Below are 55,174 nucleotides of genomic sequence, written 5' to 3' on the forward strand. Positions count from 1 at the left end.
TTACGAGGCGACGCTGCTGGCCGGCTTCTCGACGGCGGAGGCGACCGAATATTTCGGCCGGCCGCGCGGTTTTTCGGCCGACCGCTTCGACTTCACGCCAAAATCCGTGACCTGGGCACAAACGGCTTTTCTGAAGCGTTTCAAGGCGCTGGAAGCCAAGCGCCAATCCTCGCTTGTGGTAAATTCGGTTCCATAAGAACGCTAAATTAACCGGCGAGCAGGACAGTATCGCGTTCGGTCACGGTCCGAAGGCGTGCTCATGCCCGGCGTTCATGTCAAGACGGCTTCCACCGCCGGCAAGCGAAGAACGGCCGCTATTGGTCCGGCACGACGGATCGCGGAGGAACTACGGGCCCAGAACGAACGCTTCGCGGCGGCTGTCGAGAACATGTCGCATGGGCTGTGCATGTTCGATGCCGACGAGCGGATGATCATATGCAACCGCAACTACATCGACATCTTCCGCCTGGACGCCAAGGTGGTGAAGCCAGGCATTCGTTTCTTCGACATCCTGCAGCACAGCGTCGACATAGGCATCGCTGGGCAGAGCGCCGACGAGCTTTATGCCATCCGCAAGCCTTACATCGACCGCGCCAAGCCTTCGACCTATGAGGAAATTCTGTCGGACGGACGCATCATCGTCATTTCGCACCGGCCGATCGCGGTCGGCGGCTGGGTGTCGATCTACGAGGATGTGACGGAGCAGCGGCGCGCCGAAGCCGAGCTGAAAGAGCAATATCGCCGCTTCGACGCTGCTTTGGCCAACATGTCGCAAGGCCTGCTGATGTACAACGCCGAGGGCCACCTGATCGTTCGCAACCAGCGCTTCCTGGATCTGTGCAACGCGAAGGCCGCCGATTTCGCGCTCGGCATGACGCATGGTCAGATGCTGGCGAAACTCGTTGGTCTCGGCATATTCGTGCCTGTTGAAGTCGATATCGAGGTGGCAAAGACGAAGGCGGCCCTCGACGCGGGCCAGTCGCGGTCGAGCTATCGCGAACTCGTCGACGGCCGCACGCTGTTTGTCTCCCGCCGGCCGCTCGCCGGCGGCGGCTGGGTTGCGACCTTCGAGGACGTGACCGAACGGCGCCGTGTCGAAGCGCGCATGACGCATCTTGCGCATCACGACACGCTGACCAATCTGCCCAACCGCTCGATGTTTCGCGAAAAGCTGGATCAGGCGCTCGGCGAGGCCAAGGCCAAGCCGCTGGCGATCCTCTCGCTCGACCTCGACCGCTTCAAGGCCGTCAACGACACATTCGGCCACCCGGCCGGGGACTGGCTGCTGAAATGCGTGGCCAAGCGGCTGCAGCATGCGGTGCGCGGCAGCAAGGATGTGGTGGCACGCTTCGGCGGCGACGAGTTCGCCATCATCCAGTCGGGCATCAAGAGCGCCGCAGATGCCGAAAAGCTCGCAAAGCGCATCGTCGAGATCGTCGGCAAGCCCTACCGCGACAAGGGGCGTGAAATGCATGTGGGCGTAAGCCTCGGCATCGCGCTCTATCCCGGCGACGGACACGATGCCGATACGCTGCTGCCCAACGCCGACATGGCGCTCTACCGCGGCAAGAGCGAAGGCCGCAATGTCTATCGCTTCTTCGAGCCGGGCATGGATGCGCTGATGCGGGAGCGCCGGGCGCTCGAGGTCGATCTCGAGGCTGCACTCTCCAAGCGCGAATTCGAGCTGGATTTCCAGCCGATCCTCGACATCGGCTCCGGCAAAATCGTCGGCGCGGAAGCCCTGATGCGCTGGCGCTCGCCGTCGCGCGGCCTTGTATCGCCGGAAAACTTCATTCCCGCCGCCGAGGAGACGGGATTGATCGTGCAGCTCGGCGATTGGGCGCTGCGCAAGGCGTGCAACGTCGCCGCCAATTGGCCTCGTGACATGCGCATGGCCGTCAATGTCTCGGCCGCGCAGATCAAAAGCGGCGGCTTCGCCCGCAGTGTGATCGCCGCACTCGCCTTTTCCGGCCTGCCGGCCAACCGTCTGGAGTTAGAAATCACCGAAACGGTGATGATGGATGAAAGCGACGCGGTGCTGAGGACGCTGAGCCAATTGCGCGGCCTCGGCGTGCGCATCGCGCTCGACGATTTCGGCACCGGCTATTCCTCGCTCGGCTACCTCCGGCGCTTCCCCGTCGACAAGATCAAGATCGACCGTTCCTTCATCCGCGACCTCGACAGGCGCGACACGGCAGCGATCGTGCGCACGGTAATCGGGCTCGGAGCCGAGCTCGGCATCACCGTCACCGCCGAGGGCGTCGAGACCGAAGCGCAGCTCGACATGCTGCGCAAGGCCGGTTGCGGCGAGGCGCAAGGCTATCTGATCGGCTTGCCGGGCAAGCCGTCCGATATGAGCCGGCTGCTGCGTTCGCAGGCAYTGCAGCGCCAATCGGGCTGAGTGACGCCCTCAGTCAGCGTAGCGCACCGACATATTTCTCGTGGAAGCTCACATAACCGGGCTCGACCACTTTGAGATGCCGCTCGATCAGCCGATGGAATTCAGGCAGCTGGTGGAACGGCACGCCGGGATAGGCGTGGTGCTCGGCATGGTAGGGCATGTTCCAGGCGAGCTTGCGCACGAACCCGTTGGTCAGCGTCGTGCGGGTGTTTTCCAGCATGTTGGCGACGAACGGACAGCGGCCGTGCTCGGCCAGCAGATAAAGCCTCAGGAACGGCTGGCCGAGCAGCGCCGGCACGATCCAGACAGTGAGCACCACCCATGCCTTGAACCAGACGGCAAGCGCCAGCAGGACGACATAGAAGGCGATCATCGCCCGCGCCTCGGCCTTCACCTTCGGCAGACCTTTCGGCGGCACGTAGCTGTCGCGGCAGCGCCCCAGTGCATTGGTGTAGAGCGTCTTGAAATGCCCGCGCCACACCGGCAGGCCTGAGACATGGACGATGTATTGCCGCATCGTCTCGGGCTTCGGAAAAGCCAGCTCCGGATCGTTTTCGGGATCCTGGGTGAAGCGGTGATGGGCGAGGTGGAAGTAGCGGAACCAGTCGGCCGGCAGCGCGATCGCCAGGCTGCAGAACCGCGCGACCGTATCGTTCAGCCACTGCGTTTCGAACGCGGTCCTGTGCACGGTCTCGTGCAGCAACGTGAACAGGAACACGATCAGGATGCCCTGCGGCAGCATCAGGACCGGCCAGTACGGCACACGTGCCCCGATCAGCGCGCCAAGGACGACGATCGCGCCGAGATGGAGGGCGAACTGGAGAAGGCCCGGCCCATCGGACTTACCAGTCAGCCGGCTGCGCTGCTCATTGGTCAGCGAGGCTATGACCTGGCGATGGTCTACGGTTGCGTGATGGTCGACTGCGTTCATGCAGCCACGATACCCAGAAAGAAACCTTTCGAAAAACGAGGATTTCTGCAAAATAGATAAGGTCAACTTATCTTTTTAAATGATCATGGCCACCCTTCCCTCCCTACGCGGACTTCAGGCTTTCGAAGCGGCGGCACGCACAGGCAGCTTCGCCGCCGCGGCGGAGGAACTGTCGATTTCGGCCGCGGCCGTCAGCCAGCTTATCCGCACCGTCGAGGAGCAGATGGGGCGAAAATTGTTCCATCGGATCAACCGGCGGGCCGTGCTGACCGAGGCGGGAGTGGAGATGCTGCCGCGGCTCAGCATGGCCTTCCGCGAGATCAGCAGTGTCGCCCGCGACGTCGGCGGTGATGCCTTCCGCCCTAGGCTCGTCGTTTCGGTGCCGCCCTCCATGGCGATGGGCTGGCTTTCGGAGCGCATCGTCAGCTTTATTGCATCCCATGGAGCCGCCGACATATCGCTGAGAGGGGATGACGATCCGGTGCCGTTCGATCCTGAATTGATCGACATCCGCCTCTCCTACGGTCCGCACTACCGGGAACATCCGACCGAGGAGGTCGTCAGGGACGCCGTCTATCCCGTCTGCGCGCCGACGCTGGCCGGCGCGACCGGGTCCGAGAGCCTTGCCGGCCTGCCGCTAATCCACACCGATTGGGGACCGACCGGAGCGTCCTTTCCATCCTGGCGCAACTGGTTCGCGGCGGCGGGAAGCGAGCCGGGCCGCGCGGCGCAGCGCGGCCTTTCGGCCAACTCCTCGCGTGCAGCACTCGATCTCGCCATTTCAGGACTGGGCGTGGCGCTGGCGCAGGGCATCTATTGCGCCCGGGCGCTGGAGGATGGCAGACTGGTGCGGGCCGCCGCACAATCCTTGGAACTGCGCCAGCCCTATTGCCTGACGATCCCCGAACGCAGCGCAAGGCGCGATATCGTGGGTGCGTTCCGGCAATGGCTGGTCGGGGAATGCGTGCGCGCGGTCAAATCACCGGCGCTCGGCACCCAGCCATCCGAGAAACTCGTTTAGGGAACTACGGTGACGGGCACCAATCCTTCGTGCCCGCCTCGCTTTTCAGTCGAACGAAGTCGGAGATTTTTCAATGTCGCTCGAACTCATCAATCCGGCTGACCTGCCGGTTCCGGAGATGTACACGCAGGTCGTCGTCGCGACGGGATCCAAGCTGGTGTTCATCTCGGGTCAGCAGCCGGAAGACCTACACGGCAAGCTCGTCGGGCATGGTGATTTTGCGGCGCAAGCGCGCCTGTCATTCGCCAATCTCGGCCGAGCGCTCAAGGCGGCTGGCGCGCGGCCCGACCAGGTCTGCAAGATCACGATCTACATCGTCGACTACGACCGCGATGAACACGTTCCGATGATCGAAGCCGCGCAGATCTCGTTGTTTGGAGATCACAAGCCAGCGAATGTGATTGTCGGCGTGGCGATCATGTCTCCAGGCTACCTCATAGAGGTAGACGCGATAGCGGTCATTTGACGAGGAGACCGGAATCGACGCGCGCTGAGGGCTTTCAAAGATGCCCGGCCAGAGCCGCGACCATGTCCTTGCTCGTCGCCACCGGAATGATCTCGAACTCGACGAGGTCGTTCCACTCGATGGCCCAGCGCTGCAGGATCGTGACGTCGTCGGCCTCCACCAACAAGAAGCAGCGGCTCATGTCGGCCGCGATCCAGGAGTGGTGGACAACGAGCTCGTCGGGTTTCAGCCGGCCCTTATCGCGGAAGCGGCGATAGATTTCCTTGCGGTCCGCGCCGTGAAAGTCCTCGATCACCAGGAACAGCATTCTTTTCCCTCGGTTGAGTTATGGGGAACTGAAGAACTGAAGAACTGAGGAACTGAAGAACTGAAGAACTGAAGAACTGAAGAGATAGGAAAATGATTATTCGATAGTGCAAGGACGGATTTTCCGCGAGGCACCCCATTCTTCAATTCTTCAGTTCCTCAGTTCTTCAGTTCCTCATTTCCCCTTCCCACCCCGCTACTTCTCCGGCCGCTCCAGACGCTCCAGGAACCACTGTGTCAGCCGCACCCAGAGCTCGTCCTTCTCGCCGGAATCCTCCCAGCCATGGTCGAGATTGGGATTGTCGTTGACCTCGATGACGAAGACCCCATCCTTGGTCTCCTTGAGGTCGACGCCGTAGAGCCCGTCGCCGATGCATTTTGCGGCCTTGACCGCCGTCTCGACGACATGCGGCGGCGTCTGCTTCAGCGTGAAGGTCTTGATGCCGCCCTGGTCGGGCTTGCCGCTGGCCTTGTGGTTGACGATCTGCCAGTGCTTCTTCGCCATCAGGTAATGCACGGCAAACAGCGGCTGGCCGCCGAGCACGCCGACGCGCCAGTCATATTCGGTCGGGATGAATTTCTGCGCGATCAGGAGATCTGAATCTTCCAGCCACTCGGTCGCGAGCTTGGTCAGCTCCGCCATGTTCTCGCATTTCTTGACGCCGCGCGAGAAGGACGAATCCGGGATCTTCAGCACCAGTGGAAAACCCAGCGTCTGCGCCGCCACCTCGAAATCGGACGTGCCGGCGATCATCACCGTCGGCGGCACCGGCACCTTGTTGTAGGTCATCAGTTCGTTGAGATAGACCTTGTTGGTGCAGCGGATCATCGACAGCGGATCGTCGATCACCGGCATGCCTTCCTGCTGGGCGCGGCGCGCGAAGCGATAGGTATGGTTGGAGATCGAGGTGGTCTCGCGGATGAACAGTGCATCGTAATTGGCGAGCTTGGCGAGGTCCTTCTTGGTGATCGGCTCGACCTCGACACCCATCTTTTCGGCGATCCGCGCCCAATAGCGCAACGAGGAAATCTCGGACGGCGGCAGTTCCTCATGCGGATCGACCAGCGTCGCGAATGTGTAGCGCGCCGGCGTGCGGCCCTTGGTGTCGCGCCATTCGCGGTTGGTGTAGGTGTCCAGGCATTGCAGGAAGAGCTCTTCCTCGTCCTCGGTCATGCGGGCGAGCGGCAGAAAGCCGATCTTGCGGATCGAGGCCCATTCGGCGCTGTCCTTGATGTGGACCTCGAGCGCCGGCGCGCGGAACCAGTCGAACAACAGCTTGGCGAAACGGTCCCACACTTTCGACGGACCGATGCCGAAGAAGATCGCGACCTTGGCCGGGAACGCGCCGCCGAGGTCCTTGCGGCATTTGTTCAAGGCAAGCTCCAGCTCCGGCAGCGCGTGCTCGTAGAGCTTGCGCTCCGAAAGGTCGATCATGGTCTCGACCGTCGGGATGACCCTGTGGCCGCGCGATCCGGCGAGCAGCGAGGCGTAGTAGCCGCGGCTCTGGTAGCCGTAGTTGTTCGACAGGTTGATCACCTTTGGCCGCTGGCCGCGGAACAGCGCCGGATGGGCGAGATAGTCGCGATTGGTGATGATCTTGTGGGGTGTGGCCACCTGATCGATGTCGTTTTGCCTGCCTGTGAGGATAACCCAGGTCATTGTCTCAGCGTTTTCCCAGAGTGATGGCGGCGCGCAAACCGTCGCGACCGAACTGCGCCATGTTCATGAAAATGTCGTAGGGCACCGGAATGTTCGCGGCATCGAGGATCGTTTCCTGCCTCTCATCCTCGACCCAGGGGTCGTGGATCAGGATATGGTCGCCATCGTCGCCGATGGCCAGCACCCAATGCGGCACCTTCTTGCCGAACATCAGGAAGCCGCTGATCAGCACCACCACCAGCTTGCCCTCGGCAAGGGCGCCCCGGATGTCGCCGATGCCGAACGGACGGTAGTTGACAGGGATGCCGTAAAGCTCGGCGCGGCGGCGGAAATCGACTTGGGCGAGTTCCATCACCCGGCGCTTGTCCTCGCTCCTCACCGACTGCAGGAACAAGGCGCCGTAGAAGGAGACGAAAATCTCGGCGGCGAGCCCGCTCTCATAGCCGGCGACGGCCAGGCCGAAGGGCTCGCAGCCGCCGGGACCCGACATCATGAAGACCGTGGTCGCCTCGCGCCACAGGCGGATTTCCATGACCGGGTCGGGCACGAAGCCACGATCGAAATTGGCCATCGCCATCATCAGGCAGCACGGGCCGCAGGTGAATTCGCAGGTCTGCTGGTAGAACGGCACCTTGGTCGCGGTCGGCGTGTCGCCGCGCAGCGTCTTTTCATAGCGCAGCGCGGTCGCGCCATCCTCGTAATAGTCGGGCTCGCGGCCCAATTTCCGATAGCCGGCCTGTTCGTAGATGCGGATGGCGCGATGATTGTCCTCGCGTACTTCGAGGCGCAGCAGCAGCCGGTCGTGCTCGAAGGCGGCCTCCTCGGCAGCCGCCAGCAGAAGCCGGCCAATGCCGAGACGGCCGAAGAAAGGTCCGACGGCGATGGAATAAAGCCGCGCGACGCCGCTGCCCTTGCGAAACAGCACCACCGCATAGCCGGCGACGCGGCCCTCGTTCTCGGCCACCAGCATCTCGGCGGTCTCGCGTTCGATGAACTGGCGGAAAGAGCGGCGCGAGAGCCTGTCGCCCGGAAAAACARCCTTCTCGATGGCGGCGAGGTCATCGACGTCTGACGCGCGGGCCTTGCGGATCTCGGCAGGCATGCGGGCTAGGGAGAACCTCGATTGGGTTTAAGAAGCGGCCCCGGTGGATGCGTCGCGAATACTGGCCGAAGCGCCAGTATCCATCAAGCGCTATCGCTCCTTGATTAGGGCCGAATTGTGACAGTTTCCGCCACGGCAGGAAACGCCCAGGCGCTTGAACGGAATTGCCGTTCAAAGCACTGCCGGTCGCCGAAAAACGCAGCCGGTTCAGCTCGATATGCCGGCCACGAGCTGGCCGTAGGCGTTCTTTGCGACATCCGACAGGCGCTCCGGCGGCAACGAGCCGACGACCGCGCAGGCATAGCCCTTGTCCAGCCAGTAGACAGCCTCCGGCCCGCCGGTCTCGGCAGTATAGGTGCCCTTGGATGTCTCCGACGATTCGGCGGTGATGTAGAGCGAGACGCGCTCGCCTTTGGCGTCCTCATAAAGCAGCATCGCCGCCTTGCCCTGGTCTCCGGCAGGCAGCAACCGGCCACCGACGAGATCGAAGCCCTCGGCCGCAAGATCGGGCGCAACCAGCTTCAACCCGATACGGTTCGAGAGCCAGGTCTGGAGATGATCCTTGTCGCTTGCCGGAACCTCGACGGCGTGGCGCTTCTCGGCGGCGTAGATGACGTGGGCTGCGATCGCCTGCTCGGCGAGCTGGTCGTCGCCCTCGCCCCGGGCGATGCCGTCGATGCCCGCGACATAGCCGCCGAGCCCGCCGAGCGCGAGCATCACGGCCGCGGCAGCCGACAGCCACCAGCGCGAGCGCCAGGCCGGCACCTTCACGGGCGCCTCGCCAAGCACGACCTGCCGCAGCCTCGCCGGCACCGGCTCGTCCATCACGCCCGCGAAGGCGGCGCGCATGGCGGCGCGGTCGGCGATGTAGCGCGCGGACTTCGCCTTCATCTCGGGATTGGCCTCGAGCCAGGCGTCGTAAGCCATGCGCTCCTCGCCCGGCAGCTCGCCGTCGAGGGCCATATGGATATCGCGTTCGGAGAAATCGTGGCGGGTCATTTCTCAACGATCCTTATCGAGCGGCGGCGCGATGTGTCGTCGAGCAATCCTCGCAATTCCTCGCGGCCGCGCGCGATGCGCGACATCAGCGTGCCGGCCGGCACCCCAAGGATGTTGGCGGCCTCGGCATAGGAAAAGCCCTCGATGGCGACCATCACCAATGCCGCGCGGCGATCGGGGCTGATCGCCTGCAAGGCATCCATGATCTCGCGCGAGGCGATGGTCTCGACCTGATCGGCGGGCGCGGCTTGGGCCTCACCGGCTTCGAGAGGCAGCATCGCCGCCTCGCCGCGCCGGTTGACCTTGCGCATCTGGTCGATGAACAAGTGATGCATGATCGTGAACAGCCACCTCCGGGGGCTCTCTCCAGTCTGCCAGTTGTCGAGCCGCACAAGCGCCCGCTCCAGGCAATCCTGGACGAGATCGTCGGCGGAATCGCGCTCGCGCAGCAACGAGCGCGCATAGCGCCGCAACCGCGGTATTTCGCTCAGGATCGCTGCCTTCTTGTCGTCCATGACCGCTTGTTTCGAGGTCGCTTTCCATCCCGATAGAACGCGCCTTCCCGGCGCGGTGCAAGCAGTCAGCGCGAGGCGGCCGAACCGCTGCGTTTACCCAAGCACGTGAATAACGATGGTGGAGGGCGGTTTATTCCCAGCTCAAAGTCGTCCAGGACGGATTGTTTCATTACGTAATATAGGTATACTAGGTATATCACGTAGGAGGTGACCAATGAAGCAATTCACCTTTTCAGATATGAACCGCGCGTCGGGTGAAATCCTCGAAACGGCAATGATCGAGCCTGTCGCTCTTACAAAACGCGGCAAGGAGAAGCTGATCATCCTATCGGCCAGACAATACCGGCAACTCGTTGGTTCGTCTCATGCCGCCGCTTACACGCTGGAGGGCGCACCGGACGAGGTCCACGACGAACTGATGTCCGGGTTGGAAGCCATCATAACCGGCGATGAGCCGGATGTTTGAGCCCGGCGATCTGCTCCGGTACTACTATTTGTGGGCGCGGCAGGCTGACGCCGGTGAGGAATCCGGCCGCAAGGCGCGCCCTGTCTGCATAGTCGTCAGAACGCCGACCGCGCCGGCTGCGCTGTTCCTGTTCCCGCTCACCTCGCAACAACCCGATGCGACCCGCACGTATATTGCCATCAGTGAGATCGAGTGCCGGAGGGGCGGCCTCGATTTTCCATCATGGCTGATTCTCGACGAATACAACCGGGTGCGGACTGACGAAGCTTACGACCTGGTCTCGACCAAGCCGATCGGTTCTTTCAGTCCGGCGTTCGTGCGCAAGATTGCTGGCCTCATCAAAGAGGCAGCCAACCAGCGTCGGCTGCGGGGCGTTGTACGGAAATAGCAGCAGCGTCGAAGGAACCTAGCCCGCTCTCCCCTCCCTCGCCGCCCTGGTCAGCAGCCGTTGATAGAACAGGCCGATGCCGATCAGCACGGCACCGAGGCCGATGAAGGAGAGTGCGCGCAGCACGCCTTCCAGTTCCGACATGTCGAAGAGGAAGACCTTCACCACCGCGACCGCGATCAGCACCGCGGAGGCGATGCGCAGCACCTGCGATTTCAGCCAGACGCCGGCGGTGAGCAGCGCCACGCCGATGACCAGCCAGAGCGCCGAATAGGTGTAGGTCTCGACCTGGCCGAGCCCGCTCCACAAGGCGATGAACTCGCCCTTGAACAGGCGGCGCACCGACAGCGTCGCATAGGCGAAGGCTAGCAACGCGGCGATAAGGGCCAGCATTGCCGCATACCATCGCGGGCGCTTATCGCGGACATAGAGCGCCAGCGCGCCGGCGGCGACTGCCGGCAACAAATAGGCAAGGAAGAGGAGGTTGAAGACCGGGATCGTGCCGGTCGACTCGTCCGTCAACAGCGGGTTCAGCACCACGAAATGCTGAACCGCGATCAAGCCTGCCGAGACCACGCCGGCGGCCATCGAGCCATAGCGCAGAACCGAGCTTGGCGAGCGCATATCGATGGCGACGAGGATCGCGCCGGCGCCGAGCGCGATCAGCGTGTAGATCGCCTGTTCGGCAAGGGTCACGGTGCCGGTGTCGATGACGCCGCCATGCATGGCGTGGCGCACCAGCATGGCGATGGTGAGCAGCGCAAACAGCGCCGAGGCCGCCTCCATGGCAAGGCGTGGCCGGCCGTCGGTGGTGCGGGCGAGCTGCCAGGCAGCAAAGCCAAAGGCGAGCGCCGGCATGCCATAGCCCGGCAGCAGCCAGTTGAAGACCGGCGTCCTGGAGAGAAACGCCGCGCCGAAGATGGTCGGATCGAAGGCGACACGGCCGAGCACGGCGACCGCCGCGCCGACCGCGATCCAGCCCAGCACGGGATACGACCGCCAGCGCGTGGCCAGCGCCGGGATGACCGCAGCGGCTCCAAGCAGCACGGTCGTCCACCCCGAACCGAAGGCCATATGCAACATCAGCAGGCCGGCGATGCCGGCGCCGCCCAGCGCGAAGGAGACGGCTGGGCCGCCGGCCAGCGGCGGCTGCTCGGAGCGCGCTATCCACTCGCCGCCGGCGGCGAAGACCAGTGTCAGCAACAGCGCAGGCAGAGCGTAGCCGAAATCGCGGTCGACATCGCCGAAGGTGAGCCACAGGGCGGTGAGCACCACCAGCGGGACGATGACGCCCCAGGCGGCCCAGCACGCCGCGCGCGCCGGAGCAGTTGCGGCGAAGCGGCGCGCGGCCCAGAAACCGGCGCCGATGAAGACAAGGCCAAGCGCGATGCCGATGCGGAAAGTCAGGGCGTCGGACGACGCCAAAGGCTGAGCGTCCAGCCCGACATCGAGCGCGTTGGCGCCGATCGTGGCGGGCGGGATTATGCCGAGATAGATCAGCACGGTGGCGATGCCGGCGGCGAAGACCAGCGGAAGCGCGCGCGGCCGGTAGAGCGCCGCCGCGACCAGTGCAACCAGCAGGACAGCGCCGTGCAAGGCGTCGCCGGCGCTGGCAAAAGCCGGATCGACGGACAGGCCAAGCGCGCTCAGGGCGATGAAGAAGCCGGGCACGATCGATGGCCAGTCGAAGCCGCGCGCCGCAGCTTCGCGGCCAGTCGCCGAGAAAAGGCCGAGCCAGACGAAGGCAAGCACGACGAGCGTGGCCAGGCTGATGAACAGCACGGCGGCGAGGTTCACGTCCGGCGCGTCGACCATATAGAGAATGGTCCAGATGCCTGTGCCGGCGAAGGCAGCCGCCACCAGCGCCTTCCAGTCGCGGATGCGGGCGGTTGCCGCGGTCGCGGCAAGCATGATCGCCAGATAGACGAACAGGGCCCAGGGATTGGGCGCCTGCGAGGCGACCAGCGCCGGCGTGACCATCGCGCCGACGAGGCCGATGCCGGCCAGCGCCAGGCCATGCACCAGCGCAGCGCCGATGGTCGCGACGCCGATGACGCCCAGCAGCGCGAAGGCCGTCGCCGGACCAATAAAGCCATAAATGCCGTGCGCCGCGTAGACCGTGCCGAACAGGATGAAGGCGCCGGCCGCCGTCAGGATCGACGGGATATAGGCGCCGGCGGCGCCCTGCACCGGCACCTTGAAGCCGGTGCGGCGGATGAATTCGGCGCCGGCAATCAGCGCCAGGCCGAGGATGCCGGCCATGGTGAGGCGCACGCCGGGGCCGAAAATGCCGGCCTCGATGGTGTAGCGGATCAGGAACAGGCCGCCCAGCGCCAGGGCGATACCGCCGACCCAGACCGCCCAGCGCGTGCCCAGCGCCGTCTCAACATCGCTCTGGGGCGCCGCCTTGGCGGGCGCGGGCGATCCTGCCGCAGGCGTCTCGGCCACGGTGGCGGGTTGCGCCGGTTCGGCCGGTCCGGCGGATTGCGCAGGGGCAGCCTTGCCCTTCGTCCAGGGCCCGGCCACGGCCTCGCCTTCGGGCTCGGGCGTCGCGACGACCTCCTCGGTCGCGGTCGTGCCGTCAGCCAACGGCGCGGCAGGCGCTGCGGCTGCCTTGGCCTCCTCGGGAAGGCCTTCCTGCGCAGCGTCCGCCTTGGGCGCAGACAGCGAAGCGTCCGACTGCAGCAGGCCGCGCAGGACGCCCAATTCGCGCTCTATCAGCGCTATGCGGTTCTGCTGTCGTGAAACGATGACGAAAAGAGCTATGACGGCGGCAATGGCGATCAGGCTGAAAAACATGGCGGTTTCCCTCAAAACCAGACCAGTCGTGGGCAACAAATGCGGCAACGAGACGGCTGACGCAAATCAGCATCTTGCCGACTAACAAGATCGAGCATGTTTCATGACTGATTGCCAGCAACTTGCCGGTTTATCCAATGCCCGGCTGCGGCATTGAAGGGGGATCGCGCGACCTCTGCCGCGAAATACTTCGTGCTATTCTCGCGCGGACGAAGACAATGTCACGAGGTGACCGATGGCGCAGAAAAGCGCGGGCCTGCTGATCCACAGGGGCATTGCCGGTATGTTCGAATTCCTGCTCGTCCACCCTGGAGGCCCGTTCTGGGCCAGAAAAGATGAAGGCGCGTGGTCGATCCCAAAGGGACTGATCGGCGACACCGAGGACGAGCTCGAGGCCGCCAAACGGGAAGCCGAGGAGGAACTCGGCGTCGCCATCGAAGGCGATTTCCGGCCGCTCGGCAGCTACAAGCAGCCCGGCGGGAAGATCGTCATCGCGTGGAGTGTCGAGGCGGACGTCGATGCGGATGCCGTCAGGAGCAACATGTTCGCCATGGAGTGGCCGCCGAAATCGGGACGCCTGAAGGAATTCCCGGAGGTGGATCGAGCCGGCTGGTTTTCGCTGTCCGAAGCCGCGGTCAAGATCCTCAAGGGCCAGCGCCCCATGCTCGACGATTTCCTGGAACGGCGCAGCGCGGATTAGGCGCGCTTATCTGCTATCCGGTCTCAATCACCTTCACCGTGGCATGATGCCGACGCAGCGCGGCGAGGAAGCCGGCGCGGGCGTCGGGTGGATCGAGGCCGCGCGGCTCATAGACATGGCGGTTGAAGAAGAAGCCGCTCAGCCGGAACGCGTCTTCCAGGGCTGCCGCATCGGCGCGCAGGCCGGAGCCGCGCTGGAGGAAAGCCGGCAGCGCCAGCATCTTGTCGTGCCAGGCAGCACCCGCTGCGCGCGACACGGCGCGCCCGGATTTCGGCGAGACATAGGCGAGATCCTGCCTGGCGCCGGTCGCCGCGCATTGGCTGAGGTCGAGGCCGAAGCCCAGTTCGTCGAGGATGAGCAGCTCGAAGCGCGCCACCAGCTCCCCCGCCGCATCGGCATCGCCCAGATGCGAGATCATTACGGCAAGCGCCTCGTAAAGCCCGCCATGGGCGTCGCGCTCCGGCAGGAGCCTCAGATGCGCGGCCATGGTCTGCAACCCGTAGACCGCGACCGCGCTGTCCATCAGCCGCGCCGCATTCATCTCGATCGCCTCGGCCTGGAAGACGCCGAGATGCTCGTCGAGCCGCGCTCGCCACAAAAGGTCGACGCGGTTGCCGGGCTGCAGCACCGGCTGCTGCTTGCGCGAGCGCCCTCCCCGCACCAGGCCGAGATGGCGGCCATGCGCGCGCGTCATCACCTCGAGGATGGCGCTGGTTTCGCCATGCTTGCGGGTGCCGAGAACGATTCCCTCGTCGCGCCATTCCATGGACGGGAGCTTTTCACCTGTTGGACGGCGAAATCAAGGACACGAGCGGCCCGCCGGCCAATTGTCGGCTTTGATGCTCGTTGGAGACCTTCATCGGTCGCGTCCCGAATGGCAGCAATGCGCCTCCAACCGGAGGTTCAGGCAAAATTTGATCAAGCACGAATGCCGACTCTTTCGGTTGCGCTCGGCGCCGGGGTGGTCACAGCCCCAGTGCCGCGTGGACCCGTTCTTGGAAATACTGCACTCCTCGCTCATGCCGCCCCGAAAGCGGGCCGGAGCTATAGGCCCCTGCGGCATAGTTGCGGTGCGTATCGGCGCAGATGGTGTAGTCCTCGCGTACCACGGCCAAGGTGCCCTGCACGGATTTCGCCCTGCTCTCGGAGGCTTCCGCAGAGGTGTCGGCAAAGAAGAAATGGTAGTGCTGGTCTGTGTGATGCGGTGAGGTCGGGTTGATCCGGCTAACGTTCATGCCGCCATCGAAAAGCGACAGCGTCCAGTTCGGCCACATCCAAAGCCATTTGCCGCGATAGAACAAACCGTCTTTTGGCGGTGCGGTCATCCGGACATAACCGGGATGGGCGGTGGTCTGGAAAGCTTCGAAGTCGATGGCAGCGTAGAACGAGGGATGCGTGCCGGGGATGTGGTAGCCTTCGACGAAATTGTCGGTGTAGATCTTCCAGTTCGCCGCAAAGCTGACAGTGGCCTGATCGGTGGCGGCATAGCTCTCCAACGGCTCGTCCGCCAGTTCGGCGGGCAGAGAGCCAAGTTGATCCAGAAGACTTTCCTTCGGATCGAGTGCCGCGAAGAGCAGCCCGCGCCATTCGGATAACTGCACCGTCTCCAGCGGCCAGTCTTCGGCGATGATCGCGGGATCCTTGCCATACCATGGGGCCTGCACCAGCCGTCCGGTGTCGGCAAAGGACCATTTGTGATAGGGACAAACGATCAGCCCACATTTGCCCGCGCCATCGGCCAGAAGTTTCGCCCCCCGGTGGCGGCAGACGTTCTTAAATCCGCGCAAGCTCCCGTCCCGGCCCCGGATGGCGAATATCGGCGTGCCAGCGATGTCGATGGCAAGGTATTGACCCGACGACGCGACCGAGGCGACAGGCCCCATGAATTGCCAGGTGTGCGCGAAGATGTTGGACCGTTCCTGCTGCCAGATATCATCGCGGACATAAAGCGACGGGTCCAGGTTCAGGTATTGCACGGGCGGAGTGTGGGGCGTCGGGTGGTCGGGTCGCAAGCTGTCCGGTGTCATAGACTAATCTCCAGTTGCGGCAATCCTGTCGTAGGCGGGGCGACATCGCAAGGGAATGCGCTCCGCTGCGCACAGCCTGTAAGCCGATGGCGCTAGGCGGTCTTTGGGCCCGCACCGTTGCGCCTCGTCCAATTCGCCACAATGTGGATGAGCGTGGCTTGCCCGGCTTACCCCGGAAACTCCAGCCCCATCTCGCGGTAGCGCTCGGGGTCATCGCCCCAGTTCTCGCGCACCTTCACGAACAGGAAAAGGTGCACCTTCTGCTCGAGGATCTCGGCGATTTCGGTCCGCGCGGCCTGGCCGATGGAACGGATCGTCTCGCCCTTGTGGCCGAGCACGATTTTCTTCTGGCTGTCGCGCTCGACATAGATGACCTGCTCGATGCGCACCGAGCCGTCCTTCTTCTCTTCCCATTTCTCGGTTTCGATATGCGAGGAGTAGGGAAGTTCCTGATGCAGCCTGAGATAGAGCTTTTCGCGCGTGATCTCCGCCGCTAGCTGGCGCATCGGCAGGTCGGAGATCTGGTCCTCGGGATAATACCAGGGACCGGCCGGAAGCGTCTCGGCGAGATAGTCGAGCAGGTCCTTGCAGCCGGAGCCGGTGAGCGCGGAGACCATGAAGGTGCGCTTGAACGGCACGCGTTCGTTGGCGGTCGCGGCCAAGGCGAGAAGCGTTTCCGGCTTGACGCGATCGACCTTGTTGAGGACGAGCAGCATCGGCTGCCGGACGTCCTTGAGCCGATCGAGGATGGCGTCGGCATCGCCCTTGATACCGCGCTCTGCGTCGATCAGAAGCACGACGACATCGGCATCCTTGGCGCCACCCCATGCGGTGGTCACCATCGCGGTGTCCAGCCGCCGCTTCGGCTTGAAGATGCCGGGCGTGTCGACGAAGACGATCTGCGCGTTGTCATGCGTGGCGATGCCGCGCACGATGGCGCGGGTGGTCTGCACCTTATGGGTGACGATCGACACCTTGGCGCCGACCAGCTGGTTCACCAGCGTCGACTTGCCGGCATTGGGCGCGCCGATCAGCGCAACGAAGCCGGAGCGCATCGCGGGGGCTTCAGGGGTTTGCGTATCACTCATGCCACGCTCCATACGCCTTCGCGCAGCAAAAGAGTAGCCGCGGCGGCCTGCTCGGCCTCGCGCTTGGAGCGCCCGCTGCCGGTCGCCGGAGCGAAAGAGCCGACCTTGACGCTGACGGTGAACATCGGGTCGTGATCCGGCCCCTCGCGACCGTCGACGCGATAGGCCGGCACGGCGCCGGCCGCGGCTTGGTGCGCCCATTCCTGCAATTCGGTCTTGGCGTCGCGCCGCGCAGCCCCGATCGCTTGCGAACGCGGCTGCCAATAGCGATGGATGAAAGCGCGGGCAGCCTCAAGGCCACCATCCAGGTAAAGCACGGCAATCAGCGATTCCAGCGCATCGGCGCGCAGATTGGTGCGCTTGCGCCCGTCGAGATTGCGCACGTCGGAGCCGGCGCGGATAAGCTCGGGCAAGCCGATCTCCTCGGCGATTTGGGAGAGCGCCTCGGCATTGACCAGCGCGTTGAGGCGCAGCGACAGCTCGCCCTCGGCGGCATCGGGAAAGGTCGCGAGCAGCATGTCGGCGACGACAAGCCCGAGAACGCGGTCACCCAGGAACTCGAAACGTTCGTAGTCGACGCCGGCATGGGTCGAGCGCGCGCTGGCATGGGTCAGCGCCCGCTGCAGGCGCTGGCGGTCGGCGAAGGCATGGCCGGTACGCTCAACAAGCGCCTCGGCCAAGGCATCGGCGGTCAAACGCTTGCTGGCCGCCATCGCTCTATTGGACGAAATGGAACAGGCGCCCGGCCCGCATCAGCGACGGCCACTTCCATATCTCGAGCGGGCTCGCCTTGCCGGCGATCGAGAAGAAGATGAGGTTGGCGCGGCCGACAAGGTTCTCGGCCGGCACATAGCCGACGGCGAAGCGGCTGTCGGAGGAATTGTCGCGATTATCGCCCATCATGAAATAGTGCCCGGCCGGCACGACGAATTCGCGCGTGTTGTCGCCAATCGAATCGGAATTGATGTCGAGCGTGTCGTAGCTGACGCCGTTCGGCAGCGTTTCACGATAGACGTCGATCGGCCGGTTTTCCTCGGTGACGTCGGGATTGTCGATCTGACCGGTCTTCACGCGCGGCACGCCGACGTCATTGATGAAGAGCTGACCGTCCTTCATCTGGATCTTGTCGCCGGGCAGGCCGACGACGCGCTTGATGTAGTCGACCGACGGATCCGGCGGGAACTTGAACACCACCACGTCGCCGCGCTTGGGCTCCGAGCCCCAGATGCGGCCCGAGAAGAGATCGGGGCCAAACGGCAGCGAGTAACGCGAATAGCCATAGGCCCATTTGGTGACGAAGAGATAGTCGCCTTCGAGCAGCGTCGGCCGCATCGAGCCCGACGGAATGGAGAAGGGCTGGAAGAGCAGCGTGCGGATGACGAGCGCGAGCAGCAGAGCCTGGATGATGACGGAGACGGTTTCACCAAGTCCGCCGGATTTCTTCTGCGATTTTTCAGCCACGCTCATGTCGTCCTCGATTGTGCGATGTTGGTATAGAGTCTCGGCGCGCGCTGAGCAACGTCATGCCGCTCGTGGTCAGATGGAATCAATGTGGCGCTTGTTCGGCGGGCACCGCCTCGATGATCACAAAGGCTTGAGCAAGCGGGAAATCGTCGGTGATGGTGAGATGGATGAGGGCACGGTGGCCTTTCGGCAGGATTTTCTCCAGCCTGGCCGCGGCGCCGCCGGTCAGCGCCATGGTCGGGGCGCCGCTCGGCAGGTTGACCACGCCCATGTCGCGCCAGAACACGCCCTCGGCCATGCCGGTGCCCAGCGCCTTGGCGCAGGCCTCCTTGGCGGCGAAGCGCTTGGCATAGGAAGCCGCGCGTGCGGCGCGCTTTTCCGACTTGGCCTGCTCGACCTCGGTGTAGATGCGCTGGACGAAGCGCTCGCCGTGCCGCTCCAGCGATTTCTCGATGCGTCTGATGTCGATCAGGTCGCTGCCGATGCCGATGATCATTCCGCCGGCACTTCCCGTCCACCCTGCCCTGCCTTCTTCTCGGCACGCTCGGCCATGCGCTTCCTGCGCTGCTCGCGAAACACAGTCATGCCCCAGCGGGTGATGGCGTAGAAAACGAGCCCAAAGACCAGGCCGAGCGGCACCGCACCGATCAGCATCGGTTCAAGAACGGGGTGCCAGAGCTTGGCGAAGGAAAGCTTGTGCATCATTTCGCCCAGATGCTCGGGCGGCCCGTGCTTCGGCAGATGTTCGTGCAGCAGCAGCTTGCCGGTTTCCCAGGACGCGCCCCACAAAAGCGGAAAGGTCAGCGGATTGCCGAAGAACACGGCGCCGAGCGCAGCCGCAACCAGATTGCCGGCGATGATCCAGCACAGCACGGCCGCGACGATGAAGTGGAAGCCGAGCGGGAAGAAGGAAGCAAAAACGCCCGCGGCGACGCCGGCGGCGACCGAATGCGGCGTCGCCTTCAGCCGCAGGATGCGCTTGGAGAAATATTGCACGGAACGTGAGAACGAGCGGCGCGGCCATAGATAAGTACGCACCCGCTCAAGGAGGCCATCAGGCTCTCGGCGTCGAAAAAGCACTCTGTTCCAGTTCCCGGTCCAACACGCGCTGCCCCTGCCACCACCGGGTCGCGCCACACATATCTTGCGCTTCGATGGCGCAGAAAGGCAACAAGTCTTTGATATAGCGACGCCCAGGCCGCGTAACAACGAAACGCCGCCGCGATGGTCTGCCGCAGGCTGTAACAAGGCCGTCATTCTGGCGAAACTGAGGAAGACAACCGGGATGAGCCAAATGATCACCATTCGACCGGCGCGGGCCGACGACGCGGAGGCATTGCCGGCGATCGAACAATCGGCCGGACTGGCGTTCCGCGCCATTCCGGAACTGGCGTGGCTTGCCGACGGTGACAATGTCAGCGTCGAGCGACACTGCGCGCTGATTGCCGCGGGCGCATGCTGGATTGCCGCGGACGAAGAGGACCGGCCGGCCGGCTTCCTGAGCGCCGGGATCGAGGGTGATACGCTGCATGTCTGGGAGTTGGACGTGCGCCTCGACCGGCAGGGCCAAGGCATTGGCCGCGCGTTGCTCGAGCGGGCGGTCGCGGACGCCAGGCGGCGCGGCCTGGCGGCGGTGACGCTGACCACGTTTCGCACTGTGCCCTGGAACGCGCCCTTCTACCGCAAGTTCGGATTTCGTGTCCTGGAAGATGCCGAGATCGGCGGACGGCTGGCCAGCCTGCTCAGCGACGAGGCCGAGCACGGCATGGCTTTGGAGCAGCGCTGCGCCATGCGGCTCGATCTCAGTCGAGCCGGTATTCGCTGACCTCGACCAGATTGCCGTCCGGATCGCGGAAATAGACCGACATCATCGGACCGCGCGCGCCGGTGCGTTCGACCGGACCGACTTCGATCGCCACGCCATTTGCTTCGAGGCTCGCCCGGACTTCGGCGAGCGGCACTGCCGCCACGAGGCAGAAATCGCCGGAACCGGGCGTCGGCGCCTTTGCCTTCGGCTCGAAAGTGCGGCCTGTTTCGTGCAGGTTGATCTTCTGCGAGCCAAACAAAAGCGCGGTCGGCCGGTTGGGCTCATCCAGCCGCCGCATGCCAAGCACGCGCCCGTAGAAGTCGCAGCTCGCTTCGACCGAGCGAACCGTCAGCACGAAATGGTCGATTCCGGCGATCATCGCGCCCYCGGCGGCTGCCGGAGAGATTCAAGCGACACGCCCAACTGCTTGTTGTCATGCATTGCGGAGTCAGATGTTGCGGCTTCCGGGCTTAACGGCTGGAATAGCGGCAAGTTCCGGCGGCAGGCGGTCGGCGGGATAGGCCGGCACTTCATATTCGGCAAGCGCGATCAGCGGCACGCCGACGTCGGTCTTGCCGGCCGAGCGGTCGATGATGCAGGCCGCCGCCACGACCTCGGCGCCAAGCTCGCGCAGGCAATCGATGGTCTCGCGGATCGACAGGCCGGTGGTGACGATGTCCTCGACGATGACGACGCGCGCGCCCTTGGCGATCTCGAAGCGGCGCAGCCTGAACTCGCCGCCTTCCCGCTCGACCCAGATCGCCGGGACACCCAGATGACGCGAGGTTTCATAGGCCGGGATCAGGCCGCCGATGGCCGGGCCGACGACATAGTCGATCCTGCCGGGCAGCGCCTTGCGGATCTTCTCGGCCAGCGCCCTGCACAGCCGCTCGGTCTTATCGGCATGCATGAAGACGCGGGCCTTCTGCAGAAAGACCGGGCTGCGCAGGCCCGACGTCAGGATGAAATGACCTTCGAGAACGGCACCGGCCTCGCGGAAAATGCCCAGCACTTCGTCGGTGTTCATTGTTCGCTCCATGCCTTTGGCGAGTGGTGAATAGTGAATGGTGAGTGGTGAATGGTGAATGGTGAATGGTAGTGAAAGCACCCTCTATTCCTATTCACTATTCACATTCACCCATTCACACGCCGCGCATCGCTGACGCTCGAATTGTCCTTCAGCTGCGACAGCAGCCGGTTGAGATGCTTCAGGTCCCAGACCTCGAGGTCGATCAGCATCTCGGTGAAATCGGGTGCCGTGCGTATCATAGACAGCGTGTGGATGTTGGCATCGTTGGACGCCACGACCTGGGCGATGTCGGCCAACGAACCGGGCGCATTGATGGCGGTGACCGAGATGCGCGCCGGGAACCGCTCCTTGGTGCGTTCGTCGATGTCCCAGCGCACATCGATCCAGCGCTCGGGCTGATCGTCGAAGGCCTGCAGCGCCGGCGACTGGATCGGATAAATGGTGATGCCGGTTCCCGGCTGGATGATACCGACGATGCGGTCGCCGGGCACGGCGCCTTCCGGCGCGAAGCGCACCGGCAGGTCGCCGCGCACGCCGCGGATCGGCACCGCGCCGTCGCGCGGCTGATCCTTGCCCTTCTTCGCGGCGCGCGTGCCGGGCATCTGGAACAGCATGCCGGCGGCGTTGCGGATCTTCGACCAGCCTTCCTCGCGCTGCTTGGGCGGGGCGACGGTGACGCGCTCGTCCTTATAGTCGGGGAAGACCGCTTTCATGACGTCGGTGGAGCTCAACTCGCCGCGGCCGACGGAAGCCAGCACGTCCTCGATGTCCTTGCGCGCCAGGCGGTGCAGCACCGGCTTCAAGCTCTCCTTGGTGAAGGTCTTGCCGGCGCGCTCGAAGGCGCGCTCCAAAATCCGGGCGCCGAGGCCGGAATATTGCTTGCGAATGGCATTTTTGGTGGCGCGGCGGATGGCGGCGCGCGCCTTGCCGGTGACCACGACCGATTCCCAGGCGGCGGGCGGCACCTGCGCCTTGGAGCGGATGATCTCGACCTCGTCGCCATTCTTCAGTTCCGTCATCAGCGGCATGATGCGGCCGTTGACCTTGGCGCCGACGCAGGTGTCGCCGACATCAGTGTGGACGGCATAGGCGAAGTCGATCGGCGTGRCGCCGCGCGGCAGCGCGATCAGCATGCCCTTGGGCGTGAAGCAGAACACCTGGTCCTGGAACAGCTCCAGCTTGGTGTTCTCGAGGAAATCCTCCGGATTATCGCCCTCGGCCAGTTGCTCGATGGTGCGCCGCAGCCAGGCATAGGCGTTGGTTTCCCTGGAGATCGCATGGCCGGCGCCATTCATCTTGCCGCCGCTGTCCTTGTAGATCGAATGCGCGGCGACGCCATATTCGGCGATCTTGTTCATCTCCTTGGTGCGGATCTGCAATTCGACGCGCTGGCGCGACGGCCCGACGATGGTGGTGTGGATGGAACGATAGTCGTTCTGCTTCGGCGTCGAGATGTAGTCCTTGAAGCGGCCGGGCACCATCGACCAGGTGGTGTGGATGGCGCCAAGCGCGCGGTAGCAGTCGTCGACCGTATCGACGACGACGCGGAAGCCGAAAATGTCGGAGAGCTGCTCGAAGGAGAGCGCCTTGGCCTCCATCTTGCGGAACACCGACCATGGCTTCTTCTGCCGGCTCTTCACGCTCGCCTTGATGGCATGTTTCTCGAACAGGCCCGACAGCGCCGTCTCGATCTCCTGCAGGACGCCCTTGTTGCGCTCGAAAATCTCGGCAAGCCTTGCGGTGACGGCGCGATAAGCCTCTGGATTGATATAGCGGAAGGCGATTTCCTCCAGCTCCTCGCGCATGCCCTGCATGCCCATGCGCCCGGCCAGCGGCGCGTAGATGTCCATCGTCTCCTCGGCGATGCGCAGGCGCTTGGACTCGGGCATATGGTCGAGCGTGCGCATGTTGTGCAGGCGGTCGGCGAGCTTGACCAGAAGAACGCGGATATCTTCCGAGATCGCGAGCAGAAGCTTGCGCAGGTTTTCCGCCTGCTCGGCCTTCTTCGAGACCAGATCGAGCTTCTTCAGCTTTGTAAGGCCTTCCACCAGCTTGCCCATTTCGGGGCCGAAGAGCTCGTCGATCTCAGCCCTGGTCGCCGTCGTGTCCTCGATCGTGTCATGCAGCAGGGCAACGGCGATGGTCGCCTCGTCCATATGCATGTCGGTGAGGATGGCGGCGACTTCGAGGGGATGCGAGAAATAGGGATCGCCCGAGGCGCGCTTCTGGTGGCCATGCTTCTGCATGGCATAGACGTAGGCCTTGTTGAGCAGCGCCTCGTTGACGTCAGGCTTGTAGCGCTGGACGCGCTCGACAAGCTCATACTGACGCATCATGGGCGGAATCTCGCGGTGCTGAAATGAATCATGCGCCGCTGTTGCTTGCGGCGCATGTCATAGATAGCCACGAAACTTACGAGACGGAAGTGCCGGATGCTTGATCCAGGCAAGTTCCCATGACGCTTAGTAGTCGTCGCTCTTTTCCGGCGGCACCAGACCTTCGATGCCGGCGAGCAGGTCTTCCTCGCTCATACGGTCGAAAGCGATATTTTCCTCGGCGTCGTCGGTGTCGGCCGCGACAGCGGTCGTGCCGGTCTGGTCGGTGATCGCCTCGCCCTCGGCCTCCGGCTCGTCGACCTCGACATGCTTCTGCAGCGAGTGGATCAGGTCTTCCTTGAGGTCGTCGGGAGAGAGCGTCTCGTCGGCGATCTCGCGCAGCGCGATGACCGGGTTCTTGTCATTGTCGCGCGGGACGGTGATCTGCGCGCCCTGGCTGATCTGGCGGGCGCGATGGCCGGCGAGCAGCACGAGTTCAAAACGGTTATCGACCTTGTCGATGCAATCTTCAACGGTTACGCGGGCCATGGACTGCCCCTTTCATGCGATGGATTTGATGGAAAGCTGGCGCGCTCCATAACGCGAGCGCGGCCGAAACACAAGCTTTATGGCGCCGGCGCCGACTTTCGCGGCCCCTTGCCCGGCTCATCATCGGAGCGCGCCATGATGGCGCTCACATAGTCGCGATCACAATTGCTTGCAATGCGGGCCGTGCCCTTGGATATCCACAAATTGCGCGTTATCTCGGATGTGACGGTACCGAGGCCCATTTGCCGGACCTATTCGTCAAACGCTTTTAGACGACAGAAATTTTTGAAAAGGGATGTTTTTCAATGTTCGATCCCCGTGAAAAGATCGCTCTTTTCATCGACGGCGCCAATCTCTACGCCACGTCCCGCGCGCTGGGCTTCGACATCGATTACCGCAAGCTCCTGTCGAGCTTCCAGAAGCGCGGCTACCTGCTGCGCGCCTACTATTACACCGCGCTGGTCGAGGATCAGGAATATTCCTCGATCCGGCCGCTGATCGACTGGCTGGACTACAACGGCTTCAAGGTGGTGACGAAGCCCGCCAAGGAGTTCACCGACTCGACCGGCCGGCGCAAGATCAAGGGCAACATGGATATCGAGCTCACGGTCGACGCGCTGGAGCTTGCCGATGTCGTCGACCATTATGTGATCTTCTCCGGCGACGGCGACTTCCGCACGCTGGTCGAGGCGCTGCAACGGCGCGGCCGCAAGGTGTCGATCATTTCGACCATGGCTTCCCAGCCGCCGATGATCTCCGACGATCTGCGCCGCCAGGCCGACCATTTCATCGACCTGATGACACTAAAGAGCGAAGTCGGCCGCGACCCGTCCGAACGGCCTGTGCGCCGGCCTGAACCCGCCGAAGTCGACGAGGACGATTATTGACGGGCGGCGGCCTTGAGCGCCGCACCCTCCCCCGAGCCCGGCCGTGACTGCCCGCTCTGCCCGCGGCTGCACGATTTCATCGCCGCCTGGCGCGAGCGCGAACCGAGCTGGTTCAATGCGCCGGTGCCGACCTTCCTGCCGCCGGAAGGCGAGAATTCGGTCAAGCTCCTGATTGTCGGGCTGGCGCCCGGCCTGCGCGGCGCCAACCGCACGGGGCGCCCCTTCACCGGCGACTATGCCGGCGACCTGCTCTACGGCACGATGATTAAGCATGGCCTGGCGCGCGGCGAGTTCAAGGCGCGGCCGGACGACGGGCTCGAGCTTGTCGGCGCTGCCATCACCAATGCGGTGCGATGCGTGCCGCCGGAGAACAAGCCGGTGGGCGCCGAAATCTCGACATGCCGAACTTTTTTGAAACCCACCATTGCGCGCTTCCCCAACCTTCGCGCCATCCTGACGCTGGGTTCGATCGCGCATCAGTCGACGGTGCGGGCGCTGGGCGGGCGTGTCGCCGCCTTGCCGTTCCGCCATGGCGGGCGCCAGGAAGCCGGCGGCGTCACCTTGTTTTCCAGCTATCACTGCTCGCGCTACAACACCAATACCGGCGTGCTGACGGAAGAGATGTTCGTCAATGTGTTCAGCGAGATCGCGGCGTTCCTGAAGAGCTAGAGTCAAGCGGCTTCCTGTCGGTCCGACTTCCCATTCATACCGGCAGCAGGGCATCCGGCTTCACGTCGCCGATCGAGGCGTAAGTGTGCGTCTCCTTCACGCCCGGCAGCGCGAGAATGACCCGCGTCAGGAAATCCTGATAGGCGGCCATCTCCGAGATGCGCGCCTTTACCAGATAGTCGAAGCCGCCGACGACCATGTGGCACTCGAGAACCTCGGGCGCCTTGGTCACCGCTTCGGCGAAGCGCTCGAAAATATGCGGCGCCGTGTGATCGAGACGTACCTCGATGAAGACGAGCGTGCCGCGTCCGATCTTTGCCGGATTGAGCACGGCCCTGACCGCGGTGATATAGCCTTCCCGAAACAGCCGCTTCACCCGCAGGCTGGTGCCGGTCGGCGACAGGCCGACGCGCGCCGCGAGATCGAGTGTGGTGCGACGTCCATCCTCCTGCAGCAGCCGCAGGAGATTGCGGTCGACCGCGTCGAGGTCGTCTGCTTCAGCATTCACGCCAAATCTGCCTCTGATCTGCGAGTTTCACTCGAATTTCGATAAAGGAGCGTATTTTACCGCAGGCTTTTCGRCAATAGCCTGTGCCTACATCGAATTCCGCGGAGACGATCTTCAGTGGCGATGTCATGACGGCGGCAGGACATGGCGGACACGCGAGACTCAGGAAACTCCGGGCTGGCGATCATCGCGGGCCTGACCATGATCGGCATCTACGCAATCCAATTCGTCGCGGCGCGCTTCAGCCTCCGGGAGCACCTCACGGCGACGGATCTGGCCGCCTTGCGCTTTGGCGGCGCGGGAGCGGTCTTTCTGCCGATCGTCTGGCGCGGCGGCTTCGCAAGCATGAGAGCGCTTGGCTGGCGACGGGCCTTGGCTTTGGYGGCGCTGGCCGGATTGCCTTATCCGCTGATCATCAATTGGGGACTGACCCATGCCCCCGCCGCCCATGCGGCAGCGCTTTGTCCCGCGTCGATCGTGTTCTTTTCGTTCCTCCTGTCACGCGTCGTCTTCAATGACGGCGCTTCGCGGCAACGGACCATCGGTGTGCTGGCGATCATCGCCGGCCTGTCGCTGTTCGTCGCGCCGGCGCGCGACGGCACCGGCGGCGTTCTCTTCGGCGATATGCTTTTCATCGGATCGGGCCTGATGTTTTCGGCCTATGCCGTTCTTGTCAGGCGCTGGCGTGCCGATCCGGTCACGGCGACGGCCGCGGTGGCGCTCCTGTCCTGCCTGCCGCTGCCGGCTCTCTATCTCTTCGCRCCAAGCCATATCCATGCGGCGGCCGCCACGGAGATCATCAGCCAGATCGTGGTCCAGGGGATTCTGGCCGGCGCGGCAGCCATGTTCCTTTATACTTACGTCGTCCGGCAACTGGGGCCGCAGACGGCATCGCTGTTCCTGCCCGGCATACCGATCGCCACCGTGGTTGTCGGCATGGCCGTGCTTGGCGAAACGCCGATGGCGATCCAGTTCGCAGCCATCGCGATCATGGCCGCCGGGATGGGCTTGTCGGCGATCGGAGGGCGGATTGCCAGCAAACGTCTTGATGCAGCCGCGCAGGCAGGATCGTGAGCCTTCAGCGGTACGGCAGACACTTCAAGAGCCGGCAATTCAGGGCGTCGGCGCGAACAACGCGGCCAGCGTCTCGCGGCTACCCTTCAGAACGTTCAGATCGACATCGCCTTCGATGCCGTCGACGCGGCCCATATTATGATACTGCCAGTAGATCCAGTCGTTCTCGCGCGGCTTCATCGCCAGCGAACGCAGCCAGCGCTGACGGGTCATGATGCTGCCGGAATAGGTGTCGGCCGCTTCGTCGGTCAGATAGAAGATCGCCTGCTTGCCGAACGCCGCCTCGACCGGGCCGAGGAAAGCGGCAAGCTCGATATTCAACTGCTCGGGCGACGGACGCTGCGGGCAGTTGCCGCCGAATTCGATGTCGACCACGGGTGGCAAAAGCGGCTCGCCGCGTGGCACCACGGCGATAAAATTCCTCGCCTGGTCGGCGCCAGGGCGGCAGAAGGTGAAGAAGTGATAGGCGCCGACCGCCAGGCCGGCCGCGCGAGCCTCGCGCAGATTGGTCGCGAACAGGGTGTCGACATGGGTGCCGCCTTCGGTCGCCTTGATGATGGCGAAGGCGACATCGTCGGCCGCCACGCGCGGCCAGTCGATCTTTCCCTGATGGTGGGAGACGTCGATGCCCCGGACCGGGAATTCCGCGCGGTCAGGTGAAAAGCCGCGGAACCAGAAATAGGCGCCTGCCACGACGGCACAGGCGACAACCACGCCGGCGAGGCCCCAGAAAACAATCCGCTTCCCCAAGATCCGTCCCCCGTCGCAAGGTGCGCCGGACCAAGGAACCGGCGATGGCCTTTTTTCAGGCGGCCTGTTTCCGCCATCGGGCGAAGGCTTAGCCGCGCTCCTTCAGCAGCCGGCCCTTCTCGCGCGACCAGTCGCGCTGCTTTTCGGTCTCGCGCTTGTCATGCAATTTCTTGCCACGCGCAATCGCCAAGAGCAGCTTGGCGCGGCCACGGTCGTTGAAATAGATTTTCAGCGGCACCAGCGTCATGCCTTCGCGCTCGACGCTTTGCGAGAGTTTCGCCATCTCGCGCTTGGAGACCAGCAATTTGCGGCGGCGACGCGGCTCGTGGTTGAAGCGGTTGGCCTGCAGATATTCCGGCAGATAGGAATTGATCAGCCAGATCTCGCCGCCCTCGGCCGAGGCGTAGCTCTCCTGGATGTTGGCCTGGCCCTGGCGCAGCGACTTGACCTCGGTGCCGGTCAGCACCAGGCCGGTCTCGATCGTGTCGAGCACCTCATAGGAGAAGCGCGCCTTGCGGTTTTCGGCGACCGTCCTGTTGTTGGGGTCGGCTTTCTTGGCTTGATTCATAATGCGGAGAGGTGGCGCCTCATCCCTAATTTATCAAGCCGGCGTGCTTTAGCGCCGCGTCGATCTTCTCGGCGGTCGAGGGCTCGACCGTCACCAGCGGCGAGCGCACCACGTTCTCGATCTTGCCGAGCTTCGACAGCGCGTATTTCGACCCCGAAACACCAGGCTCCATGAAGATCGCCTTGTGCAGCGGCAGGAGACGATCCTGCAGCTCGAGCGCCTTGGCGCTGTCGCCGGAAAGCGTGGCTTCCTGGAATTCGGCGCAGAGGCGCGGCGCGACATTCGAGGTGACCGAAATACAGCCGACGCCGCCATGGGCGTTGAAGCCAAGCGCGGAAGCATCCTCGCCGGATAGCTGGATGAACTCCTTGCCGCAGGTCATGCGCTGCTCGGAGACGCGCTCCACCTTGCCGGTGGCATCCTTGACGCCGACGATATTCTTGAAGTCGTGCGCCAGGCGGCCCATCGTCTCGGGCATCATGTCGATCACCGAGCGCGGCGGGATGTTGTAGATGATGATCGGCAGCTTGGTCGCGCGGGCAACGGCGGCGAAATGCTCATAAAGGCCGCGCTGCGTGGGCTTGTTGTAGTAAGGCGTGACGACAAGGGCGGCATCGGCGCCGGCCTGTTCGGCATACTTCACGAGGCCGACCGCTTCCTCGGTGTTGTTGGAGCCCGCGCCGGCCACGACCGGCACCCTGCCCCTGGCCACCTCGATGGCGACCTTCACGACATGGCGGTGCTCCTCATGCGAGAGCGTCGGCGACTCGCCGGTGGTGCCGACCGGGACGAGGCCCTTGGTGCCTTCGGCGATCTGCCATTCGACGAAAGCGCGAAAGGCTTTCTCGTCGAAGCGCCCGCTCTTTTCGAACGGTGTCACGAGCGCGGTGAGCGAGCCTCTCAGCATATCGTCCAAACTCCTTGGAACTTCGTTGTCTATGCATGTCGTTCTTTCCCGCCATCGGGCGACATGCGTCGGTATCTTATTTGCGCGCCTTCTAACCGAAAGCGAAGCCGCGCACCATAGTCTCGACATGGTTCAGCGGCAAGGATCGCAATAGAGCCAGCGGGTGCAATTCGAACGGCCTCGATAACCTTTTGTTTACGAGCCCTTCACCACCTAAGTTTAGAGTCTGTTTAGGCTTTCAAGGCCGTACCCGCTGACGATGTGCTAGGATTGAACATGCCGACGAGGCGGCCTCATTTCTTCGCGCTTTTGGGCGCGATCGTCGCGCTGACGCCGACTATGGCGATCGGCGGCAGCGTCGATGCGCGCGTCACGGCTGCAATCCCGGTGCCCGATGCGCCGCAAGCGCCGGGCCTAACGTCGACCGCCCCCGACATAGCGCAACTGAAGAGCGGCCTCGACGCGCTCGCCGCCAACAACATTGCCGGGGCGCGCAATGCGCGCGACACGCTGCCCGCCATTTCGCTCGACCGACACATCCTGGCGTGGGCGATCGCGCTCTACGGCGGCGATCAGGTGCCGAGCGGCGAGATTGCCGATGCCGCCAAGATGCTGCCCGGGTGGCCGGGCACGATCGCGCTGCGCAAGAACAGCGAGCGCGCGCTCTATCGCGAAAACCCGCCGCCACAAGTGGTGGTGCAGGCGTTCGGCCGCAGCCAGCCGCTGACGCCGGAGGGCGTCATCATCCTTGCCCGCTCGCAGGTGGCGCTTGGCAACCAGGCGGCCGCCCGCGCGGTGCTGGTGCCGTTCTGGCGCAGCGAAAAGCTGGAAGCCAAGGATGAGAATGCCATCATCAAGGAGTTCGGCACGCTGATTCCGGCGGCCGACCATCGCTACCGTATGGAGCGCATGTTCTACGCCAACCGGCCGTCTTCGGCGCTGCGGGTCGCCGGGCTCGCCGGCGCGCAGCCGCTGGCGGATGCGTGGGCGGCCGCCGACAAGGGCGACAAGAACGCCGCCAGGCTATTGAAGGCGGTGCCCGCGGCGCAGCGCTCGGCCGGCTATTTCTTCGCCGAGGCGGAATACCTGCGCAAGCAGCAGAAATTCGCCGATGCGGCGACCGTCGTGATGAAGGCGCCGACGGACCGCGATTCGCTGGTCGATCCCGATGCCTGGTGGGTCGAGCGCCGCGTGCTGTCGCGCGAGCTGGTCGACCAGGGCGACATGAAGACCGCCTACAAAATCGTCTCCATGCACGCGGCCGAAAGCCCGGCCAATGCCGCCGAGGCCGAATTCCATGCCGGCTGGTACGCGCTGCGCGGCCTCAACGATCCGGCGGCCGCGGCCATCCACTTCAAGCGCATCGCCGAGCTCGCGCAGGGACCAGTGTCGCTGTCGCGCGCCTATTACTGGCTCGGCCGCGCGGCGGAAGTGGGCGGCCCGGGCAGCGCCAAGGATTATTTCACGCGCGCGGCCAGCTACGGCACGACCTTCTACGGCCAGCTCGCCGGCGAGCGCGTGGGCTTGAGGACGCTCAACATCGTCTATCCGAAACCGAGCGCGGCCGACCGCCAGAGCTTCGAGGGCCGCGAGGCGGTGAACGCGATCAAGCGGCTGCAGGAGGCGGGCTATGACCGCTACGCCGAAACGCTCTACCGCGACCTTGCCGGGCAGCTGACCAGCCCGGGCGAACTGGCGCTGCTTGCGGTGCTGGCCGAAAAGCAGGGCAACCATTTCATGGCGCTGAAGGTCGGCAAGATCGCTGCTCAGCGCGGCATCGACGTCGGCGCGCTGTCGCATCCGCTGGGCGTCATTCCCGATTCGGCCAATATCTCGGGGTCCGGCAAGGCGCTTGCCTATGCCATCGCCCGACAGGAAAGCGAGTTCAACGTCGGCGCCGTCTCCAGCGCCGGAGCGCGCGGCCTGCTGCAATTGATGCCAGCCACCGCCAAGCAGTTGGCTAAGAAGGCCGGCATGAGTTTCTCGCAGGCGCGGCTGACGAGCGATGCCGGCTACAACGCGACGCTGGGTTCGGCTTTCCTCGGCGAGCAGCTCGACCGTTTCGGCGGCTCCTATGTGCTGACCTTCGCCGGCTACAATGCCGGCCCGAACCGCGCCGCCCAGTGGGTGGCGAAATACGGCGACCCGCGCGCTAAGGACGTGGACGCCGTCGTCGACTGGATCGAGCGGATTCCCTACACGGAAACAAGAAGTTACGTGCAACGCGTGATGGAAAACTACGAGGTCTACAAGATGCGTATTTCGGGGAAATACGACATCGTGGGGGACCTTGTGAACGGACGAGGTTGAGGTTCTTCCTTCTCCCTTGTGGGAGAAGGAAGAGTGTTTGACGATCCCCACTCTCGCCTGTAGCTGTCGGCCACCCCCAGCGAGGACAGCACTCCGATGGCGAGCGACGAAGGCTTTTCCGATTTCTTCTACGCGGCACCCGACGGCCTGAAGCTGCATGCCCGGCTCTACGGCAAGGCGAATGCCGAGGGTTGGCCGGTCGTCTGCCTGCCCGGCCTTACCCGCAATGCTCGCGATTTCCACAAGTTGGCCCTTTACCTTTCCAACAAGGCCAGGAACCCGCGCAAGGTCATCGCCTTCGACTATCGCGGTCGCGGGCAATCGGACCACGATCCCGATATCGGCCATTATAATGTCGGGGTCGAAGCCGGCGATGTGCTTGCCGGGCTATCTGCGCTCGGCATCGAGCAGGCCGCCTTCATCGGCACCTCACGCGGCGGGCTGATCATCCATGTGCTCGGGGCGTTGAAGCCGGCCGCACTGAAAGCCATCGTGCTGAACGACATCGGCCCGGTGATCGAGGCGGAGGGCCTCGCCCATATCCGCGCCTATCTCGACCGTGCGCCAAAACCGAAAACATTCGCCGAGGCGGTGGATGCCCAGCGCCGCGTGCATGGCGCCGACTTTCCGGCRCTCACCGACGCCGACTGGGCGCGAATGGTCCGGGCAATCTGCCGCGAGACGGAGGCCGGCTGGGTGCCGGATTTCGACCCGGCCCTGGTCGACACGCTGGCCGGCATCGATTTCAGCAAGCCGCTGCCGGACCTGTGGCCGCAGTTCGACGCGCTTGCCGCCATTCCGCTGCTTGCCATTCGCGGCGCAAACTCGAGACTGCTTTCCACGGCGACACTTAACGACATGCAGAAGCGGCATCCCGGCATGGAATCGATCACCGCCGAAGGCCAGGGCCACGCGCCCTTCCTCGAAGCCAGCGATTTGCCGGAAAAGATCGCCGCATTTCTCGATCGAGAAGAAGATCAAGTCAAACAAAAGTAAAGCTCGAGACTATATCAGCCTCGAGCTTTATCACGAAATATAGATTTTTATCCGTCGGCGAGGCCGATCCGACCGGCCTAACGCGTTTCACCGTTTCACGGAAACGGCGAAACACCCTATGTCTTTGCTTTTACGCAATTCCGGACGGAAAACCGCTCACACTTTTCCTGGAATTGCTCTATTCGCCTTTCGAGCGTTTGCGGGACGTCTTGGCCGGTTCCGACCCTTTCGCTTTCCGAGACGATGGGGCGGAGGTCGGCGTGGTGAGGGGCGATGCGAACACGGAGCTCTCCGCCGACCGCGGCGAGGCTTCATCGCCGCGCGGCTTTTCCAGAACGACGACGCAGCCATCGAGATCGTTGGTGGCCAGATGCGCGTAACGCATGGTCATCGACAATGTCTGGTGGCCCAGCCACATCTGGACGCGCCTTATGTCGATACCGCCCTGGACGAGACGTGAAGCGCAAGTGTGACGCAGGATGTGCGGCACCACCTGTTCATCGGCGCCGAGACCGACTTCCGCCTTCGCTTCGTTCCAGATCGCGCGGTACTGCGCCTGCGTCAGCTTGGTGAACGGGCCCTTCGGCCGGCGCCCTTCCGTGTTCGGCGGAAGCTTGATGACGTCCTTGACTCGTTCGGTCATCGGAATGGTGCGGCTGCGGCCGGATTTGGTGATCCAGAAGGAGACCCGGTGTTCCTGGATATCGTTCCAGATCAGGCCGAGCGCCTCGCCGAGACGGCAGCCGGTGTCGACAAGGAAGACGGAAAGCCGGTAGGCATCCTCGCTGCGGCTCCTGATCGCCGCGAACAGCCTCGCTTCTTCGTCCCTTTCGAGGAAACGAATCCGTCCCGCCCGCTCCTTCTGGCGGCGGAACTCGGGCAGGCTGTGGATATCTCCCATCTTATGCGCCTTACGCAGCAATTTGCTGAGGGCAGCCATCTTGCGATTGATGGTTGCATTGCTGTTGCCGCGCTGGCGCAATGTACCGATAAGATTGTCCAGGGTGTTCTGGTCAAAGGTGCTGAAACGCTCTCCCAGAAGGATCTCGTCTATTTCACCGATGAAAGAGCTGACATTGTATTTATGCCGCCCATCGTCCCAGAGTATATCCCGATAAGCTGCGAACAGCTCCCCGACCCTATACGATTTTACTTCTCTGATCTTGTTGTAGGTGTATCGAAAATTCGAATTCTGAGAAGAAAAAAACGCGAAATGATCAGAGGAGCCCCCCTCTTGAATCGCTTCGTTCGACATTTTTACACCACACCCCCGAGTGGTTAGAGCCAGCTCTACCCGCTTGAAGGCGTCCTTTCAAGAGTTCTTGGAGTCTTATGCCGATCCATCCGTCGATGGGATCCCACGAAATCGTGCATAAGATCTCGCTCTGCTTATCGTTTACCCCCATCCTTTCGTTTGGCGCCAATCGCGAAAACAAAAAAACGGCCCGGGCGTGAAAGCGCCCGGGCCGGATTCCACCTGTAGGGTTCCAGCCCTTAGAAATCGCGCTGGAAGCGGAGGATGCCGCCGATACCGTCGCCCTTATCACCATAGAAGTTGGTGCTGGTGTGGTTGAGGTAGTCAACTTCGCCGGTGACCGTGAAGCCAGGGACAACCGTGTAGGCAATGTTCGCCGCCACGCCCACGTCCTTGCCGTCGTCATACGAAACCTGGAGGTTGAACGAGGTCTTCTCGTTGAACTTGTAGGTGCCACCGCCCCAGAAGGCCCAGTTGCCGTTCCACGGCTTGAAGAAGGAATGACCCGTCGGGTTCGTCGGCCCGTCGAAGTTTTCCTGGCCATAACCACCCATGACAAACAGAGACAGCGCGTCGTTGACGTTCACATCCAAGCGGACCTTGCCGGCCCAAGTCTCGTAGTTGCTGTCGTAGGCGACCACGCCATTGATGGCGCCCCAGCCCTGGGTGTACTTAGCACCCACAACAACGTGCGGAACGTAGCTGTCGATCACACCGATGTAATCAACGTACTTTTCGGTAAAGAGGCCATCGCCATTTGCATCGACGGTGAACCTGCTGTCGCTGCCCTCTTCGAGAGAGACCACGGCCGAGAAACCGTTGCCAGCATCGAAATAGTACTGGATGACATTGGTATCGAAGCCACCATACGGAACCAGCGTATCGTTGATGACGTTGCCGGCATAACCGCTGAACGTATCGAAGGCCGATTCGTCCTTACCGACGCGGAGGCCGCCAAGCTGGATCCAGGCGAAATTCAGCGAAACGCTGGTGCCGGTCCCGCCGCTGCTAGCAAGATTGTCGCTGCCATCAAAGCCAAGGCGGCCCGTGTGAGCGCCGTTGCCATAGTTGAAGCGCGTCTCGGTATAGGTCTTCAAGGTGCCGAGCTCGGTCTCCTGACCGGTCCAGGTCTTCAGCGTGAAGCGTGCATTCTTCGCCCAAGTATCCTGGGTGTCCCCAGTCTTCACGTCGGTCGCATCAGCACCGGTGAAGCCGTGCATGTAGGCATCGCCAGCCGAAGCGTCATAGCGAACATAGCCGCCGATGCGCAGGCAGGTCTCGGTGCCCGGGATGTAGAAGTAGCCGGCGCCGTAGACGTCGCAGATCTTGACGTATTCGGCCGGTTCCGGCTCGGCGACGGTCACCGCGTCGGCGGCGCGAGCACCGGAAACTGCGATCAGGGCCGCAGCTGAGCCGAGAAGAAGGCTCTTGATGTTCATTTTCTGACCYCCAGTCARAAKYKAMWRRRMGSGWCWGGSKWTYTYKWSCKRAAKSACMSYSWWYSCTKYSYYAYYSCYWYYWYYKWWWRMSWTRMGCASCGMRSCSMWMSKTMKWWRCTSRSRYKAYYSMKSRKCCGGCKSCSKWYRRSCRMSRWMGTKYSGMYGMARKSGCYGKSSSSKSGCTMKMRMMGGSYGYKSWWGYMCMRATKMSMYGMTYWKGMYYCRMTSWSAWRSCKSTMSWKMRCCMKCKRKCSCMYCKRSSSSCYGAAKSMKKKYKMRKCSRKYAWKRSGYCGRCKKRWTKAYKGYGCKCMSGCKWKTCKKKMKCCARCSRSKYGMCGSAGARKYGSCYKRSKRGKSGRRGGYSSYSCSCKGCKMRGGGRRWRRWGGYSRARAGSWTSKSRTKSGWWCSMAYSMSAWSCTYTYSRCCWYYWYYCCCYKMGCMGSGSRSSRCCYYCSMCYMSYMRGSCRMYTCTSCGKCRMSYSGYTGGMKMMMGAMWMGCSKGMGCRCMRTMAWYMMGYCGRCSYMWTRMYSGMYKMRMMMKSMTTCRGSSSSYMGRKGSGMYMGMKGGYKMWSKASMGSYWTSWSAKYGRRKCMWRAKCRKSKMATYKGKRCWWSMRCRSCCKKYKMKAGCSMSSSSMCRGCSMYTKCRKCSRMACKWYSKYGSYYRWMSGSMGCCGGMYSMKSRRTMRYSYSAGYWWMKAMSKWKSGSYKCGSTGCKYAWSKYWWWMRRWRRWRGSRRTRRSRMAGSRWWSRSKGTSMTTYMGSWMRARAWMSCCWGWCSCKYYYWKTMRMTTYTGACTGGRGGTCAGAAAATGAACATCAAGAGCCTTCTTCTCGGCTCAGCTGCGGCCCTGATCGCAGTTTCCGGTGCTCGCGCCGCCGACGCGGTGACCGTCGCCGAGCCGGAACCGGCCGAATACGTCAAGATCTGCGACGTCTACGGCGCCGGCTACTTCTACATCCCGGGCACCGAGACCTGCCTGCGCATCGGCGGCTATCTCCGTTATGACGCTTCGGCTGGCGAGCAGGGCTCGTTCACCGGTCGTGAGACGACGGACGTTCGGGACGGTGACTCGCAGCGTTCGTGGCACAAGAACGCCCGCTTCGCGCTGAAGACCTGGACGGGCCAGGAAACCGAGCTCGGCACCTTGAAGACCTATACCGAGACCCGTTTCGACTTCAGCGACGGTGCTACGTCGGTCAACTCGCACTTTGCTTGGGTCCAGCTCGGTGGTCTGCGCATCGGCGCTGACGAATCGGCCTTCGACACCTTCCAGGGTTACGCGGGCGCCGTCATCAACGATACGATCGTTCCTTACGGCGGCTTTGACACCAACCTGATCAGCTACACCTTCGATGCCGGCAACGGCTTCTCGGCCATTGTCTCGTTCGAAGAGGGTAACTCCTACGGCGGCTATCATTATGCCGACCGCTCCCTCCGTACTGTTGACGGTCTCCGGGGCGATGAGGGCAGCGAGCTTATCGACAGCTACGTGCCGCACATCGTCGGCGGCGTGAAGTGGACGCAGGGCTGGGGTGGTATCAGCGGCGTCGTCGCTTACAACAGCAACTGGGAAGAGTGGGCCGGCAAGGTTCGCTTGGATGTGAATGTCAACGATGCTCTGTCGCTGTTCGTGATTGGCGGCTACGGCACCGATGACAACGCTCCGCGCAACTTCTACAAGCCGTGGGGTGGCAATTGGGCTGTGTGGGGCGGTGGCACCTACAAGTTCAACGAGAAGACCTCGTTCAACCTTCAGGTCTCGTATGACCAGAAGAAGGAATTCGGTCTCGCGGCGAACGTCGCCTACACGATCGTTCCCGGCTTCTCGGTCATCACCGAACTTGACTGGGCTCACAACGACCACGACAAGAACGGCTACAACTGGACCGAGCTGGAGCCCGGCAAGAAGAACGCTCTCGGCGGTTTCGTCCGCTTCCAGCGCGACTTCTAATAGATTTCGCCTTGTTGAAATCGAACCCGGCGGGCAACCGCCGGGTTTTTTATTGGGGCCGTCGGAACAGCGTCGATCGAACTGCCTCTGTCCGAAGGACGCAGGCAGCCATCGTTCGAAGGACCTCTCAGATGCTCAAGGAGCGCGATTGCCGCCTGTGATCCGACACAGGATTGCCTCAACTGTGCGCGGAGATTCTCTTACAGGCGGCGCTCATGGCGTACCCGTGGCGCCAAGGCACATCCGTCATTGGCGCGTCTCGCATTAAGTATCCGCGAGGTCGCCAAGCGCCTCCAGCAGCGCCCGAATTTCATTTTCATAGTTCTTCCAGCGCTTGACGGACGACTTATAGATCGGCTGACGGACCTGCCAGCGGCTCGGTGTGGTGACAGCCCCTTCCCTGTCGAAAAAGCGCAGACAGGCGTCGTCCCACGGCAGCCCGATATAATCGATGAGGCGCCGCGATTGTGCCTCCTGGTCATCAACAAGCGTTTCGTAGCGATTCTCGAAGATGCGGCCCGGAAGCACGTCATTCCAATGCTGCATCAAGCGGTCATATTCGCGATAGTAGAGACCGAGGGTCTTCAGGTCGTCGCTGTAGCTGTGATGATCGTTGAAGGGCAGAACGAAGCAGGAAACGCAATTGTCGATGGCATCGCGACGGCAGTGAATGATGCGCGCCTTGGGGAAGAGCAAGGCGATAAGGCCGACCAGCTCAAAATTGTGCGGCATCTTGTCGACGATGCGCAGCGCCGTAGCCGACCGTTCCGCCAGGTAAGACAAATGCTCCTTGGCCAACGTTTTCGACAGGTTCGGCGTGATCGAATCGACAAGCCCGTTCAACTTTCCGGCCAATGAGGGCTTGAGGCCGATGGCATTCGCAACTCGCCCCAACTTGGCAAGCTCCCCCGCGCCGTAGACATCAGGATGACTGGCCAGGATCTGTTCCGTCAGCGTCGTCCCGGAGCGCGGCATGCCAACCACGAAAACCGGCAGTTCGGAGGAATCGCCAAAGCCGTGYTCGGCGGCGGCAAACAACCCCGGTGTGAAGACCTCGATCAGCGCGTCGATCCACCGGCGGTACTGGTCGATATCGAACGGTTGAGAAGCCTGTTTCCCTTTCCGGAAATGATCGAACGCTTCATCATAGCGTTTGAGATCATTGAGTACCTTGCCGGCGRCATGGTGGAGCAGCCGAGCACCATCTGACCCCGGTTTCGAGTTGCCAAGCTCCCGGAGTATGGCGCCGAGTTCAGGAGGCTCCTCAGTGAACTTCTGCGTCTGCGCAAGATGGTAATACGCGCCTGGCAGGTCGATGCGCCGCTTTATCGCGTGCTTCAGGCAAACGGCGGCGTCATCCATGCGGCCCACGCTGCTGAGGGCATTGGCCAGCCCGACCCTGATCTCGGGATGATCGGGGTTGATCTTCAGCGCTTTCTCGTAAAGCGGCACGGCCAGATCGGGCTTATCGGATTCGATGTAGGTGCGTCCCAAGGCACAGAGCGCCACGACAAGATCAGGCTGCAGTTCCAGGGCGCGTTGCATATGCTCGATCGCCGACGAATGTTCGCCGACCTTTAGATAAGCTTCACCCAGGCTGAGGTGGTAGTGGGCGTTCCGCGGCTCCTCTGCGACGGCGCGTGCGAGATACTGTAACGCCAACTCGTCGTCATAGCCCAGGCATATGCTTCCCATGATGTAGAGCGCGCGCGGGTGGTTCGGCGTGCGCGCCAGAACCTGCAGGCACAGATCCTGAGCCTGCTTCGGACGTCCGGCCTGCTGATGCTCATAGGCCTGCTTCAGCAACAGGTGGTCGGCCCGTGCATGTGAATCCGGATTCGGCGGATTGGCCTGCGGCAATACTCTGGATGTCGCAGCGGACGGTCTGGACATCGAGCCGGACTTGATATGTTTGGCCCAGGCGGGCGGCAGTCGATTGCTCATGCTTCTGGCTAGCAAAAACAGGCTCGAGAATCCAGCAACCCGGCAAGCTACACGCCGCTGTCTCAGTTCACACCGTTTGTGGATCGGGAGCCGGATCCGACAGTTGTGCAAGGCGGTGACCGAGCGGCCGCCGTCGACAGTTCATGCGGGATGTCCTACGGCAATTGAAGCGAGTTTGGCATCGGCGCCGTACACTTGGCGCGCCACGGCTTCACCACGAACGCCACCGTTCGGTGCTCAGATATCAGCCAGGTCGCCAAGGGCATCGATCAATGGCTGGATTTTCTCTCCATAGTTCTCCCAGCGCTTGACCGAAGATGTGTAGATCGGCTGGCGAACCTGCCAGTGGCTGAGTGTCCTGACGGATCCTTCCTTGTCGAAGAAGCGGAGACAGGCATCGTCCCAAGGCAACCCCAGGTAATCTATCAATCGACGCGACTGCCCCTCTTGGTCCGAAATCATGTCCTCGTATCGGTTGTGAAAAATTCGTCCAGGCAGAAGCGCCTCCCAGTGACGCATCAGACGATCGTATTCCCGATAATAAGCCCCTAGAGTGCTAAGGTCGTAGCTATAACTATGCCCCTCCCTCAGATCTGAACTGAAACATGAAATACAATTATCGACAGCATTTCGCCTGCAGTGGATAATCCGAGCGTTAGGAAATATAATTGCTATCAGGCCAATCAGCTCGAAATTGTGAGGCATTTTGTCCACAATTCGAAGCGCCGTCTGCGAGTAAAATCTAAGATTGTCAACATAATCCTTGGCCAATGACCTCAATTGCGTGCCGGTCAACGAGCGTACAAGCGTTCCAAAATCGGCAACAGGCGCACCCCGCTTCAGGCCGTTGGCGACGGCGATCCATTCCATTTTGGTGAGCTCGCCCGCGCCATGCACATCAGGATGGCTCKACACTATCTGCTCAGTCAACGTTGTACCGGAGCGCGGCATTCCCAAAACGAATACAGGTACGTCAGACGAGTCCCCATATCCCCTTTTTTCGGCCAACAACTTCGGATCGAAGAGGCTAATCAGAGCGTCAACCCGCTTACGATAGTATTCAATATTAAAATCGCAAACCTTGAACGCTCTAGCTTCCAAAAAATGATCTATTGATTCGCTATATCGCCCGATATCATTGAGTATCTTCCCTGCAGCAAAATGAAGATCATGCGCGCTTCCCGACGAAACGCCCGGTTTCGCAATCTCACCAAGAATTGATTCAAGCTCTGGCGGCTCGATGGAAAACTTCTTGATATCCGCCAAGGCATAATATGCCTTTGCCACGTGCACGCGCCGCTCAATATTCTCCTGTAAATAAGTGACTGCATCGTCCATGCGACCCAAACTTATCAAAGCACGTGCGATACCCATCCGGGCAAGCGGGTGATCCCTGTCGAGCTCCAAGGCTCGTTCATAGGTGGGCAACGCCAAATCGGCCCTATCGAACTTAGCGTAGGCCAAAGCCAGGTTGCAGTAGGCCTCCACCAGGTCGGGCTTCAACTCGCAGGCGCGCTTCAGATGAGTGATTGCAGACGGATATTCGCCAACGCTCAGCCAAGCTTCCCCGAGACTGAGTCGAAAAAAGGGGTTGCGCGGCTCGCGCGCGAGAGCGCGTTCAAAGTACTGGATAGCCAGGGCGGGCTCGAAATCGAGCCCAAGCGTGCCGAGGATATATAGTGCAAGCGGATGCTCTGGCGTCCTTGCTAGGACGCGATGGCAAAGTTCCTCCGCCTCGGCAAAGCGTTTCTCTTTCTGCAGCTCGAGTGCCTGCCTCAGCAACGTGCCATCCGCTTGCGCAGGCAGCGGACTGCTTTTCGGCATACCGGCCCTCGAGGACCCAACCTTGGCGGTGGACTGGGTCTTGAGGTGCTTGGCCCAGGCGGGCGGCAATCGATTGCTCATCCGGTTTGCTATCAAAGGAGGGAGGAAGAATCCAGCCAAAGCATGTCGACCGAGCCGGTGCGCTGCAGCATGAAGATCCGGCAAGCAGTCGACGTGGCTATTAGCAAGCCGGCGACATTGCAATCGTGGCGCCCGATCCTAGGTGCAAGCAGCCGTGGCTTGCGTCCACCTACCAGTCACGCTAGCAAGAACGCCCCTTCCACGCGAGCTTTTGCCATGCGCCAGCGCCCCTCCCTCACGCCCATCATCGGTGCGCTTCCCACCACGGTGCCGTTCGTGGGCCCTGAGGCGCAGGAGCGCGAGCGCGGGCGGCCGTTCCGTGCCCGCATCGGCGCCAATGAAAGCAGTTTCGGCCCCTCGCCGCGCGTCATCGCCCGCATGGAGGCCGTCGCACGTGATCAGTGGATGTATTGCGATCCCGACAATTACGAGCTGAAGGTGGCGGCCGCGGCCCATCACGGCGTGGCCGTCGAAAACGTGGTGGTGGGCGAAGGCATCGACGGCCTGCTTGGCCTGGTGGCGCGCATGTATGTCGCTCCAGGCGAGGCCGTCGTCACCTCGCTCGGCGCCTACCCAACCTTCAACTTCCATATCGCCGGTGTCGGCGGCCGCCTGGTGACGGTCCCCTATGCCAACGACAAGGAGGACCTCGACGGTCTTCTTGCCAAGGTCGCGAGCGAAAAGGCGCCGCTGGTCTATCTCTCCAACCCAGACAATCCGATGGGAAGCTGGTGGGAGGCGCCGGATGTCGTCCGCTTCATCGAGGCGCTGCCTGAAACCACCATGCTGGTGCTCGACGAGGCCTATGGCGAACTGGGGCCGGCCTCGGCGCTGCCGGCGATCGATGTCGCGCGGCCGAACGTCATCCGCATGCGCACCTTCTCCAAGGCTTACGGACTGGCCGGCATACGCTGCGGCTATGCGGTCGCGGAAGCGGAGGTGATCCGCGACTTCGAGAAGATCCGCAACCATTACGGCGTCAGCCGCATGGCGCAGATCGCCGGCCTCGAGGCGCTGGCCGACCAGGACTACCTGCACTCGGTGGTGGCGCGCGTGGCGGCAGGCCGCGAGCGCATTTCAACCATCGCCAGGCGGAACGATCTCAAGCCGCTGCCGTCGGCAACCAATTTCGTCACCATCGACTGCGGCCGCGACGGCGCCTTCGCGCTGAAAGTGATGCAGAATCTTTTGTCGCGCGACGTGTTCATCCGCAAGCCGATGGCGCCACGGCTCGACCGCTGCATAAGGGTGAGCGTCGGCCTCGACCATGAGCTCGACATCTTCGCCGAGGAATTGCCCGGCGCGCTGGCGGCGGCGCGGGGGAACTGACCGAACCCTGGCCCATATGCCTGCTTCCCGGAGCAGACCGGCAATTCACGTTTCGGCGGCTGCCAGCAGGCGCGTCACGCGGTTCAGCGCATCGGAAAGCTCCGCGGCTTCCTTGTCCTCGAGCTTGACGATCAGCCGGGCGAGGTCGCGGTTGGTCGCCGCCTCAAGATCAACCAGCGCGGCCCTGCCCCGCCTGGTCAGCGAAAGAACGGGCTGCCCGTTCTCCGAGCCATCGCGCATTCCTGCCAGCCCCATGGCGGTGAGTTTCCGAAGCACCCTCATGAGATAGGCAGGGGCGAGGTTGAGTTCGCCGGCCAACTCCGACGCCGCTGGCGCGAGGTCGAGATGAAACATGCGCGCCAGCAAACCGGCCCGTCCGCCGCCCGGTCGGGGTTTGCGCCCGAGCTCGAACAGCACGCGCGCCTCGGCCAGCGTGTAAGGGCTCTGCATCAAGGTCTCGTCGAGCAACCCGACCAGCCCGGTGTAGAACCGGTTGAAACGGCGAATCTCATGGACCAGGGCGTCGTGCGGCATGCTGGCCTCCTTGGGCATTGCGTCCGATAATTCCCTCATTGGTTGACTGAGTCAATTATCAGCGGAATTGCTGCCCTCAAACCGATTGCATTTCACCCCTCGTGCTCCAGATTGATGGGGACGATTCTGGAGCGGACGATGCAAGGTGAGCAAAGAGCCGTTCGGGTGCGCGTTTCCGGCAGGGTACAAGGCGTGAGCTACCGGGTTTGGACGCGCGGTGAGGCCATGCGACTCGGGCTGACGGGTTGGGTGCGCAACGAGCGCGACGGCTCGGTCACAGCGTTGCTTGCCGGCGCCGATGGCGAGGTCACGGCGATGATCGAACGCCTGTGGCAAGGGCCGCGAGGAGCGCTTGTCTCGAAGGTCGAGATCGAGGAAGCGGCCGGCGACGCGCCGGCTGATTTCAGGATCATCGTCTAGGGCCATTCCTCGCCCCACGACAGTGGGGAGAGGTGGCGCGGCGAAGCCGCGACGGAGAGGGGGACAGCGCAATCTTGATGAATTTCAGAACAAACCCGCCAGCGCCGCAACCCCCGCTCCGTCTCGGGCTTCGCCCGAGCCACCTCTCCCCCGCTTTGCGGGGGCGAGGAATTGCTTTCTTCCCACCTTGAATTAATTGAACGTTCGTTTTATTAATATCGCCGGAGGCGGATATGGCGCGTACAACCGGGTCCGACGGGGAAAAGACCGAAGCGGCCGTCCGCGAAGCGGCGGTCAGCCTGATCGCGCGGCTGGGCTACGAGGCGATGTCGATGCGGCAGTTGGCGGCGGAGGTCGGTGTGCAGGCGGCCGCGCTCTACCGCTATTTTCCAACCAAGGAGGACCTTCTGTTCACGCTGATGCGTGAGCATATGGAAGGTCTGCTCAAGGCTTGGGAAGCGGCGCGGCCGGCCACCGCCGATCCGGTGACCCGCCTTGCCGCCTATGTCGAGAACCACATCGCTTTCCACATCGAGCGGCGTCGCGCCACCCATGTCTCCAACATGGAGTTGCGCAGCCTCTCGCATGAAAGGCTGACGCAGATCCTCAAGATGCGCACGACCTATGAGAAGGAATTGCGCACGATCCTGCGCGATGGCGCCGAAACCGGTCTCTTTCAAGTCGACGATACCGGGCTCACCGCCATGGCACTGATCCAGATGATGACGGGCGTCATCGTCTGGTTCCGGCCAGGCGAACGGCTGTCGGTCGCTGAAGTCACCACGACATATCTTTCCATGACAATGCGGCTCGTCGGCGCGAAGATCGACGGCAGGGAGGTTGCGCATGTACACGAATACGCTCAGCTTCGGACTTGATCCCGACATTGAGGCGCTACGCGATACCGTGCGGCGCTTCGCCCAGGACAGGATCGCGCCGATCGCGGCGGAGATCGACCGTTCCAACGAGTTCCCCGCGCATCTGTGGGGTGAGCTCGGCGCGCTCGGCCTGCTCGGCATCACCGCCGACCCCGATTTCGGCGGAACCGGCATGAACTATCTGGCGCATGTCGTGGCGATGGAGGAGATTTCGCGCGCTTCGGCCTCGGTCGGCCTCTCCTACGGCGCGCATTCGAACCTATGCGTCAACCAGATCAACCGCTGGGCCACGCCGGCCCAGAAGGAGAAGTACCTGCCTGCCCTTTGCTCCGGCGAAACGGTCGGCGCGCTGGCGATGTCGGAGCCTGGCGCCGGCTCGGACGTGGTGTCGCTCAGGCTGCGCGCCGAAAAGCGCAACGACCGCTATGTCCTCAACGGCTCGAAAATGTGGATCACCAACGGCCCCGACGCCGGAACGATGGTGGTCTATGCCAAGACCGATCCGGAACGCCATTCGCGCGGCATCACGGCCTTCATCGTTGAGAAAACGATGGCCGGCTTTTCAGTCGCGCAGAAGCTGGACAAGCTCGGCATGCGCGGCTCCAACACCGGCGAGCTGGTGTTCGAGAATGTCGAGGTGCCGTTCGAGAATGTGCTGCATGAGGAAGGGCGCGGCGTCGAGGTGCTGATGTCGGGGCTCGACTATGAACGTGCAGTGCTCTCCGGCGGCCCGCTCGGGCTGATGGCCGCCTGCCTCGACGTCGCCGTGCCTTATGTGCATGAGCGCAAGCAGTTCGGCCAGCCGATCGGCACGTTCCAGCTGGTGCAGGGCAAGCTAGCCGACATGTATACGACGATGAACGCCGCGCGGGCTTACGTCTATGCCGTGGCGGCCGCCTGCGACCGCGGCGAGACCACGCGCAAGGACGCCRCCGGCTGCGTGCTCTTCGCGGCCGAGAAGGCGACGCAGATGGCGCTCGATGCCATCCAACTGCTCGGCGGCAACGGCTATATCAACGATCACCCGACGGGACGGCTGCTGCGCGACGCCAAGCTCTACGAGATCGGCGCCGGCACCAGCGAGATCCGTCGCTGGCTGATCGGCCGCGAGATCATGGCGGAGGGGATTTAGTGAGCGCGGTTTGTGACCTTCGTCGAGCTCTCGTCGATCCGCTTGCGGGCAGCTTCAGCAAGTGTATCGGACACCCACTGGTTGATCGATTTTCCATCGCTGGCGGCCGCTTTGCCAAGCAAGGCGTGAATTTCCGGGGTGGTGCGCAGGGCCAGCTTGCCGGAATAGGGCTTCTGCGGATCGACACCGCGCTCTTTGCAAAAGACGAGGTAATCGTCGACGCTGTCATGAAACGACTTCACCAATTCCTCGGCGGTCTGGGCCTCAAAGGTAACGATGTCGCGAATGCCAAGGATGCGGCCATGGAACACCATGTCTTCATCGTCGAACTCGATCGAGCCGGCATATCCCTTGTAAAGCTTCATGGCCTTATTCCAACGTTCGTCAAGAATTCGCGGATATCCCTGATCGCCCATCGCTTGGTATCAGGCGACGGATGGGGGCGATGCAGGAATAGTGTCTGGCCCGCAATGGTAAACCGGACCCGCGATCCGCTGCCTTCCGAAACCTCGGCTCCAAGTGCGATCAGCAACGCCTCGACGTCTCGCCATTTGATCGAAGCACTGACGGGGTTCGCAAATATCTTGTCCAGTGTCTGCCGGTGCGTTGCTTTCATGGCTTTCACCCTCCCCAATCGAATACCGTTGTGGTCAGTTCCTCTGGGGTCAGGGCGAGGGCCCGAAGTGATACTGAAATATGATATCGTCTGAGGTTCGTCAATGCCCGCCTTGACCTCGCAGATCTCCCCCTCCTCCGAMACCTTCCGCGCCAATGCCGAGCGCATGCGGGGGCTGGTCGCTGAAATTTCCGAGAAGGCGGCAATCGTCGAGCGCGGCGGCTCCGATGAAGCCCGCGAACGCCACGTCTCACGCGGCAAGCTTTTGCCGCGCGAGCGGCTGGCGCAACTGCTCGATGCCGGCTCACCCTTCCTCGAGGTCGGCCAGTTCGCGGCATGGTCGATGTATGGCGAGGACATCGCGTCGGCCGGCATCATCACCGGCGTCGGCCGCGTCGAGGGCACGGAGGTGATGGTCGTCGTCAACGACGCCACGGTGAAGGGCGGCACCTACTATCCGCTGACGGTGAAGAAGCATCTGAGAGCGCAGGAGATCGCGCTGCAGAACAACCTGCCCTGCGTCTATCTGGTCGACTCAGGCGGCGCCAATCTGCCCAACCAGGACGAGGTCTTCCCCGACCGCGAGCATTTCGGCCGCATCTTCTACAACCAGGCCAACATGTCGGCGGCCGGCATCCCGCAGATCGCTTGCGTCATGGGTTCCTGCACGGCCGGCGGCGCCTATGTGCCGGCGATGTCGGACGAGACGATCATGGTGCGCAACCAGGCGACAATTTTTCTCGGCGGCCCGCCGCTGGTGAAGGCCGCCACCGGCGAGGATGTCAGCGCCGAGGAGCTCGGCGGCGCCGATGTCCACACCAGGCTGTCCGGCGTCGCCGACCACTACGCCATGGACGACGAGCATGCGTTGGCCATTTGCCGGCGCATCATCAAGAACCTCAATCGCAACAAGGCCGTAAGCCTGAATTTGCAGAAGCCGATTCAACCGCTTTACGATCCGAGCGAACTCTACGGCGTCGTGCCGACGGATCTGCGCCAGCCCTATGACGTGCGCGAGGTGATCGCCCGCCTCGTCGACGGTTCGGAGTTCGACGAGTTCAAGCAGAACTACGGCACTACGTTGATCACCGGCTTTGCGCATCTGCATGGCATGCCGGTCGGCATCATCGGCAACAATGGCGTGCTCTTCTCGGAAAGCGCGCTGAAGGGCGCGCATTTCATCGAGCTCTGCTGCCAGCGCGGCATTCCGCTGATCTTTTTGCAGAACATTACCGGCTTCATGGTGGGCCGCAAATACGAGGCCGGCGGCATCGCCAAGGACGGCGCCAAGCTGGTGATGGCGGTCGCCACCGCAAGGGTGCCGAAGCTCACGGTGATCATCGGCGGCTCCTTCGGCGCCGGCAATTACGGCATGTGCGGCCGCGCCTACTCACCCCGCTTCCTGTGGATGTGGCCGAACGCTCGCATCTCGGTGATGGGGGGCGAGCAGGCCGCGACGGTGCTCGCCATGGTCAAGCGCGAAGGCATCGAGCGCAAGGGCGGCGAATGGAGCGCCGAGGAGGAAGCCAAATTCAGGAAGCCGATCCTGATGAAATACGAGCATGAGGGTCACCCGCTCTATTCCTCGGCAAGGCTTTGGGACGACGGCATCATCGATCCGGCCAAAACGCGCGAGGTGCTGGCGCTCAGCCTCTCGGCGGCGCTCAATGCCGGCATCGAGGAGACGAAGTTCGGCGTGTTCAGGATGTAACGATGAGCGCTTTCGGCGACAGGATCCGCATCCACACCGGCGACATCACCAGGCTCGCGGTCGACGCCATCGTCAACGCGGCGAATTCCTCGTTGCTCGGTGGCGGTGGCGTCGACGGCGCCATACACCGCGCGGCAGGGCCTGAGCTGGTCGCCGAATGCCGCATGCTCAATGGCTGCAAGACCGGCGATGCCAAGCTGACAAAGGGCTATCGCCTGCCGGCGCGCTATGTCATCCACACGGTCGGGCCGGTCTGGCAAGGCGGCGGCAAGGGCGAAGCCGAGTTGCTCGCCTCCTGCTACCGGCGCTCACTTGAAATCGCGCTCGGCCATGAATGCCGGACGGTGGCGTTTCCGGCGATCTCGACCGGTATTTACCGCTTTCCGAAAGACGAAGCGACCGGCATTGCTGTCGGCACCGTGAGCGACTTCCTGCGGCGCAACATAGTGCCGGAGATGGTTACTTTCTGCTGCTTCGATGAGCCTATGGCGGAGCTATATCGACGGGCCGTTGCTGCCATTGGGGAAGGCTGAGCTGCATGAGCGATTCGAACAATTTGTCTGCTTGGACATGCTGGCGGGACAGCGCCCCCCTCTGTCCTGCCGGACATCTCCCCCACTTGGAGGGGGATCAGCAGCTTTGCGGACAGCGCCTTTGCGGCAACGTCGATAATTGGCGAAGGCGGCGGCGACATCCAATCTCCCCCCTTGTGGGGGAGATGTCCGGCAGGACAGAGGGGGGCGCGAAGGAACGCCTGCCTCGTCCGAAACGCGCGCTCAATGCGGAGGCTCCATGTTCGGCAAGATCCTGATCGCCAATCGCGGCGAGATCGCCTGCCGCGTCATCCGTACCGCCCGCAAGCTCGGCGTGCGGACCGTGGCCGTCTATTCCGACGCCGACGCCAAGGCCCTGCATGTCGAGATGGCCGACGAGGCGGTGCATATCGGCCCCTCGCCCGTCGGTGAAAGCTATCTGCGCGGCGACAAGATCATTGCAGCGGCACTTGCCACCGGCGCTGAGGCGATCCATCCGGGCTACGGCTTCCTGTCGGAGAACCCCAATTTCGTCGACCAGGTGACGGCTGCCGGGCTCGTCTTCATCGGTCCGTCCGCCGCCTCGATCCGCGCCATGGGATTGAAGGACGCCGCCAAACGGCTGATGGAAAAGGCCGGCGTGCCGGTGGTGCCCGGCTATCACGGCGAAGCGCAGGAAATCGTGCTGCTCGCTTCCAAGGCGCGCGAGATCGGCTACCCCGTCCTGATCAAGGCGCGCGCCGGCGGCGGCGGCAAGGGCATGCGGCGCGTCGACCACCCCGACGATTTCTCCGAAGCGCTTTCCGGAGCGCGGCGCGAAGCGAAGGCGGCGTTTGGCGACGATCGCGTGCTCGTCGAAAAATATGTCGACAAGCCACGTCATATCGAGTGCCAAGTGTTCGGCGACAATTTCGGCAATGCGGTGCATCTTTTAGAACGCGACTGCTCGGCGCAGCGCCGCCACCAGAAGGTGATCGAGGAGGCGCCCGCCCCCGGGATGACGCCAGCGCTGCGCAAGGCAATGACGGAGGCGGCCGTGAAGGCCGCCAAGGCGATCAATTATTCGGGCGCCGGCACGATCGAATTCATCGTCGATGCTTCCGAAGGACTGAAAGCCGACCGCTTCTGGTTCATGGAGATGAACACGCGGCTGCAGGTCGAACACCCCGTCACCGAGATGGTCACCGGCGTCGATCTGGTCGAATGGCAGCTGCGCATCGCGGCCGGTGAAAAACTACCGAAGACGCAAGGCGAGATCGCGCTTGCCGGCCACGCCTTCGAGGCACGCCTCTATGCGGAGGACGCCGCGAAAGGCTTCCTGCCGGCGACCGGCACGCTGCATCATCTCAAATTCCCCGACGCGGCGCCGGAGGGTGCGGCGATGCGCATCGAGACCGGCGTTCGCGCCGGCGATGCGATTTCGCCTTTCTATGATCCGATGATCGCCAAGCTGGTTGTGCACGGCAAGGACCGGGCCTCGGCGCTCAATGCCCTTCGCGAGATGCTGGCGCGGACGGAAGTGGCCGGCTCGACCGTCAACACCGCTTTCCTGGCGGCACTCGCCGCCGACGCCGATTTCGCAGCCGGCGACGTCGATACCGGGCTGATCGGCCGGCATCAGGAGGCGCTCACCGCCATTCCCGCGCCCAGCGACGAGACGATCGCCGCCGCGGCGCTGGCTGCCACGGACGCCGGCGCGCCGGGTCCCGCCGCCGATCCATGGTCCACGCTTTCAGGCTATGCGCATTTCCACACGCTCGCGCGCCGCATCCGCCTGCGCCACGGTGAGGAAAATATCCTGGCCAGGGTTTCGGCACGGCCGGACGGCCGCTTCCAGGTCGCGCTGGAAGCGCCGCATGACGCGGTGAACACGCATGATCTGAGGACCATGCCGCGCGCCGTCCGCTGGCCCGGCCACGTCACCGTCTTCGAAGGCGCGGTTGGCTATACGTTCACGGTTCCCGATTCGCTGGCCAAAGCCGACGAGGCGGGGGCGGCTTCAGGCAGCCTGCGCGCGCCGATGCCGGGGCTGGTCAAGCTGGTGCGCGCCGCGACCGGCGATGTGGTGATCAAAGGCCAGCCGCTTCTGATCCTCGAAGCCATGAAGATGGAGCACATGATCGCCGCTCCGCATGACGGCGTGATCGCCGAGATCGCGGCCGAGGGCGCGCAGGTCAGCGACGGCACCGTGCTGGTGCGGTTCGTGGAAGACGGCCAGGGCTGAGACGAAAATGGCCGGGACGAGCCCGGCCATTTCCTCGATAGCTGCGGAACCGACTTACGGCTTGATCGGCGCGTATTTGCCGTCGTGCCACTGGTTGATGTCGTAGCTGGCGTTCTTCAGGTCGCCCTTCTCGTCGAAGATGACGTCGCCGACGACGGTGCTGATCGGCTTGCCGTCCTTGAGCGCTTCGGCGACCTTGGCCGGATCGTCGGTGCCGGCGCGCTTGACGCCTTCGGCCACAGCCTGGATCACGGCATAGGAGAACAGCGTGAAGCCTTCAGGCGTGAAGCCGCCGGCCTTGATCTTGGCGACCGCGTCCTTCGCTTCGGGCTTCGCCTGCGGGTCCGATGGGAAGACGAACATGGTGCCTTCGCCAGCCGGGCCGGCGACCTGCCAGAATTCCGGCGAGGCGATCGAGTCCGGCATGATCAGCTGGAACTTGACGTTCTGCTCGGCCGACTGGCGCAGGATCAGGCCCGCTTCCGGGTGGTAGCCGCCGAAATAGACGACGTCTGCCTTGAGCTCCTTCAGCTTGGTGACGAGGGCCGAATAGTCCTTCTCGCCGGCATTGATGCCTTCATAGTCGACCTCCTTGAGGCCGCCGGCATTCATCGTCGCCTTCACAGCGTCGGCGACGCCCTGGCCGTATGCGCTCTTGTCGTGCAGGATGACAACGTTCTTGCCGGCGTATTTCTTGGCGATCCACGGGCCGATGAAGGCGCCCTGCGCGTCGTCACGCGTGTAAAGGCGCATGATGGTCGGCCAGCCCGCCTTGGCGGCGGCATCGGTCAGCACCGGGTTGGACGAGGCGGGGCTCATCATCAGCGTGCCGGCTTCGGCATAGACAGCCGAGGCCGGAATGCTCGAGCCAGAGCAGGCATGGCCGTCGACGAACTTGACGCCGTTGGCCACGATGCGGTTGGCCACCGATACGGCCTGCTTCGGATCGCACTGGTCGTCCTCGATGTCGAGCTTGATCTGCGAGCCGTTGACGCCGCCGGCGGCATTGATCGCGTCGGCGGCAGCCTGCGCACCCTGCTTGAACTGGTCACCGATGGTGGCGAGCTGGCCGGTCATCGGGCCGACCACCGAAATGGTGATGTCGTCGGCGAAGGCAACCGGGGCGCTCATCATCAGACCAAATGCGGCCGCGCTCAAAATACCCAATTTTTTCATGACTATAAGAACTCCTCCACTTGCGCATGGCCATCCGGCCGCGCTTCCTTCACAGAGCCGGGACAATTTCACCCTTCGCTGGAACTGTCGAGAGGACAATTCGGAAGGTTTTGGTTCATTTCTGCCGGGATTGCTTGGGCCACGCGCCCGCGTGATTACCCAGCGTAATGCAAAAAGCCGCGCCGGCCTTGTTTCGGTCGGTCGCGGCTTTTGCAGTCGAGCTCCCCAGACGCCCCCGCGCCTGAAACCCGCTCGCTTCCCTGTTTTGGTGCACGGCTTGAGGTTCGTTGGCCTGCCGCGTTCTTGATCTTGTCAACCAGCCGTCTTATCGCGGCCTTGTCCCCTGAAGGCTTTCGGGCGCTGTACCCGCAGGATCAGTGCATCGTCATCCATTCGCGGGCTTCGCGCAGCGCCGTGGCGATCTCGACCTTCGACATGGTGGCCGACAGTTCCGAGCGCAGCTCGGCGGCGCGGGCCGAGCCCTTGATGGCGGCGATGTTGAACCATTTGTGGGCGGCGACGACATCGGTGTCGCAGTCGCGGCCGGTCGCATACATCATGCCCAGTTCGAAAAGAATGTCGGCCTGGGCAGTTGCCCCCATGGCGCCGAAGCCGTCTTCAAGCATTTCAAAACGTGCCATTTCAATCCCCTGTCTGGCTCCCGAGAGCTGCCTCCTTTTCCCTCGGTGTCCCTTGGGGCGGGCCGCTCTTTCGATGCTTTCGAGGATGAAGCCTGGCTTTGAATCCGCCGTTAAATGGCTTGCTTAATTTGAGGAAAACAAAGCTAAAACAAGAGGTAAACGCGGAAATTCGTTAAGCATGGGAATCCAGCGTTTCAGCCATTTTGCATCAAATTCGACGAAAATTGCCGCGCGCGGAATCAAGACTTCGCTAACCACGGAAACCGAAGCGTTTTTCCGGTCGCGTTTATTTTCAGCCATCGGCGCGGCGAAAATCCTTGCAACCTTCCGTGGCGGCACCGCTTTCGTTTTGGCCAGAGCTGGATTAGCTTTACCTTTGCGTAAGGGGCAGGAAGGCGGACCGGAGCCCGCCACGACCCCATAGGGAGGTGGACAAGATGTTTCGAAAGATGAGCCTGGCCCTGGCGGCCACCTTGATCATGGCGGGTGCCGCGTGGGCCGACCCGATCGAAGGCAGCTGGAAAACGCAATCCGGCGAGACGGCGACGATCGGCGGCGGCGGCTCGTTCTCCATCACACTCAAGACCGGCAAATATGCCGGCAAGACGATCGGCTCGCTGAAGGCGGCCGGCGACAACAAATATGCCGGCTCAATCACCGACCCGGCGAACGACAAGACCTATTCCGGCAAGGCGACGCTTTCGGGCACCACGCTCAAGATGAGCGGCTGCGTGCTCGGCGGTCTGATCTGCAAGAGCCAGACCTGGCACAAGCTCTGATCGCCAAACTGCAGACCATCCGAAACGGGGCCGAACGGCCCCGTTTTCTTTTGGAGCGGCGACGCTCCGCCGCACCGACGCTGCGCCGCCGGCACCTGCTCAGACCTCGTCAATCAATTTGAACCGCAGATGAATACCGGTCTCAGAACCGGTTCAGAGGCATTCCGGCATTCTCTCCCGCATTGAAGGAGAGGGAAATGCTTGCGCGTCGCTTCACCATCGTCTGCCTGCTGATGAGCCTGTTCGGCATGTTCTTCGCCATCCTGGTGGCCGAGGGCGGCCATTCCTCCCGCTTATGGGAACGGCCCGTGGCTTCGTTCTCGGCTCCGTGAACCTCGTGACACGCCGAAACGACAAAGCTGAAAATCGACCAAGTTGAAAATCGGAACACCACCAAAATGAACCGCATCGCCGCCACTGCAACGAAGATCCTCAGGCTGCTGCCGCGGGCGACGCTCATCCTGATGCTGCTGGCCGCGCCGGTGCTGGCGGTGCCGACGATACGGGCCGATACGGGCCACACGATCGAGGCGCCGGCGCACAAGAACACCAGCGTGGGCTTCGTGCTCCTGATCAGCCTGCAGCGCGGGTAACGCACCGAAGAAAAACGACGCGTGCGGCGGCTTGACGCCCGCCTCCCCCTCCCAACCGCTCTTCCAAGTCTCTATATTGAGCCATGGAAAAGCGAATCTACCCCCAAGCTATCGAATCGGTCGTCATGCCGGAGCCGTTCGGCAAGCAGGAGTTCCACGACGCCAAGAAGGCCGTCGCGGCGCTCCAGACGCTCTACGACCGCAACACCAAGTTCCTGCGCGATTCTTTCGCGGCCCTTGCCGCGGGCGGCGACGAGAGCAAGCGCTACCGGGCCTTCTATCCGCAGATCGGCGTCACCACGACCTCGTTCAGCCAGGTCGACTCGCGCCAGGCCTATGGCCATATGCCGACGCCCGGTCATTTCGCCACCACCGTCACCCAGCCGCAACTGTTCGAGAACTACCTCATCGAGCAGCTACGGCTGATCATGCGCAATCACGGTGTGCAGGTGACCGTGTCGGAGTCGGCCACGCCGATCCCGCTGCATTTCGCCTTCCTGGAAGGCACCTATGTCGACGGCGCCGCCGCCGAGCGCATCAAACGGCCGATCCGCGACCTGTTCGACGTACCGGATCTCGACGGAACCGACGACCAGATCGCCAACGGTACCTTCGAGGTGGCGTTCGGCGAGCCGCGGCCGCTGGCGCCGTTCACCGCGCAGCGCATCGACTATTCGCTGCACCGCATGACGCATTACACGGCGACCAGCCCGCAGCATTTCCAGAATTTCGTGCTGTTCACCAACTACCAGTTCTACATCGACGAATTCGTCGCGCGGGCTCGCGAATTGATGGAGAGCGGTGGAGGCGGCTATAGCGAATTCGTCGAGCCGGGCAATGTCGTGACCAAGGCGGGTGCCGGCGCGCCGAGCGAAGGCACGCCGCCGCAGCGCCTGCCGCAGATGCCGGCCTATCACCTGAAGAAGCCCGGCCACGGGGGCATCACCATGGTCAATATCGGCGTCGGCCCGTCCAACGCCAAGACGATCACCGACCATATCGCGGTGCTGAGGCCGCATGCCTGGGTCATGCTCGGCCATTGCGCCGGCCTGCGCAACACGCAGGCGTTGGGCGACTATGTGCTGGCGCATGCCTATGTGCGCGAGGACCATGTGCTGGACGACGACCTGCCCGTCTGGGTGCCGATTCCGCCGCTGGCCGAGATCCAGGTGGCGCTGCAGGAAGCAGTCGCCGAGGTCACCGGCCTTTCCGGCTACGACCTCAAGCGCATCATGCGCACGGGCACCGTCGCCACCATCGACAACCGCAACTGGGAACTGCGCGACCAGCGCGGACCGGTGCAACGCCTGTCGCAGTCGCGCGCCATCGCGCTCGACATGGAATCGGCCACCATCGCCGCCAACGGCTTCCGCTTCCGCGTGCCCTATGGGACGCTGCTGTGCGT

At 63.1% G+C, this 55,174-nt stretch carries 57 protein-coding genes (2 of these 57 running past the window's edge); 26 read left to right on the plus strand and 31 right to left on the minus strand.

Going from position 1 to position 55,174, the window contains the following annotated elements; all coding sequences use genetic code 11:
* Positions 1-196, plus strand: partial view of a YfbR-like 5'-deoxynucleotidase gene (locus LCM4577_RS31500; RefSeq protein WP_071035683.1) — the final stretch only. The gene continues 443 nt to the left of window position 1, outside the view; the window shows 196 of its 639 coding nt (coding positions 444-639); its start codon lies off the left edge, out of view; the stop codon is at positions 194-196.
* A 63-nt stretch (positions 197-259) separates the two neighbouring features.
* Positions 260-2,401, plus strand: coding sequence for a bifunctional diguanylate cyclase/phosphodiesterase (locus LCM4577_RS31505; RefSeq protein ID WP_071074666.1), 2,142 nt, complete (start codon positions 260-262; stop codon positions 2,399-2,401).
* A gap of 13 nt (positions 2,402-2,414) precedes the next feature.
* On the opposite strand, the gene LCM4577_RS31510 is transcribed toward LCM4577_RS31505, so the two are convergent.
* Positions 2,415-3,332 carry a fatty acid desaturase family protein gene (locus LCM4577_RS31510; protein ID WP_071035681.1) on the minus strand — a complete coding sequence of 306 codons (918 nt, stop codon included), beginning with the start codon at positions 3,330-3,332 and terminating at the stop codon, positions 2,415-2,417.
* Between the two features lie 85 nt (positions 3,333-3,417).
* On the opposite strand from LCM4577_RS31510, the gene LCM4577_RS31515 reads away from it, so the two are divergent.
* Together LCM4577_RS31515 and LCM4577_RS31520 are read left to right on the plus strand one after the other, a co-directional pair.
* On the plus strand, positions 3,418-4,353 hold the full coding sequence (locus LCM4577_RS31515) for a LysR substrate-binding domain-containing protein (protein ID WP_071074706.1): 936 nt from the start codon (positions 3,418-3,420) through the stop codon (positions 4,351-4,353).
* A 73-nt stretch (positions 4,354-4,426) separates the two neighbouring features.
* Positions 4,427-4,819 (plus strand): RidA family protein, encoded by a 393-nt coding sequence (locus LCM4577_RS31520; RefSeq protein ID WP_071074667.1) that lies wholly within the window; start codon positions 4,427-4,429, stop codon positions 4,817-4,819.
* 34 nt (positions 4,820-4,853) lie between these two features.
* Here LCM4577_RS31520 and LCM4577_RS31525 read toward each other — a convergent pair whose 3' ends face one another.
* The 5 genes from LCM4577_RS31525 to LCM4577_RS31545 form a co-directional block, all read right to left on the minus strand.
* Positions 4,854-5,126 (minus strand): DUF3303 domain-containing protein, encoded by a 273-nt coding sequence (locus tag LCM4577_RS31525; protein ID WP_040984213.1) that lies wholly within the window; start codon positions 5,124-5,126, stop codon positions 4,854-4,856.
* A 195-nt stretch (positions 5,127-5,321) separates the two neighbouring features.
* Complete coding sequence (locus LCM4577_RS31530) at positions 5,322-6,785, minus strand: RimK family protein (RefSeq protein WP_071074668.1); 1,464 nt, start codon at positions 6,783-6,785, stop codon at positions 5,322-5,324.
* 4 nt (positions 6,786-6,789) lie between these two features.
* Positions 6,790-7,887 carry a GNAT family N-acetyltransferase/peptidase C39 family protein gene (locus LCM4577_RS31535; RefSeq protein WP_071074669.1) on the minus strand — a complete coding sequence of 366 codons (1,098 nt, stop codon included), beginning with the start codon at positions 7,885-7,887 and terminating at the stop codon, positions 6,790-6,792.
* 207 nt (positions 7,888-8,094) lie between these two features.
* A complete protein-coding gene (locus tag LCM4577_RS31540) occupies positions 8,095-8,886 on the minus strand; it encodes an anti-sigma factor (protein WP_071074670.1) in 792 nt (263 codons plus the stop codon).
* Positions 8,883-9,401, minus strand: a complete 519-nt coding sequence (locus LCM4577_RS31545; RefSeq protein WP_040984221.1) for an RNA polymerase sigma factor — start codon at positions 9,399-9,401, stop codon at positions 8,883-8,885. The genes LCM4577_RS31540 and LCM4577_RS31545 overlap by 4 nt, the downstream gene beginning before the upstream one ends.
* 214 nt (positions 9,402-9,615) lie before the next feature.
* Between LCM4577_RS31545 and LCM4577_RS31550 the strand changes: the two genes are divergently transcribed.
* Positions 9,616-9,867 carry a type II toxin-antitoxin system Phd/YefM family antitoxin gene (locus LCM4577_RS31550; RefSeq protein WP_071035676.1) on the plus strand — a complete coding sequence of 84 codons (252 nt, stop codon included), beginning with the start codon at positions 9,616-9,618 and terminating at the stop codon, positions 9,865-9,867.
* A complete protein-coding gene (locus LCM4577_RS31555; protein ID WP_071074671.1) occupies positions 9,860-10,255 on the plus strand; it encodes a hypothetical protein in 396 nt (131 codons plus the stop codon). Before LCM4577_RS31550 ends, LCM4577_RS31555 begins: the two co-directional genes overlap by 8 nt.
* A gap of 18 nt (positions 10,256-10,273) precedes the next feature.
* Here LCM4577_RS31555 and LCM4577_RS31560 read toward each other — a convergent pair whose 3' ends face one another.
* The gene (locus tag LCM4577_RS31560) at positions 10,274-13,054 is read right to left on the minus strand and encodes a DUF2339 domain-containing protein (RefSeq protein WP_071074672.1); all 2,781 of its coding nucleotides are present in this window, start codon (positions 13,052-13,054) and stop codon (positions 10,274-10,276) included.
* Between the two features lie 235 nt (positions 13,055-13,289).
* Between LCM4577_RS31560 and LCM4577_RS31565 the strand changes: the two genes are divergently transcribed.
* Entirely contained in the window at positions 13,290-13,754 is a 465-nt protein-coding gene (locus LCM4577_RS31565) for an NUDIX domain-containing protein (protein ID WP_071035673.1), read from the plus strand.
* A gap of 13 nt (positions 13,755-13,767) precedes the next feature.
* Here the strand turns inward: LCM4577_RS31565 and recO are convergent, their stop codons facing one another.
* The 7 genes from recO to LCM4577_RS31600 all read right to left on the minus strand — a co-directional run bounded on the left by recO (position 13,768) and on the right by LCM4577_RS31600 (position 19,413).
* On the minus strand, positions 13,768-14,520 hold the full coding sequence (gene recO / locus LCM4577_RS31570; protein WP_071074673.1) for a DNA repair protein RecO: 753 nt from the start codon (positions 14,518-14,520) through the stop codon (positions 13,768-13,770).
* Positions 14,521-14,719: 199 nt separating this feature from the next.
* A complete protein-coding gene (locus LCM4577_RS31575) occupies positions 14,720-15,781 on the minus strand; it encodes an aromatic ring-hydroxylating dioxygenase subunit alpha (RefSeq protein WP_082047224.1) in 1,062 nt (353 codons plus the stop codon).
* Positions 15,782-15,948: 167 nt separating this feature from the next.
* On the minus strand, positions 15,949-16,881 hold the full coding sequence (era, locus tag LCM4577_RS31580; RefSeq protein WP_198541116.1) for a GTPase Era: 933 nt from the start codon (positions 16,879-16,881) through the stop codon (positions 15,949-15,951).
* Positions 16,866-17,582, minus strand: a complete 717-nt coding sequence (gene rnc / locus LCM4577_RS31585) for a ribonuclease III (protein ID WP_071074674.1) — start codon at positions 17,580-17,582, stop codon at positions 16,866-16,868. The genes era and rnc overlap by 16 nt, the downstream gene beginning before the upstream one ends.
* A gap of 4 nt (positions 17,583-17,586) precedes the next feature.
* A complete protein-coding gene (gene lepB / locus LCM4577_RS31590) occupies positions 17,587-18,336 on the minus strand; it encodes a signal peptidase I (RefSeq protein WP_071074675.1) in 750 nt (249 codons plus the stop codon).
* Between the two features lie 79 nt (positions 18,337-18,415).
* A complete protein-coding gene (gene acpS, locus LCM4577_RS31595; protein ID WP_040984237.1) occupies positions 18,416-18,829 on the minus strand; it encodes a holo-ACP synthase in 414 nt (137 codons plus the stop codon).
* On the minus strand, positions 18,826-19,413 hold the full coding sequence (locus LCM4577_RS31600; protein ID WP_040984239.1) for a DUF2062 domain-containing protein: 588 nt from the start codon (positions 19,411-19,413) through the stop codon (positions 18,826-18,828). Before LCM4577_RS31600 ends, acpS begins: the two co-directional genes overlap by 4 nt.
* A gap of 214 nt (positions 19,414-19,627) precedes the next feature.
* Between LCM4577_RS31600 and LCM4577_RS31605 the strand changes: the two genes are divergently transcribed.
* On the plus strand, positions 19,628-20,158 hold the full coding sequence (locus LCM4577_RS31605; RefSeq protein ID WP_198540323.1) for a GNAT family N-acetyltransferase: 531 nt from the start codon (positions 19,628-19,630) through the stop codon (positions 20,156-20,158).
* On the opposite strand, the gene LCM4577_RS31610 is transcribed toward LCM4577_RS31605, so the two are convergent.
* The 4 genes from LCM4577_RS31610 to rpoZ all read right to left on the minus strand — a co-directional run bounded on the left by LCM4577_RS31610 (position 20,136) and on the right by rpoZ (position 24,034).
* Positions 20,136-20,519: a VOC family protein gene (locus tag LCM4577_RS31610; RefSeq protein ID WP_071035665.1), complete on the minus strand. Its 384-nt coding sequence runs from the start codon at positions 20,517-20,519 to the stop codon at positions 20,136-20,138. The two genes, LCM4577_RS31605 and LCM4577_RS31610, sit on opposite strands and share 23 nt — an antisense overlap.
* A 69-nt stretch (positions 20,520-20,588) precedes the next feature.
* Positions 20,589-21,167 carry an orotate phosphoribosyltransferase gene (gene pyrE / locus LCM4577_RS31615; protein ID WP_041008602.1) on the minus strand — a complete coding sequence of 193 codons (579 nt, stop codon included), beginning with the start codon at positions 21,165-21,167 and terminating at the stop codon, positions 20,589-20,591.
* 107 nt (positions 21,168-21,274) lie between these two features.
* On the minus strand, positions 21,275-23,506 hold the full coding sequence (locus LCM4577_RS31620) for a bifunctional (p)ppGpp synthetase/guanosine-3',5'-bis(diphosphate) 3'-pyrophosphohydrolase (RefSeq protein ID WP_071074676.1): 2,232 nt from the start codon (positions 23,504-23,506) through the stop codon (positions 21,275-21,277).
* A gap of 126 nt (positions 23,507-23,632) precedes the next feature.
* Entirely contained in the window at positions 23,633-24,034 is a 402-nt protein-coding gene (gene rpoZ / locus LCM4577_RS31625; RefSeq protein ID WP_071035662.1) for a DNA-directed RNA polymerase subunit omega, read from the minus strand.
* A gap of 305 nt (positions 24,035-24,339) precedes the next feature.
* On the opposite strand from rpoZ, the gene LCM4577_RS31630 reads away from it, so the two are divergent.
* The gene (locus LCM4577_RS31630) at positions 24,340-24,921 is read left to right on the plus strand and encodes an NYN domain-containing protein (RefSeq protein ID WP_040984251.1); all 582 of its coding nucleotides are present in this window, start codon (positions 24,340-24,342) and stop codon (positions 24,919-24,921) included.
* Between the two features lie 12 nt (positions 24,922-24,933).
* Positions 24,934-25,590 carry a uracil-DNA glycosylase gene (locus LCM4577_RS31635; protein WP_040984253.1) on the plus strand — a complete coding sequence of 219 codons (657 nt, stop codon included), beginning with the start codon at positions 24,934-24,936 and terminating at the stop codon, positions 25,588-25,590.
* 34 nt (positions 25,591-25,624) lie between these two features.
* Here the strand turns inward: LCM4577_RS31635 and LCM4577_RS31640 are convergent, their stop codons facing one another.
* Positions 25,625-26,098, minus strand: a complete 474-nt coding sequence (locus LCM4577_RS31640) for an Lrp/AsnC ligand binding domain-containing protein (protein ID WP_040984255.1) — start codon at positions 26,096-26,098, stop codon at positions 25,625-25,627.
* Between the two features lie 144 nt (positions 26,099-26,242).
* On the opposite strand from LCM4577_RS31640, the gene LCM4577_RS31645 reads away from it, so the two are divergent.
* Positions 26,243-27,172 (plus strand): DMT family transporter, encoded by a 930-nt coding sequence (locus LCM4577_RS31645; protein ID WP_071074677.1) that lies wholly within the window; start codon positions 26,243-26,245, stop codon positions 27,170-27,172.
* Between the two features lie 39 nt (positions 27,173-27,211).
* Here the strand turns inward: LCM4577_RS31645 and LCM4577_RS31650 are convergent, their stop codons facing one another.
* From LCM4577_RS31650 to dapA, 3 genes are all read right to left on the minus strand, one after another.
* The gene (locus LCM4577_RS31650) at positions 27,212-27,922 is read right to left on the minus strand and encodes a GH25 family lysozyme (RefSeq protein ID WP_040984260.1); all 711 of its coding nucleotides are present in this window, start codon (positions 27,920-27,922) and stop codon (positions 27,212-27,214) included.
* A gap of 88 nt (positions 27,923-28,010) precedes the next feature.
* Positions 28,011-28,490 carry an SsrA-binding protein SmpB gene (gene smpB, locus LCM4577_RS31655; protein ID WP_040984261.1) on the minus strand — a complete coding sequence of 160 codons (480 nt, stop codon included), beginning with the start codon at positions 28,488-28,490 and terminating at the stop codon, positions 28,011-28,013.
* A gap of 25 nt (positions 28,491-28,515) precedes the next feature.
* Entirely contained in the window at positions 28,516-29,397 is an 882-nt protein-coding gene (dapA, locus tag LCM4577_RS31660) for a 4-hydroxy-tetrahydrodipicolinate synthase (RefSeq protein ID WP_040984264.1), read from the minus strand.
* Positions 29,398-29,673: 276 nt separating this feature from the next.
* Here dapA and LCM4577_RS31665 point away from each other — a divergent pair, with 276 nt between their 5' ends.
* Positions 29,674-31,707: a lytic transglycosylase domain-containing protein gene (locus LCM4577_RS31665; protein ID WP_071035911.1), complete on the plus strand. Its 2,034-nt coding sequence runs from the start codon at positions 29,674-29,676 to the stop codon at positions 31,705-31,707.
* A 96-nt stretch (positions 31,708-31,803) separates the two neighbouring features.
* A complete protein-coding gene (locus LCM4577_RS31670) occupies positions 31,804-32,703 on the plus strand; it encodes an alpha/beta fold hydrolase (RefSeq protein ID WP_071074678.1) in 900 nt (299 codons plus the stop codon).
* Positions 32,704-32,881: 178 nt separating this feature from the next.
* Here LCM4577_RS31670 and LCM4577_RS31675 read toward each other — a convergent pair whose 3' ends face one another.
* Positions 32,882-33,958, minus strand: a complete 1,077-nt coding sequence (locus LCM4577_RS31675; RefSeq protein ID WP_071035656.1) for a site-specific integrase — start codon at positions 33,956-33,958, stop codon at positions 32,882-32,884.
* Positions 33,959-34,197: 239 nt separating this feature from the next.
* The gene (locus LCM4577_RS31680; RefSeq protein ID WP_071074679.1) at positions 34,198-35,397 is read right to left on the minus strand and encodes a porin; all 1,200 of its coding nucleotides are present in this window, start codon (positions 35,395-35,397) and stop codon (positions 34,198-34,200) included.
* 814 nt (positions 35,398-36,211) lie between these two features.
* On the opposite strand from LCM4577_RS31680, the gene LCM4577_RS31685 reads away from it, so the two are divergent.
* Positions 36,212-37,354 carry a porin gene (locus LCM4577_RS31685; RefSeq protein WP_071074680.1) on the plus strand — a complete coding sequence of 381 codons (1,143 nt, stop codon included), beginning with the start codon at positions 36,212-36,214 and terminating at the stop codon, positions 37,352-37,354.
* Positions 37,355-37,618: 264 nt separating this feature from the next.
* Here LCM4577_RS31685 and LCM4577_RS31690 read toward each other — a convergent pair whose 3' ends face one another.
* Positions 37,619-39,298, minus strand: a complete 1,680-nt coding sequence (locus tag LCM4577_RS31690) for a sulfotransferase (protein ID WP_071074681.1) — start codon at positions 39,296-39,298, stop codon at positions 37,619-37,621.
* 237 nt (positions 39,299-39,535) lie between these two features.
* The gene (locus tag LCM4577_RS31695) at positions 39,536-41,203 is read right to left on the minus strand and encodes a sulfotransferase (protein ID WP_071074682.1); all 1,668 of its coding nucleotides are present in this window, start codon (positions 41,201-41,203) and stop codon (positions 39,536-39,538) included.
* Between the two features lie 216 nt (positions 41,204-41,419).
* Between LCM4577_RS31695 and LCM4577_RS31700 the strand changes: the two genes are divergently transcribed.
* Positions 41,420-42,532: a pyridoxal phosphate-dependent aminotransferase gene (locus tag LCM4577_RS31700; RefSeq protein ID WP_071035651.1), complete on the plus strand. Its 1,113-nt coding sequence runs from the start codon at positions 41,420-41,422 to the stop codon at positions 42,530-42,532.
* Positions 42,533-42,577: 45 nt separating this feature from the next.
* Here the strand turns inward: LCM4577_RS31700 and LCM4577_RS31705 are convergent, their stop codons facing one another.
* The gene (locus LCM4577_RS31705) at positions 42,578-43,066 is read right to left on the minus strand and encodes a MarR family winged helix-turn-helix transcriptional regulator (protein ID WP_071074708.1); all 489 of its coding nucleotides are present in this window, start codon (positions 43,064-43,066) and stop codon (positions 42,578-42,580) included.
* Positions 43,067-43,204: 138 nt separating this feature from the next.
* Here LCM4577_RS31705 and LCM4577_RS31710 point away from each other — a divergent pair, with 138 nt between their 5' ends.
* The 3 genes from LCM4577_RS31710 to LCM4577_RS31720 all read left to right on the plus strand — a co-directional run bounded on the left by LCM4577_RS31710 (position 43,205) and on the right by LCM4577_RS31720 (position 45,496).
* Positions 43,205-43,486, plus strand: coding sequence for an acylphosphatase (locus tag LCM4577_RS31710; RefSeq protein WP_071035909.1), 282 nt, complete (start codon positions 43,205-43,207; stop codon positions 43,484-43,486).
* 233 nt (positions 43,487-43,719) lie between these two features.
* Positions 43,720-44,364 carry a TetR/AcrR family transcriptional regulator gene (locus tag LCM4577_RS31715; protein ID WP_071074683.1) on the plus strand — a complete coding sequence of 215 codons (645 nt, stop codon included), beginning with the start codon at positions 43,720-43,722 and terminating at the stop codon, positions 44,362-44,364.
* Positions 44,333-45,496 (plus strand): isovaleryl-CoA dehydrogenase, encoded by a 1,164-nt coding sequence (locus LCM4577_RS31720; RefSeq protein WP_071074684.1) that lies wholly within the window; start codon positions 44,333-44,335, stop codon positions 45,494-45,496. The genes LCM4577_RS31715 and LCM4577_RS31720 overlap by 32 nt, the downstream gene beginning before the upstream one ends.
* Here the strand turns inward: LCM4577_RS31720 and LCM4577_RS31725 are convergent.
* The gene (locus LCM4577_RS31725; protein WP_071074685.1) at positions 45,493-45,861 is read right to left on the minus strand and encodes a type II toxin-antitoxin system HicB family antitoxin; all 369 of its coding nucleotides are present in this window, start codon (positions 45,859-45,861) and stop codon (positions 45,493-45,495) included. The two genes, LCM4577_RS31720 and LCM4577_RS31725, sit on opposite strands and share 4 nt — an antisense overlap.
* On the minus strand, positions 45,858-46,112 hold the full coding sequence (locus LCM4577_RS31730) for a type II toxin-antitoxin system HicA family toxin (RefSeq protein ID WP_071074709.1): 255 nt from the start codon (positions 46,110-46,112) through the stop codon (positions 45,858-45,860). Before LCM4577_RS31730 ends, LCM4577_RS31725 begins: the two co-directional genes overlap by 4 nt.
* 103 nt (positions 46,113-46,215) lie before the next feature.
* On the opposite strand from LCM4577_RS31730, the gene LCM4577_RS31735 reads away from it, so the two are divergent.
* The 3 genes from LCM4577_RS31735 to LCM4577_RS31745 all read left to right on the plus strand — a co-directional run bounded on the left by LCM4577_RS31735 (position 46,216) and on the right by LCM4577_RS31745 (position 50,580).
* Entirely contained in the window at positions 46,216-47,823 is a 1,608-nt protein-coding gene (locus tag LCM4577_RS31735) for a carboxyl transferase domain-containing protein (protein WP_071074686.1), read from the plus strand.
* Between the two features lie 2 nt (positions 47,824-47,825).
* Positions 47,826-48,356 (plus strand): O-acetyl-ADP-ribose deacetylase, encoded by a 531-nt coding sequence (locus LCM4577_RS31740; protein WP_071074687.1) that lies wholly within the window; start codon positions 47,826-47,828, stop codon positions 48,354-48,356.
* Between the two features lie 259 nt (positions 48,357-48,615).
* Positions 48,616-50,580 carry an acetyl/propionyl/methylcrotonyl-CoA carboxylase subunit alpha gene (locus LCM4577_RS31745; RefSeq protein WP_071074688.1) on the plus strand — a complete coding sequence of 655 codons (1,965 nt, stop codon included), beginning with the start codon at positions 48,616-48,618 and terminating at the stop codon, positions 50,578-50,580.
* Positions 50,581-50,634: 54 nt separating this feature from the next.
* Here the strand turns inward: LCM4577_RS31745 and LCM4577_RS31750 are convergent, their stop codons facing one another.
* Positions 50,635-51,756 carry an ABC transporter substrate-binding protein gene (locus tag LCM4577_RS31750; RefSeq protein WP_040984292.1) on the minus strand — a complete coding sequence of 374 codons (1,122 nt, stop codon included), beginning with the start codon at positions 51,754-51,756 and terminating at the stop codon, positions 50,635-50,637.
* A 374-nt stretch (positions 51,757-52,130) separates the two neighbouring features.
* Positions 52,131-52,397, minus strand: a complete 267-nt coding sequence (locus LCM4577_RS31755; protein WP_040984294.1) for a sel1 repeat family protein — start codon at positions 52,395-52,397, stop codon at positions 52,131-52,133.
* Positions 52,398-52,575: 178 nt separating this feature from the next.
* Between LCM4577_RS31755 and LCM4577_RS31760 the strand changes: the two genes are divergently transcribed.
* The 5 genes from LCM4577_RS31760 to LCM4577_RS31780 all read left to right on the plus strand — a co-directional run.
* A complete protein-coding gene (locus LCM4577_RS31760; RefSeq protein ID WP_127237550.1) occupies positions 52,576-52,821 on the plus strand; it encodes a hypothetical protein in 246 nt (81 codons plus the stop codon).
* Positions 52,822-52,834: 13 nt separating this feature from the next.
* Positions 52,835-53,176, plus strand: a complete 342-nt coding sequence (locus tag LCM4577_RS31765; protein WP_040984518.1) for a DUF2147 domain-containing protein — start codon at positions 52,835-52,837, stop codon at positions 53,174-53,176.
* A 197-nt stretch (positions 53,177-53,373) separates the two neighbouring features.
* On the plus strand, positions 53,374-53,508 hold the full coding sequence (locus LCM4577_RS31770; RefSeq protein WP_274534987.1) for a hypothetical protein: 135 nt from the start codon (positions 53,374-53,376) through the stop codon (positions 53,506-53,508).
* Positions 53,509-53,574: 66 nt separating this feature from the next.
* The gene (locus LCM4577_RS31775) at positions 53,575-53,769 is read left to right on the plus strand and encodes a hypothetical protein (protein ID WP_040984296.1); all 195 of its coding nucleotides are present in this window, start codon (positions 53,575-53,577) and stop codon (positions 53,767-53,769) included.
* Positions 53,770-53,894: 125 nt separating this feature from the next.
* Positions 53,895-55,174: the 5' portion of an AMP nucleosidase gene (locus tag LCM4577_RS31780; protein WP_244508484.1), read on the plus strand. It continues 181 nt past the right edge of the window; only the first 1,280 of its 1,461 coding nucleotides appear in the window; its start codon is at positions 53,895-53,897; the stop codon falls past the right edge of the window.

This window comes from Mesorhizobium sp. LCM 4577, assembly GCF_001854795.2.
In the GTDB taxonomy this organism is placed as follows: domain Bacteria; phylum Pseudomonadota; class Alphaproteobacteria; order Rhizobiales; family Rhizobiaceae; genus Mesorhizobium; species Mesorhizobium plurifarium.

Excerpts from the sequence above, each read along its gene's own strand:
- LCM4577_RS31510 (WP_071035681.1), bottom strand. The coding sequence starts at position 3,332 with ATGAACGCAGTCGACCATCACGCAACCGTAGACCATCGCCAGGTCATA.
- LCM4577_RS31515 (WP_071074706.1), top strand. The coding sequence starts at position 3,418 with ATGGCCACCCTTCCCTCCCTACGCGGACTTCAGGCTTTCGAAGCGGCG.
- LCM4577_RS31520 (WP_071074667.1), top strand. The coding sequence starts at position 4,427 with ATGTCGCTCGAACTCATCAATCCGGCTGACCTGCCGGTTCCGGAGATG.
- LCM4577_RS31525 (WP_040984213.1), bottom strand. The coding sequence starts at position 5,126 with ATGCTGTTCCTGGTGATCGAGGACTTTCACGGCGCGGACCGCAAGGAA.
- LCM4577_RS31530 (WP_071074668.1), bottom strand. The coding sequence starts at position 6,785 with ATGACCTGGGTTATCCTCACAGGCAGGCAAAACGACATCGATCAGGTG.
- LCM4577_RS31540 (WP_071074670.1), bottom strand. The coding sequence starts at position 8,886 with ATGACCCGCCACGATTTCTCCGAACGCGATATCCATATGGCCCTCGAC.
- LCM4577_RS31545 (WP_040984221.1), bottom strand. The coding sequence starts at position 9,401 with ATGGACGACAAGAAGGCAGCGATCCTGAGCGAAATACCGCGGTTGCGG.
- LCM4577_RS31550 (WP_071035676.1), top strand. The coding sequence starts at position 9,616 with ATGAAGCAATTCACCTTTTCAGATATGAACCGCGCGTCGGGTGAAATC.
- LCM4577_RS31555 (WP_071074671.1), top strand. The coding sequence starts at position 9,860 with ATGTTTGAGCCCGGCGATCTGCTCCGGTACTACTATTTGTGGGCGCGG.
- LCM4577_RS31560 (WP_071074672.1), bottom strand. The coding sequence starts at position 13,054 with ATGTTTTTCAGCCTGATCGCCATTGCCGCCGTCATAGCTCTTTTCGTC.
- LCM4577_RS31565 (WP_071035673.1), top strand. The coding sequence starts at position 13,290 with ATGGCGCAGAAAAGCGCGGGCCTGCTGATCCACAGGGGCATTGCCGGT.
- recO (WP_071074673.1), bottom strand. The coding sequence starts at position 14,520 with ATGGAATGGCGCGACGAGGGAATCGTTCTCGGCACCCGCAAGCATGGC.
- LCM4577_RS31575 (WP_082047224.1), bottom strand. The coding sequence starts at position 15,781 with ATGACACCGGACAGCTTGCGACCCGACCACCCGACGCCCCACACTCCG.
- era (WP_198541116.1), bottom strand. The coding sequence starts at position 16,881 with ATGGAGCGTGGCATGAGTGATACGCAAACCCCTGAAGCCCCCGCGATG.
- rnc (WP_071074674.1), bottom strand. The coding sequence starts at position 17,582 with ATGGCGGCCAGCAAGCGTTTGACCGCCGATGCCTTGGCCGAGGCGCTT.
- lepB (WP_071074675.1), bottom strand. The coding sequence starts at position 18,336 with ATGAGCGTGGCTGAAAAATCGCAGAAGAAATCCGGCGGACTTGGTGAA.
- acpS (WP_040984237.1), bottom strand. The coding sequence starts at position 18,829 with ATGATCATCGGCATCGGCAGCGACCTGATCGACATCAGACGCATCGAG.
- LCM4577_RS31605 (WP_198540323.1), top strand. The coding sequence starts at position 19,628 with ATGATCACCATTCGACCGGCGCGGGCCGACGACGCGGAGGCATTGCCG.
- LCM4577_RS31610 (WP_071035665.1), bottom strand. The coding sequence starts at position 20,519 with ATGATCGCCGGAATCGACCATTTCGTGCTGACGGTTCGCTCGGTCGAA.
- pyrE (WP_041008602.1), bottom strand. The coding sequence starts at position 21,167 with ATGAACACCGACGAAGTGCTGGGCATTTTCCGCGAGGCCGGTGCCGTT.
- rpoZ (WP_071035662.1), bottom strand. The coding sequence starts at position 24,034 with ATGGCCCGCGTAACCGTTGAAGATTGCATCGACAAGGTCGATAACCGT.
- LCM4577_RS31630 (WP_040984251.1), top strand. The coding sequence starts at position 24,340 with ATGTTCGATCCCCGTGAAAAGATCGCTCTTTTCATCGACGGCGCCAAT.
- smpB (WP_040984261.1), bottom strand. The coding sequence starts at position 28,490 with ATGAATCAAGCCAAGAAAGCCGACCCCAACAACAGGACGGTCGCCGAA.
- dapA (WP_040984264.1), bottom strand. The coding sequence starts at position 29,397 with ATGCTGAGAGGCTCGCTCACCGCGCTCGTGACACCGTTCGAAAAGAGC.
- LCM4577_RS31665 (WP_071035911.1), top strand. The coding sequence starts at position 29,674 with ATGCCGACGAGGCGGCCTCATTTCTTCGCGCTTTTGGGCGCGATCGTC.
- LCM4577_RS31675 (WP_071035656.1), bottom strand. The coding sequence starts at position 33,958 with ATGTCGAACGAAGCGATTCAAGAGGGGGGCTCCTCTGATCATTTCGCG.
- LCM4577_RS31680 (WP_071074679.1), bottom strand. The coding sequence starts at position 35,397 with ATGAACATCAAGAGCCTTCTTCTCGGCTCAGCTGCGGCCCTGATCGCA.
- LCM4577_RS31685 (WP_071074680.1), top strand. The coding sequence starts at position 36,212 with ATGAACATCAAGAGCCTTCTTCTCGGCTCAGCTGCGGCCCTGATCGCA.
- LCM4577_RS31700 (WP_071035651.1), top strand. The coding sequence starts at position 41,420 with ATGCGCCAGCGCCCCTCCCTCACGCCCATCATCGGTGCGCTTCCCACC.
- LCM4577_RS31705 (WP_071074708.1), bottom strand. The coding sequence starts at position 43,066 with ATGCCGCACGACGCCCTGGTCCATGAGATTCGCCGTTTCAACCGGTTC.
- LCM4577_RS31710 (WP_071035909.1), top strand. The coding sequence starts at position 43,205 with ATGCAAGGTGAGCAAAGAGCCGTTCGGGTGCGCGTTTCCGGCAGGGTA.
- LCM4577_RS31715 (WP_071074683.1), top strand. The coding sequence starts at position 43,720 with ATGGCGCGTACAACCGGGTCCGACGGGGAAAAGACCGAAGCGGCCGTC.
- LCM4577_RS31725 (WP_071074685.1), bottom strand. The coding sequence starts at position 45,861 with ATGAAGCTTTACAAGGGATATGCCGGCTCGATCGAGTTCGACGATGAA.
- LCM4577_RS31730 (WP_071074709.1), bottom strand. The coding sequence starts at position 46,112 with ATGAAAGCAACGCACCGGCAGACACTGGACAAGATATTTGCGAACCCC.
- LCM4577_RS31740 (WP_071074687.1), top strand. The coding sequence starts at position 47,826 with ATGAGCGCTTTCGGCGACAGGATCCGCATCCACACCGGCGACATCACC.
- LCM4577_RS31745 (WP_071074688.1), top strand. The coding sequence starts at position 48,616 with ATGTTCGGCAAGATCCTGATCGCCAATCGCGGCGAGATCGCCTGCCGC.
- LCM4577_RS31750 (WP_040984292.1), bottom strand. The coding sequence starts at position 51,756 with ATGAAAAAATTGGGTATTTTGAGCGCGGCCGCATTTGGTCTGATGATG.
- LCM4577_RS31755 (WP_040984294.1), bottom strand. The coding sequence starts at position 52,397 with ATGGCACGTTTTGAAATGCTTGAAGACGGCTTCGGCGCCATGGGGGCA.
- LCM4577_RS31760 (WP_127237550.1), top strand. The coding sequence starts at position 52,576 with ATGGGAATCCAGCGTTTCAGCCATTTTGCATCAAATTCGACGAAAATT.
- LCM4577_RS31765 (WP_040984518.1), top strand. The coding sequence starts at position 52,835 with ATGTTTCGAAAGATGAGCCTGGCCCTGGCGGCCACCTTGATCATGGCG.
- LCM4577_RS31770 (WP_274534987.1), top strand. The coding sequence starts at position 53,374 with ATGCTTGCGCGTCGCTTCACCATCGTCTGCCTGCTGATGAGCCTGTTC.
- LCM4577_RS31775 (WP_040984296.1), top strand. The coding sequence starts at position 53,575 with ATGAACCGCATCGCCGCCACTGCAACGAAGATCCTCAGGCTGCTGCCG.